This is a genomic window from Streptomyces sp. XY006, from assembly GCF_002237655.1.
Taxonomy (GTDB): domain Bacteria; phylum Actinomycetota; class Actinomycetes; order Streptomycetales; family Streptomycetaceae; genus Streptomyces; species Streptomyces levis.
In genome coordinates this window covers 168,831-225,055 of sequence record NZ_NOKT01000002.1, presented here as the reverse complement: position 1 = coordinate 225,055, position 56,225 = coordinate 168,831, and the positions used below count along the sequence as shown (strand labels likewise).

At 74.1% G+C, this 56,225-nt stretch carries 53 protein-coding genes and 2 pseudogenes (2 of these 55 cut by a window edge); 23 read left to right on the top strand and 32 right to left on the bottom strand.

Translation table 11 applies throughout. The features are described 5' to 3' along the window. The 9 genes from CHR28_RS03645 to CHR28_RS03605 all read left to right on the top strand — a co-directional run. Positions 1-225, top strand: the 3' portion of a protein-coding gene (locus tag CHR28_RS03645) for an ArsR/SmtB family transcription factor (RefSeq protein WP_094051959.1). The gene continues 33 nt to the left of window position 1, outside the view; 225 of the gene's 258 nt are visible here — the last part of the coding sequence; the start codon falls outside the window, past its left edge; its stop codon occupies positions 223-225. 208 nt (positions 226-433) lie between these two features. Next, positions 434-1,270: an undecaprenyl-diphosphate phosphatase gene (locus tag CHR28_RS03640; RefSeq protein WP_094051958.1), complete on the top strand. Its 837-nt coding sequence runs from the start codon at positions 434-436 to the stop codon at positions 1,268-1,270. Between the two features lie 194 nt (positions 1,271-1,464). Further along, a complete protein-coding gene (locus CHR28_RS03635; RefSeq protein ID WP_256984106.1) occupies positions 1,465-2,178 on the top strand; it encodes a FadR/GntR family transcriptional regulator in 714 nt (237 codons plus the stop codon). Then, positions 2,175-3,617, top strand: coding sequence for an amino acid permease (locus CHR28_RS03630; protein ID WP_094051956.1), 1,443 nt, complete (start codon positions 2,175-2,177; stop codon positions 3,615-3,617). The genes CHR28_RS03635 and CHR28_RS03630 overlap by 4 nt, the downstream gene beginning before the upstream one ends. A gap of 32 nt (positions 3,618-3,649) precedes the next feature. Next, positions 3,650-4,669, top strand: a complete 1,020-nt coding sequence (locus CHR28_RS03625) for an asparaginase (protein ID WP_094051955.1) — start codon at positions 3,650-3,652, stop codon at positions 4,667-4,669. A 142-nt stretch (positions 4,670-4,811) separates the two neighbouring features. Beyond that, positions 4,812-6,224, top strand: a complete 1,413-nt coding sequence (gene aspA, locus CHR28_RS03620; protein ID WP_094051954.1) for an aspartate ammonia-lyase — start codon at positions 4,812-4,814, stop codon at positions 6,222-6,224. A 164-nt stretch (positions 6,225-6,388) separates the two neighbouring features. Further along, positions 6,389-7,321 (top strand): glutaminase, encoded by a 933-nt coding sequence (locus CHR28_RS03615; RefSeq protein WP_094051953.1) that lies wholly within the window; start codon positions 6,389-6,391, stop codon positions 7,319-7,321. Between the two features lie 113 nt (positions 7,322-7,434). Further along, on the top strand, positions 7,435-8,829 hold the full coding sequence (gene mptB / locus CHR28_RS03610; protein ID WP_094051952.1) for a polyprenol phosphomannose-dependent alpha 1,6 mannosyltransferase MptB: 1,395 nt from the start codon (positions 7,435-7,437) through the stop codon (positions 8,827-8,829). Then, entirely contained in the window at positions 8,826-10,187 is a 1,362-nt protein-coding gene (locus CHR28_RS03605) for a glycosyltransferase 87 family protein (RefSeq protein ID WP_094051951.1), read from the top strand. The genes mptB and CHR28_RS03605 overlap by 4 nt, the downstream gene beginning before the upstream one ends. An 83-nt stretch (positions 10,188-10,270) precedes the next feature. Here the strand turns inward: CHR28_RS03605 and CHR28_RS38145 are convergent. From CHR28_RS38145 to CHR28_RS03580, 5 genes and pseudogenes are all read right to left on the bottom strand, one after another. Beyond that, positions 10,271-11,035: pseudogene (locus CHR28_RS38145) on the bottom strand (D-alanyl-D-alanine carboxypeptidase family protein); the annotation flags it as partial. A 159-nt stretch (positions 11,036-11,194) separates the two neighbouring features. After that, entirely contained in the window at positions 11,195-15,037 is a 3,843-nt protein-coding gene (locus tag CHR28_RS03595; protein ID WP_094051949.1) for a HEAT repeat domain-containing protein, read from the bottom strand. A gap of 90 nt (positions 15,038-15,127) precedes the next feature. Further along, positions 15,128-16,387 carry a transcription termination factor Rho gene (gene rho, locus CHR28_RS03590; protein WP_094051948.1) on the bottom strand — a complete coding sequence of 420 codons (1,260 nt, stop codon included), beginning with the start codon at positions 16,385-16,387 and terminating at the stop codon, positions 15,128-15,130. A gap of 142 nt (positions 16,388-16,529) precedes the next feature. Next, positions 16,530-17,357, bottom strand: a complete 828-nt coding sequence (locus CHR28_RS03585) for a class I SAM-dependent methyltransferase (protein WP_094051947.1) — start codon at positions 17,355-17,357, stop codon at positions 16,530-16,532. 200 nt (positions 17,358-17,557) lie between these two features. After that, positions 17,558-17,956 (bottom strand): nuclear transport factor 2 family protein, encoded by a 399-nt coding sequence (locus CHR28_RS03580; protein ID WP_094051946.1) that lies wholly within the window; start codon positions 17,954-17,956, stop codon positions 17,558-17,560. Between the two features lie 69 nt (positions 17,957-18,025). On the opposite strand from CHR28_RS03580, the gene CHR28_RS03575 reads away from it, so the two are divergent. Continuing rightward, positions 18,026-18,625 (top strand): PadR family transcriptional regulator, encoded by a 600-nt coding sequence (locus tag CHR28_RS03575; RefSeq protein ID WP_094051945.1) that lies wholly within the window; start codon positions 18,026-18,028, stop codon positions 18,623-18,625. Here CHR28_RS03575 and CHR28_RS03570 read toward each other — a convergent pair. Continuing rightward, entirely contained in the window at positions 18,607-19,227 is a 621-nt protein-coding gene (locus CHR28_RS03570; RefSeq protein ID WP_094051944.1) for a dihydrofolate reductase family protein, read from the bottom strand. The two genes, CHR28_RS03575 and CHR28_RS03570, sit on opposite strands and share 19 nt — an antisense overlap. Positions 19,228-19,307: 80 nt before the next feature. Between CHR28_RS03570 and CHR28_RS03565 the strand changes: the two genes are divergently transcribed. Then, a complete protein-coding gene (locus CHR28_RS03565) occupies positions 19,308-20,132 on the top strand; it encodes a class I SAM-dependent methyltransferase (RefSeq protein ID WP_094051943.1) in 825 nt (274 codons plus the stop codon). Here the strand turns inward: CHR28_RS03565 and CHR28_RS03560 are convergent. Together CHR28_RS03560 and CHR28_RS03555 are read right to left on the bottom strand one after the other, a co-directional pair. Then, positions 20,119-20,940, bottom strand: a complete 822-nt coding sequence (locus CHR28_RS03560) for an alpha/beta fold hydrolase (protein WP_094051942.1) — start codon at positions 20,938-20,940, stop codon at positions 20,119-20,121. The two genes, CHR28_RS03565 and CHR28_RS03560, sit on opposite strands and share 14 nt — an antisense overlap. Before the next feature lie 33 nt (positions 20,941-20,973). Beyond that, a complete protein-coding gene (locus CHR28_RS03555) occupies positions 20,974-21,276 on the bottom strand; it encodes a hypothetical protein (protein WP_256984122.1) in 303 nt (100 codons plus the stop codon). Here CHR28_RS03555 and CHR28_RS03550 point away from each other — a divergent pair. Further along, a pseudogene (locus tag CHR28_RS03550) lies at positions 21,235-21,424 on the top strand (AraC family transcriptional regulator); the annotation flags it as partial. The gene CHR28_RS03555 and the pseudogene CHR28_RS03550 overlap by 42 nt on opposite strands. On the opposite strand, the gene CHR28_RS03545 reads toward CHR28_RS03550, so the two are convergent. From CHR28_RS03545 to CHR28_RS03515, 7 genes are all read right to left on the bottom strand, one after another. Next, positions 21,360-22,145, bottom strand: coding sequence for a GntR family transcriptional regulator (locus tag CHR28_RS03545; protein WP_094051941.1), 786 nt, complete (start codon positions 22,143-22,145; stop codon positions 21,360-21,362). The pseudogene CHR28_RS03550 and the gene CHR28_RS03545 overlap by 65 nt on opposite strands. Before the next feature lie 352 nt (positions 22,146-22,497). Beyond that, the gene (locus CHR28_RS03540; protein WP_373453318.1) at positions 22,498-23,835 is read right to left on the bottom strand and encodes a serine hydrolase domain-containing protein; all 1,338 of its coding nucleotides are present in this window, start codon (positions 23,833-23,835) and stop codon (positions 22,498-22,500) included. 122 nt (positions 23,836-23,957) lie between these two features. Then, entirely contained in the window at positions 23,958-24,926 is a 969-nt protein-coding gene (locus tag CHR28_RS03535) for an acetylxylan esterase (RefSeq protein WP_094051940.1), read from the bottom strand. A 249-nt stretch (positions 24,927-25,175) separates the two neighbouring features. Next, positions 25,176-25,760, bottom strand: a complete 585-nt coding sequence (locus CHR28_RS03530) for an Rv1733c family protein (RefSeq protein ID WP_094051939.1) — start codon at positions 25,758-25,760, stop codon at positions 25,176-25,178. 255 nt (positions 25,761-26,015) lie between these two features. Beyond that, positions 26,016-26,771 carry a ferredoxin reductase gene (locus CHR28_RS03525; RefSeq protein WP_094051938.1) on the bottom strand — a complete coding sequence of 252 codons (756 nt, stop codon included), beginning with the start codon at positions 26,769-26,771 and terminating at the stop codon, positions 26,016-26,018. Next, a complete protein-coding gene (locus tag CHR28_RS03520) occupies positions 26,764-27,369 on the bottom strand; it encodes a sulfite oxidase-like oxidoreductase (RefSeq protein ID WP_094051937.1) in 606 nt (201 codons plus the stop codon). The genes CHR28_RS03525 and CHR28_RS03520 overlap by 8 nt, the downstream gene beginning before the upstream one ends. Before the next feature lie 113 nt (positions 27,370-27,482). After that, positions 27,483-27,920 (bottom strand): MarR family winged helix-turn-helix transcriptional regulator, encoded by a 438-nt coding sequence (locus CHR28_RS03515; protein ID WP_094051936.1) that lies wholly within the window; start codon positions 27,918-27,920, stop codon positions 27,483-27,485. Positions 27,921-28,209: 289 nt separating this feature from the next. Here CHR28_RS03515 and CHR28_RS03510 point away from each other — a divergent pair, with 289 nt between their 5' ends. Continuing rightward, a complete protein-coding gene (locus tag CHR28_RS03510; protein WP_094051935.1) occupies positions 28,210-29,040 on the top strand; it encodes a putative protein N(5)-glutamine methyltransferase in 831 nt (276 codons plus the stop codon). Between the two features lie 58 nt (positions 29,041-29,098). Here the strand turns inward: CHR28_RS03510 and CHR28_RS03505 are convergent, their stop codons facing one another. After that, positions 29,099-31,177 carry a SpoIIE family protein phosphatase gene (locus tag CHR28_RS03505; RefSeq protein ID WP_094051934.1) on the bottom strand — a complete coding sequence of 693 codons (2,079 nt, stop codon included), beginning with the start codon at positions 31,175-31,177 and terminating at the stop codon, positions 29,099-29,101. 237 nt (positions 31,178-31,414) lie between these two features. Here CHR28_RS03505 and CHR28_RS03500 point away from each other — a divergent pair, with 237 nt between their 5' ends. After that, the gene (locus CHR28_RS03500; protein WP_094052139.1) at positions 31,415-31,786 is read left to right on the top strand and encodes a hypothetical protein; all 372 of its coding nucleotides are present in this window, start codon (positions 31,415-31,417) and stop codon (positions 31,784-31,786) included. Between the two features lie 7 nt (positions 31,787-31,793). On the opposite strand, the gene CHR28_RS03495 is transcribed toward CHR28_RS03500, so the two are convergent. Further along, complete coding sequence (locus tag CHR28_RS03495; RefSeq protein WP_094051933.1) at positions 31,794-32,963, bottom strand: M20 family metallopeptidase; 1,170 nt, start codon at positions 32,961-32,963, stop codon at positions 31,794-31,796. 97 nt (positions 32,964-33,060) lie between these two features. On the opposite strand from CHR28_RS03495, the gene CHR28_RS03490 reads away from it, so the two are divergent. Together CHR28_RS03490 and CHR28_RS03485 are read left to right on the top strand one after the other, a co-directional pair. Then, positions 33,061-35,076, top strand: coding sequence for an NADPH-dependent 2,4-dienoyl-CoA reductase (locus CHR28_RS03490; protein ID WP_094051932.1), 2,016 nt, complete (start codon positions 33,061-33,063; stop codon positions 35,074-35,076). Positions 35,077-35,104: 28 nt separating this feature from the next. Further along, entirely contained in the window at positions 35,105-35,665 is a 561-nt protein-coding gene (locus CHR28_RS03485) for a PadR family transcriptional regulator (protein WP_094051931.1), read from the top strand. 220 nt (positions 35,666-35,885) lie between these two features. On the opposite strand, the gene CHR28_RS03480 is transcribed toward CHR28_RS03485, so the two are convergent. Together CHR28_RS03480 and CHR28_RS03475 are read right to left on the bottom strand one after the other, a co-directional pair. Then, positions 35,886-36,425, bottom strand: a complete 540-nt coding sequence (locus CHR28_RS03480; RefSeq protein ID WP_094051930.1) for a hypothetical protein — start codon at positions 36,423-36,425, stop codon at positions 35,886-35,888. 212 nt (positions 36,426-36,637) lie between these two features. Then, positions 36,638-37,615 (bottom strand): fibronectin type III domain-containing protein, encoded by a 978-nt coding sequence (locus CHR28_RS03475; protein ID WP_094051929.1) that lies wholly within the window; start codon positions 37,613-37,615, stop codon positions 36,638-36,640. Between the two features lie 400 nt (positions 37,616-38,015). Here CHR28_RS03475 and CHR28_RS03470 point away from each other — a divergent pair, with 400 nt between their 5' ends. Then, positions 38,016-38,711: a glycoside hydrolase family 75 protein gene (locus CHR28_RS03470; RefSeq protein ID WP_094051928.1), complete on the top strand. Its 696-nt coding sequence runs from the start codon at positions 38,016-38,018 to the stop codon at positions 38,709-38,711. Between the two features lie 468 nt (positions 38,712-39,179). Here the strand turns inward: CHR28_RS03470 and CHR28_RS03465 are convergent, their stop codons facing one another. From CHR28_RS03465 to CHR28_RS03450, 4 genes are all read right to left on the bottom strand, one after another. Continuing rightward, positions 39,180-39,590 carry a PTS-dependent dihydroxyacetone kinase phosphotransferase subunit DhaM gene (locus CHR28_RS03465; protein WP_094051927.1) on the bottom strand — a complete coding sequence of 137 codons (411 nt, stop codon included), beginning with the start codon at positions 39,588-39,590 and terminating at the stop codon, positions 39,180-39,182. Continuing rightward, entirely contained in the window at positions 39,583-40,182 is a 600-nt protein-coding gene (dhaL, locus tag CHR28_RS03460) for a dihydroxyacetone kinase subunit DhaL (RefSeq protein ID WP_094051926.1), read from the bottom strand. The genes CHR28_RS03465 and dhaL overlap by 8 nt, the downstream gene beginning before the upstream one ends. Before the next feature lie 49 nt (positions 40,183-40,231). Then, positions 40,232-41,224, bottom strand: a complete 993-nt coding sequence (gene dhaK / locus CHR28_RS03455) for a dihydroxyacetone kinase subunit DhaK (RefSeq protein WP_094051925.1) — start codon at positions 41,222-41,224, stop codon at positions 40,232-40,234. 267 nt (positions 41,225-41,491) lie between these two features. Further along, entirely contained in the window at positions 41,492-42,517 is a 1,026-nt protein-coding gene (locus tag CHR28_RS03450; protein ID WP_094051924.1) for a hypothetical protein, read from the bottom strand. A 175-nt stretch (positions 42,518-42,692) separates the two neighbouring features. Here CHR28_RS03450 and CHR28_RS03445 point away from each other — a divergent pair, with 175 nt between their 5' ends. After that, positions 42,693-43,598, top strand: a complete 906-nt coding sequence (locus CHR28_RS03445; protein WP_094051923.1) for a bifunctional helix-turn-helix transcriptional regulator/GNAT family N-acetyltransferase — start codon at positions 42,693-42,695, stop codon at positions 43,596-43,598. 30 nt (positions 43,599-43,628) lie between these two features. Here the strand turns inward: CHR28_RS03445 and CHR28_RS03440 are convergent, their stop codons facing one another. Next, entirely contained in the window at positions 43,629-45,065 is a 1,437-nt protein-coding gene (locus CHR28_RS03440; RefSeq protein ID WP_094052138.1) for a hypothetical protein, read from the bottom strand. A gap of 116 nt (positions 45,066-45,181) precedes the next feature. Between CHR28_RS03440 and CHR28_RS03435 the strand changes: the two genes are divergently transcribed. After that, positions 45,182-46,420, top strand: coding sequence for a molybdopterin-dependent oxidoreductase (locus tag CHR28_RS03435; RefSeq protein WP_094051922.1), 1,239 nt, complete (start codon positions 45,182-45,184; stop codon positions 46,418-46,420). 316 nt (positions 46,421-46,736) lie between these two features. Here the strand turns inward: CHR28_RS03435 and CHR28_RS03425 are convergent, their stop codons facing one another. The 3 genes from CHR28_RS03425 to CHR28_RS03415 are packed head-to-tail and all read right to left on the bottom strand — an operon-like array spanning position 46,737 to position 48,864. Further along, positions 46,737-47,537, bottom strand: a complete 801-nt coding sequence (locus CHR28_RS03425) for a class I SAM-dependent methyltransferase (RefSeq protein WP_373453317.1) — start codon at positions 47,535-47,537, stop codon at positions 46,737-46,739. Continuing rightward, positions 47,534-48,172, bottom strand: coding sequence for a TIGR04282 family arsenosugar biosynthesis glycosyltransferase (locus CHR28_RS03420; RefSeq protein ID WP_094051921.1), 639 nt, complete (start codon positions 48,170-48,172; stop codon positions 47,534-47,536). The genes CHR28_RS03425 and CHR28_RS03420 overlap by 4 nt, the downstream gene beginning before the upstream one ends. Then, positions 48,169-48,864: a glycosyltransferase family 2 protein gene (locus CHR28_RS03415; RefSeq protein ID WP_094051920.1), complete on the bottom strand. Its 696-nt coding sequence runs from the start codon at positions 48,862-48,864 to the stop codon at positions 48,169-48,171. The genes CHR28_RS03420 and CHR28_RS03415 overlap by 4 nt, the downstream gene beginning before the upstream one ends. A gap of 122 nt (positions 48,865-48,986) precedes the next feature. Here CHR28_RS03415 and CHR28_RS03410 point away from each other — a divergent pair, with 122 nt between their 5' ends. Together CHR28_RS03410 and CHR28_RS03405 are read left to right on the top strand one after the other, a co-directional pair. After that, complete coding sequence (locus tag CHR28_RS03410) at positions 48,987-49,718, top strand: response regulator transcription factor (RefSeq protein WP_094051919.1); 732 nt, start codon at positions 48,987-48,989, stop codon at positions 49,716-49,718. Continuing rightward, positions 49,715-50,827: a sensor histidine kinase gene (locus CHR28_RS03405; protein WP_094051918.1), complete on the top strand. Its 1,113-nt coding sequence runs from the start codon at positions 49,715-49,717 to the stop codon at positions 50,825-50,827. The genes CHR28_RS03410 and CHR28_RS03405 overlap by 4 nt, the downstream gene beginning before the upstream one ends. 21 nt (positions 50,828-50,848) lie before the next feature. On the opposite strand, the gene CHR28_RS03400 is transcribed toward CHR28_RS03405, so the two are convergent. Beyond that, a complete protein-coding gene (locus CHR28_RS03400; RefSeq protein ID WP_094051917.1) occupies positions 50,849-51,850 on the bottom strand; it encodes an NAD-dependent epimerase/dehydratase family protein in 1,002 nt (333 codons plus the stop codon). A 203-nt stretch (positions 51,851-52,053) separates the two neighbouring features. On the opposite strand from CHR28_RS03400, the gene CHR28_RS03395 reads away from it, so the two are divergent. Then, on the top strand, positions 52,054-52,617 hold the full coding sequence (locus tag CHR28_RS03395; RefSeq protein WP_094051916.1) for a DM13 domain-containing protein: 564 nt from the start codon (positions 52,054-52,056) through the stop codon (positions 52,615-52,617). Positions 52,618-52,649: 32 nt separating this feature from the next. Here CHR28_RS03395 and CHR28_RS03390 read toward each other — a convergent pair whose 3' ends face one another. From CHR28_RS03390 to CHR28_RS03375, 3 genes are all read right to left on the bottom strand, one after another. Beyond that, positions 52,650-53,024: a fluoride efflux transporter FluC gene (locus CHR28_RS03390; protein WP_094051915.1), complete on the bottom strand. Its 375-nt coding sequence runs from the start codon at positions 53,022-53,024 to the stop codon at positions 52,650-52,652. Beyond that, the gene (gene crcB, locus CHR28_RS03385; RefSeq protein WP_094051914.1) at positions 53,021-53,551 is read right to left on the bottom strand and encodes a fluoride efflux transporter CrcB; all 531 of its coding nucleotides are present in this window, start codon (positions 53,549-53,551) and stop codon (positions 53,021-53,023) included. Before crcB ends, CHR28_RS03390 begins: the two co-directional genes overlap by 4 nt. Positions 53,552-53,918: 367 nt before the next feature. Continuing rightward, complete coding sequence (locus tag CHR28_RS03375; protein WP_094052135.1) at positions 53,919-54,938, bottom strand: 2-hydroxyacid dehydrogenase; 1,020 nt, start codon at positions 54,936-54,938, stop codon at positions 53,919-53,921. A gap of 322 nt (positions 54,939-55,260) precedes the next feature. Between CHR28_RS03375 and CHR28_RS03370 the strand changes: the two genes are divergently transcribed. Further along, on the top strand, positions 55,261-56,139 hold the full coding sequence (locus tag CHR28_RS03370; RefSeq protein ID WP_094052134.1) for a universal stress protein: 879 nt from the start codon (positions 55,261-55,263) through the stop codon (positions 56,137-56,139). A gap of 32 nt (positions 56,140-56,171) precedes the next feature. Here the strand turns inward: CHR28_RS03370 and CHR28_RS03365 are convergent, their stop codons facing one another. After that, positions 56,172-56,225 carry the 3' portion of an STAS domain-containing protein gene (locus CHR28_RS03365; protein WP_094051912.1) on the bottom strand. 330 nt of this gene lie beyond the right edge of the window, so only the last 54 of its 384 coding nucleotides appear in the window; its start codon lies off the right edge, out of view; it ends in the stop codon at positions 56,172-56,174.

The following is a 56,225-nucleotide window of genomic DNA, read 5'->3' as shown; positions in this document are numbered from 1 at the left end:
CACATCCTGGCCTGGCTGAGGGAACCCGGTACCGCCGCGGGCGGGGTCACCGCGGACGCCGTCGCCGAGCGCTTCGCGCTGCCGGGCCCGGTCGCCGCCACCCACCTGCGGTTGCTGGAGGCCACCGGCATGCTGCGCAGCAGCCGGTCCGGCGACCGCGTGTGCTACCACCGCGACGACATCCGGATCGCCGAGGTCGCCCGCATGTTCGAGAAGGGCTGGTAGGGGACCCGACCGGTGGCCCGACGGGTAAGGAGTGGGTGTGAACCGCTCGGGTGGTGACTCCCTGTCCGGCCTCGCGCCGCGGCAGGAAGAGGCGGGGCAGAAAGCGTTCTCGGGGTGCGCGCGCACGCCCGGGTGAGATCCGCTCTCGCCCGCGTGCAGTACGACTGGCCTCTCCGCTTCCCGCCCCTCCCGAGCAGAACGGGATCCCATGAGCGTCATCTCCGTCGGTCAGGCCGTCGTCCTCGGTGCCGTCGAGGGGGTGACCGAGTTCCTGCCCGTCTCCTCCACCGGCCATCTGAAGATCGCCGAAGGGCTCATGGGCATCCCTGTGGACGACCGTGCCGTGGTCGGGTTCTCGGCCGTCGTCCAGGTCGGCGCGATCGCCGCGGTGCTCGTGTACTTCTTCCAGGACGTCGTGCGGATCGTCTCGGCCTGGGGGCGCGGGCTGCGCCACCGCGAGGAGCGTCACCACCACGACTACCGGTTCGCCTGGTGGGTCGTCTGCGCCACTGTCCCGATCGTCGTCGTGGGACTGGCCGCCGCGCCGCTCATCGAGGGCCCGCTCGCCTCGCTGTGGGTGGTGGCCGGCTCCCTGGTCGTCGGCAGCGGCGTGATGTGGGCGGCGGACCGGACGGGCCGGCACAAGCGCGGCGAGGACGACACCTCGTTCCAGGACGCGATGCTGGTCGGCGGCTCCCAGATCCTCGCCCTGCTCTTCCCCGGTTTCTCCCGCTCCGGCGCCACCATGTCCACCGCGCTCGCCCTCGACCTGGACCGCGTCGCCGCCACCCGGCTCTCCTTCTTCCTCGGCATCCCCGCGCTCACCGGTGCCGGCTTGTACGAGCTCAAGGACGCCCTGGGCACCGGGGTGGGCGCGGCGCCACTCGCCGTAGGCACGGTCGTCTCCTTCGTCGTGGCGTACGCCTCCATCGCGTGGCTGCTGAAGTTCGTCGCCAAGCACTCGTTCAACGCGTTCGTCGTCTACCGGGTCGCGGTCGGTGTGCTGCTGTTCGGGCTGCTCGGGGCGGGTGTGCTGCACAGCTGAGTGGCCTGGGGGCCAGGCCGTCGTCTGTTCGCGGCGCGCCGTCGTCTGTCCGCGGCGCCGTCGTGGCTCCTCGCGCAGTTCCCCGCGCCCCTCCGGGGCGCCCCTTGACAGCTTGAGCCGTCGGCCGGAGTATCTCTCCCGTGAACCTGTCAGACAGCCGGACAGCCGGACAGCCTGTGCGTCGCGTCAGTGCCATGGAAGCGGTGCTGGCGCACCTGCGCGGCGCCATCGAACGGGGCGAGTACGCCATCGGCGACAAGCTCCCCTCCGAGGCGGAGCTCTGCCGCACCCTGGAGGTCTCCCGGCCCGTGCTGCGCGAGGCGCTGCGCGCCCTGCAGACCATGGGCCTGACGGTGTCCCGGACCGGCAAGGGCACCTTCGTCGTCGCCAGCACCGTCGAGGACCCCACCTTCGGCGACTACGCGGCCAGCGACCTGCTGGAGGTCCGCCGGCACGTCGAGATCCCGGTCGCCGGGTACGCGGCCCGGCGCCGCACCCCGGAGAACCTCGACCACCTGGCCCATCTGCTGGACCGCATGGAGCGGGAGACCGACACCACGGCCTGGGTCGCCATGGACACGCTGTTCCACCTCGCGGTGGCCGAAGCCGCCCAGAACCCGGTCTTCCGCCGGGTGATCGAGGAGATCCGGGACGCGCTGGCCCGCCAGTCGGCCTTCCTCAACGAGCTCGGCGGACGCCGCGAGCAGTCCAACCGCGAGCACCGGGCGATCGTCGAGGCGCTGATCGACGGCTCCGAGAACGACGCGGTGGAGGCCATGGCCCACCACCTCGACCGCGTCGAGACGACCCTCACCGACATCGTGCGCTCCCCGCGTACGGACACCCCCACGGACACCCCCACGGCCACCGGCACGGAAAACCCCACGGAAGGCGGACCCGAGGCGTGAGCGAGCAGTCCCTGCACGACGGAGTGCAGAAACGTTCCGGCCATGTCGACGCCGGAGACGCGGGCTACAGCAAGTCCCTGAAGTCACGGCACGTCAACATGATCGCCATCGGCGGCGCCATCGGCACCGGCCTCTTCCTGGGCGCCGGCGGCCGCCTCGCCGAAGCCGGCCCTTCCCTCTTCATCGCCTACGCGGTCTGCGGCCTGTTCGCCTTCCTCGTCGTCCGCGCCCTCGGCGAACTCGTGCTCTACCGGCCCTCCTCCGGCGCCTTCGTGTCGTACGCACGCGAGTTCATGGGGGAGAAGGGCGCCTACAGCGCCGGCTGGATGTACTTCCTGAACTGGGCCACCACCGGCATCGCCGACATCACCGCCGTCGCCACCTACACCCACTACTGGGGCATGTTCTCCGACATCCCGCAGTGGGTGCTCGCCCTGATCGCGCTGGCGGTGGTCCTCACCGTGAACCTGATCTCGGTGAAGATCTTCGGCGAGCTGGAGTTCTGGTTCGCGATCATCAAGGTCGGCGCACTGGTCGTCTTCATGTGCATCGGCATCTTCCTGCTGGTCACCCAGCACCCCGTCGACGGCCACACCCCCGGCCCGTCCCTGATCGGCGACAGCGGCGGCGTCTTCCCACACGGCCTGCTGCCCATGCTGCTGATCATCCAGGGCGTCGTCTTCGCCTACGCCTCCGTCGAGCTGGTCGGCGTCGCCGCCGGTGAGACCGAGAGCCCCGAGAAGATCATGCCCAAGGCGATCAACTCGATCATGTGGCGCGTCGGCGTGTTCTACGTCGGCTCGGTCGTCCTGCTGTCGATGCTGCTGCCCTGGAACAAGTACACCGCCGGGGAGAGCCCCTTCGTGACGGTGCTGTCCAACATCGGCGTCCCCGCGGCGGGCGGCGTGATGAACCTCGTCGTCCTCACCGCCGCGATGTCCTCCCTCAACTCCGGCCTCTACTCCACCGGCCGCATCCTGCGCTCCATGGCCATGGCCGGATCCGCGCCCCGCTTCACCTCCGTGATGAGCCGCAGCCAGGTCCCCTACGGCGGCATCCTGCTCACCAGCGGCATCTGTGTGCTGGGCGTCGGCCTCAACTACGTCGTGCCCGCCGAGGCGTTCGAGATCGTGCTGAACTTCGCCGCGCTCGGCATCCTCGCCACCTGGGGCATGATCATGGTCTGTCACCTCCTCTTCTGGCAGAAGACCCAGAGGGGCGAGCTGACCCGCCCGGGCTACCGACTCCCGGGCTCCCCCTGGACCGAGATCGTGACGCTGGCGTTCCTCGCCTCCGTCCTGGTCCTCATGTACGCCGACGGCGGCGCGGGACGCACCACCGTGCTGTGCCTGCCGCTGATCGTCGCAGCCCTGGTCGCCGGATGGTTCGGCATCCGCGGCCGTATCGCGCGCAAGTCCACCACCGGAGCCGACGCGTGAACCGCGCCCCGCTCCCAGAGAAGCAGGCAGTGATGCACAGCAGTTCCCTCGCGGCCGCACCCCTGGTCCGTGAACCCGTCCACGCCCCCGTCGCCCATCTCATACGCGGCGGAATCGTCGAAGGCATGCACTACGGCTCCGTCGTCGTCCTCGGCGCCGACGGAGAGGTCCAGCTCCAGATCGGAGACATCGAGGCCGCCTTCTACCCCCGCTCCGCGATCAAGCCCGTCCAGGCCGTTGCCATGGCCCGGGCCGGACTGCCGCTCCACGGCGAGCTGCTGTCGCTGGCCGCGGCCAGCCACTCCGGCGAGGAGCGCCACCTCGCCGGCACCCGGCGCATCCTCGAACTCGCCGGGCTCACCGAGGAGCACCTGCGCAACGTGCCCGACATGCCGTTCGACCCGGCCGTCCGGGACGCCTGGATCCGCGAGGGCCGGGCGCCCTCCCGGCTCGCGCAGAACTGCTCCGGCAAGCACGCGGCCATGCTCTACACCTGCGCCCTCAACGGCTGGCCGCTGGAGGACTACCTTGACCCGGCCCACCCGCTGCAGCAGGCGATCGCCGAGATCGTCGAGGACCTCACCGGGCAGCGGATCGCCCGGGTCACCGTCGACGGCTGCGGCGCGCCCCTGTTCGGCATCTCCCTGCACGGCCTGGCCCGGGCGACCGCCCGGATCGTCTCGGCCGCGCCGGGCACGCCCGAGGCCCGCGTGGCCGACGCGATGCGCGAGCACGCGGAGATGGCCTCCGGCTCCGGGCGGGACGTCGCCGCGCTGATGCGGGCCGTGCCGGGGCTGCTGTCCAAGGACGGCTTCGAGGGTGTGCAGGTCGCCGCGCTGCCCGACGGGCGGGCCGTCGCGGTGAAGATCGCGGACGGGGCGAACCGGGCGCGGGTGCCGGTGACCGCCGCGGCGTTGGCCCGGGCGGGCGTGGATCCGGAGCTGCTCACCGGGTTCGCGGGTGAGCCGCTGCTGGGCGGTGGGCGGGAGGTCGGGCGGGTGCGGCCCGTGCGATCGCTGGAGCCGCTTGCCGGGGCCGCCGTCCGCGCCTGAGCGCGTGCCGGATCTCGCCGTCCGGCGGCTGCGGCGCTTCCGTGGCTGATCGCGCAGTTCCCCGCGCCCCTGACGGGCGCATCCCCGTGCTCCTGGCGGGGCGCTCTCTCCTCTCCGTTCTAGAAAAGGGACCCTCACCCTCATGACCGCCGCCACTCGGTCCGAGCACGACCTGCTCGGGGACCGTGACGTTCCAGCCGACGCCTACTGGGGTGTGCACACCCTGCGGGCCACGGAGAACTTCCCCATCACGGGCACGCCGATCTCCGCCTACCCGCACCTCATCGACGCCCTGGCCGCCGTCAAGGAGGCCGCGGCCCTCGCCAACGAGGAACTCGGGCTGCTGGAGCCGGAGAAGGCCGCCGCGATCGTCGCCGCCTGCCGGGAGATCCGCGAGGGCAAGCTGCACGACCAGTTCGTGGTCGACGTCGTCCAGGGCGGCGCCGGCACCTCCACCAACATGAACGCCAACGAGGTCGTGGCCAACCGGGCCCTTGAACTGCTGGGCCACGCCAAGGGCGAGTACCGGTACCTGCATCCCAACGAGGACGTCAACCTCGGCCAGTCCACCAACGACGTCTATCCCACCGCGGTCAAGATCGCCACGGTGTTCGCGGTACGCGGGCTGCTCGACGCGATGTCCGTGCTGCAGGACGCGTTCGCCCACAAGGCCGTCGAGTTCCGCGACGTGCTCAAGATGGGCCGCACCCAGTTGCAGGACGCGGTGCCCATGACGCTCGGTCAGGAGTTCTCCGCGTACGCCGTCATGCTGGACGAGGACCGGGCCCGGCTCGCCGAGGCCGTCGAGTTGATCCATGAGATCAACCTCGGCGCCACGGCCATCGGCACCGGCCTCAACGCCCCCGCCGGATACGCCGAGTCGGCCCGCCGTCACCTCGCGGCCCTCACCGGTCTGCCCCTGGTGACCGCGGCCAATCTGGTCGAGGCGACCCAGGACTGCGGCGCGTTCGTGCAGATGTCCGGCGTGCTCAAGCGCATCGCCGTCAAGCTCTCCAAGAGCTGCAACGACCTGCGGCTGCTGTCGTCGGGGCCGCGAGCGGGCCTCGGCGAGATCAACCTGCCGCCGGTGCAGGCCGGTTCGTCGATCATGCCCGGCAAGGTCAACCCGGTGATCCCCGAGGTCGTCAACCAGGTCGCCTTCGAGGTGATCGGCAACGACGTCACCATCACCATGGCCGCCGAGGCCGGGCAGCTCCAGCTCAACGCGTTCGAGCCGATCATCCTGCACTCCCTGTCGGAGTCGATCACGCACCTGCGCGCCGCCTGCCTGACGCTGGCCGAGCGCTGCGTGTGGGGCATCACCGCCAACACCGAGGCACTGCGCGCCACGGTCGAGAACTCCATCGGCCTGGTCACCGCCCTCAACCCGCACATCGGCTACACGGCCGCGACCGACATCGCCAAGGAGGCCCTGGCGACCGGCCGGGGCGTGGCCGAACTCGTCCTGGAGAAGGGCCTGCTCCCCGCCGAGGCCCTGGCGGCCCTGCTGCGCCCGGAGGTCCTGGCGGGCAGTGGTGGACAGGCCGTGGTCTGATCCGACCGCCGCGGCCCGGCCGCCCGCTCACCCCTGCCATGGGACGCACACCGACGGGGCGGGGCGAGGAGAGCTCGGCAGCCCCCGGCGCTCCGCCGTTCCGGCGCTCCGGCACGACAACGCGACAAGGACGCCCCGCGCGGGTGCGCCGGCGCGGAGGGACAATGGTGATCATGACGTCGTCGACCACCTTCCAGCCCGTTCTGGAACGCATCGCCGAGGAGATCGAGCGGACCCCGGGCCGCGGCCGGGCCGCCGACTACATCCCGGCGCTCGCGGCCTGCGACCCGCGGAGTTTCGGCATGGCCGTCGCCGAACCCGACGGCACCGTGTACGGGGTGGGGGACTGGCGGCAGCCGTTCTCCGCCCAGTCCATCACCAAGGTCTTCACCCTCGCCCTGGACCTCGCCCGCGAGGGCGACGCCCTGTGGGAACACGTGGGCCGCGAGCCCTCCGGCAACCCGTTCAACTCCCTGGTCCAGCTGGAGTACGAGAACGGCATCCCGCGCAACCCGTTCATCAACGCCGGCGCCCTCGTCGTCACCGACCGGCTGCACACCCGTACCGGCGACGCCTCGGGGGAGCTGCTGGACTTCCTGCGCGCCGAGAGCGGCAACCCGGAGGTGACCTTCGACAAGGAGGTCGCCGCCTCCGAATCCGCCCACGGCGACCGCAACGCCGCGCTCGGCCACTTCATGGCCTCGTACGGCAACATCGACAACCCGGTGCCGGTCCTGCTCGAACAGTACTTCCGGCAGTGCTCCGTCACGGCGTCCTGTGCCGACCTCGCCCTCGCCACGACCTTCCTGGCCCGGCACGGCATACGCGCCGACGGCACCCGGCTGCTCACCCGCAGCCAGGCCAAGCAGATCAACGCGATCATGCTGACCTGCGGCACGTACGACGCGGCCGGAGACTTCGCGTACCGGGTGGGCCTGCCCGGCAAGAGCGGCGTGGGCGGCGGCATCATCGCGGTCGTCCCGGGCCGCTGCGCCCTGTGCGTGTGGAGCCCGGGCCTGGACGAGCGGGGCAACTCGGTGGCGGGAGTGGCGGCCCTGGACAGATTCACCACACTGACGGGCCTGTCGGTGTTCTGAACCCCCGCGAGGCCAACCCCTGATCACCGGCCGGTCACACATCCGCTGCCCGCCGGAGGGCGCCGCGTCGCCCGCGCGCCACCCCGCGTTGACACGCTTCCCGAGTGTTGGCCATGGCTTTCCCCGTCGATCTCCGCCGCTGCCAGATACTCGGTCTGGCCGGCACCGCCTGCCTCGCCCTGGGCGGTGAGACGGCCGGGGCCCTGCCCGTGCGGGACCTCCTCCACCCGGCCTCCGCGCGCGCCGCCCTGGGGCTGGTGGGCGCCTACTTCGGCGTCGTGCTGCTGATCGCGGCCTGGGTGCTGCTGGGCCGCCTGGTCCGGGGCCCCAGACCACCCGCCCCGCGCGCCCTGCTGCTCGTCCTCGCCGCCTGGGCGGCACCCCTGCTGCTGGCGCCGCCGCTGTTCAGCCGGGACGTCTACAGCTACCTCGCCCAGGGAGCCATGGTCGAGGCGCACATGGACGTCTACGCGCACGGGCCGTCCCGGCTCGGCGGCCCGCTCGCCGACGAGGTGGCGCCGCTCTGGCGGCACACCGGCGCCCCGTACGGCCCGGTCTTCCTCGCCGTGGCCGCCGCCCTGTCCGGTCTGACCCGTGGCGAACTGCCCGCCGGGCTCTTCGGGATGCGGCTGGTCGCGCTGGCCGGGGTGGCCCTGATGGCGGCCGCGCTGCCCCGTCTCGCCCGGCACAGCGGCGCCGACCCGTCGGCCGCGCTGTGGCAGGGCGCCCTCAACCCGCTCGTCCTGCTGCACCTGGTCGCCGGCGCCCACAACGACGCCGTCATGCTGGGCCTGCTGGGCATCGGGCTGGTCGCCGCGCTCGGCCGGTGGCCGGTCCTCGGCGCCGTCCTGGTGACGCTGGCCGCGCTGGTCAAGGCGCCCGCCGTGCTCGGCCTGGCCGCCGTCGTCGTCCTGCAGATCCGCGCCGGCCGCAGGCCCGTGCGGGCCCTCGCGGCCACCGCCGTCGCCGCGGCCGGGACGACCGTCGCCGCCACGGCCTTCGCCGGTACCGGGTACGGCTGGATCGGTGCCCTCAACACGCCCGTCTCAGCCCAGAACTGGGCCCTGACCACCCTGCTCGGCCGGGCCACCCGCGCTTTCCTGGAGCACCTCGGCAGTGATCTCGCGCCCCTGGCGATCCCGGTCTGGCACGCCCTGGGCATCGTGGCCGCGGTCGTCGCGATCGCGGTGATCTGGCTGCGGCTGCGGCCCCGGCCGGTGTACGCGCTCGGCCTGAGTCTCGCGACGGTGGCCGCGCTCGGCCCGGCGATCCGGCCCTGGTACGCCCTGTGGGGCCTGTTCCTGATCGCCGCCGCCGCGCCCAGCGGCTCGGTGCGCCACCGCATGGCCGCCGTGACCGGCGTGCTCGCCTTGGGCGTCCTGCCCAGCGGCGGACCGGCGGACACCGGGCAGCTGCTGCTGGCCGTCTCCGGCGGGGCGCTCGCGGTCGTCGTGCTGTGGCAGGCCCACCAGGCCCGGCTCGCCCCGGCGCTGGGACGCGCCGCGTGACCCCGCCGCTGCCGCGCACCGATCGCGGCCGACTGCTGCTGGTCTGCTCCCTGGCCCTGGCGGTCACCGTCTTCACCGCGACCGTGCCCCTGCTGCGCGACTTCTTCGATCTGCGCGTCTACCACGGCAGCATCGACACCTGGGTCCACCACGGCGGCCGGATCTACGACTACCGGGTGCCGGGCACGACGTACGGCTTCACCTATCCGCCGTTCGCCGCGGTCGCCATGCTGCCGATGTCCCTGCTGGACCTGCGCACCGCGATCGCCGCCGCCCTGCTGCTCAACCTGGCCGCCCTCGCCCTGGTCCTGCGCCTGCTGGCGGGCCCGGCGTGGCGGCGGCTCGGCTGGTTCGGCTGGGCCCTGCTCGCGTGCCTGCTCGCGCTGTTCGAACCGCTGCGCGACACCTTCAGCTTCGGGCAGGTGAACGTCCTGCTGCTGGCCCTCGTCCTGACCGACGCGGCCCTGCTGGCGAGCGGACGGGGCCGGTTCGCGGGCGTCGGCATCGGGCTCGCCGCGGCGGTCAAGCTCACCCCGGCGCTGTTCATCGGACTGCTGCTGGTGGCCCGGCGGTGGCGTGCCGCCGCGCTTGCCACGGCCGTCGCCCTTGCCGCCACGGCCCTCGCCGCCCTTATCGACCCGGACGCCTCGCGCTTCTACTGGACCACGGCGCTGTGGGACACCGACCGGGTGGGCCGGCTCGCCTACGTCTCGAACCAGTCCGTGCAGGGAATCCTGGCCCGGCTCGGCGAACCGGACCGTGCGGTGTGGGCGGCGGCGGTCCTGCCGGTCCTCGGCGTGTGGGCCGTGCGGGCGCGCAGGGCCGTGGCGGCGGGCGACTGGACGGCCGCGTTCGCCCTGACCGGCCTCGCCGCCTGCCTCGTCAGCCCCATCACGTGGGTGCACCACCTGGTCTGGCTGCTGCCGTCCTTCGCCGTACTGGTCCGGACCGGACACGTCCGCGTCGCGGGCGCCCTGTACGCGGTGCTGTGCACCAGCGTCGTCTGGCTGTGGTTCGACGACGCGTCCGGAATCGACGGGTTCCTCGGCGGCAGCCTGTACGCGTGGATCACCCTCGGCCTGCTGCTGCGGCTGCCGGCCGGTCAGCTCCGCCCGGGCCTGCGCACCGGGAGCCGCAGCACCAGCACCACGACCGAGGCGCCCACACCGGCCGCTCCGGCGATCAGCCCCGCCTCCGTCCAGACGGACCCAGGCTCCCTCGGCACGGTCGCCGCGGCCGCGGGCACGGCCGTCACCTCCGTGCGCGCGGGCGGACGCGGCACCGCCAGCGAGCCCACCGGTTCGACCCTCGCGGCCGACCCGAACCCCCAGTCGAGCAGCGACCGCGCCTCCTCGTAGACGGCGGAGCCGTCGCCCTCCTGAGGGTTCATCACCGTCACGACGAGGGTGCGGCCGTCCCGCCGCGCCGCGGCGACGAGCGTGCTGCCGGCCTTGCTGGTGTAGCCGTTCTTGATGCCGATCAGCCCCCGGTACGGCTTCACCCCGCGGGCGCCGCTCAGCAGCCGGTTGGTGTTGCGGATCGGGTAGGACCAGCGGCCGCCGCCCGGGAACCTCGCCTCGACCGTGGCGCAGTAGCGCGCGAAGTCCGGGTTGCGCAGCCCCGCCGCCCCGAACACGGCCAGGTCGAACGCCGACGACACCTGGCCCGGGGCGTCGTAGCCGTCCGGCGACACCACGCGCGTGTCGAAGGCGCCGAGGGAACGGGCCTTGACCTGCATCCGCTCGGCGGTGGTTCGCCAGCCGCCGTTGAGCTCCGCCAGGACGCGCACGGCGTCGTTGCCGGAGTTGAGGAAGACACCGCGCCACAGGTCGGCGACCCGGTACGTCCGCCCCTCGGCGACCCCGACCAGGCTGCTGCCGGCCCCGATGCCGCGCAGCTCCTCCGCGCGGACCGTGTGCCGGATGCCCGCCGGCAGGGACGGCAGCACCGTGAGGGCGAACAGGGTCTTCAGGGTGCTGGCCGGCGGGAGCCTGCGGTGGGCGTTGCGGGCGGCGAGCACCTCGCCGGTGCGGGCGTCGGCCACCACCCAGGACAGGGCGGAGACCTTGGGCAGGCGGGGTGCGCCGGCGCGCGGGCGCACGTGCAGGCCGGGCCGGTGCAGCAGCGAGGGGTGCGGGGCCGCCGCCCGCGGCGCGGCCGGCGCGGTGGGCTCCGCGCCGCCGGGTTCGGCCGCGGCGGCGGGCATCACGACGAGGAGCCCCGCCACACAGAGCGCCCCGGCCGACACGGCCACCCGGGAAGAGAATCCGATGATCATACGATCAACGTAGAAACGCTCGCCCTGCGCACGGCGACGACGGGGCCGAACACACCCGGCGAGCACCCGGATGCCGCACGGGTCACGTCAGCCGGCCAGGTCCGCGAGCAGCCGCACCGCCGCCTCCCGGGTCTCCTCGTCACCGTCGCGCTCCGCGCGGTCCCCGAGGGCGGCGATCGTCTCCGTGCGCTCCGGCCAGGCCAGGGCGAGCATGTGCAGCACCTTCCGGCGGACGACGGCATCGGGATCCACCCCCGCCCGCCCGGCGGCAACCCCACACGCCTCCTCACCACCGACGAGTGCCCAGCGGCGCAGGGCGTGGAAACGGACGTCGGGATCCGGGTCCTCCGAGGCGAGAGTGTGGAACAGGCTCCGGACGCCGGGGTGGTGGGGCCAGTGCAGGCCAAGCGTCCGGACCGCGTTGAACCGGGTGTCGACGCGCTCATGGTGCAGGGCCGCGTCCCGCAGCAGGTCACGCACGTCGTCCCGGCGCGGCCAGTGCTTGCGCAAGGTGTTGAGAACGACCATGGACGAGTACGGTGCCGTCGTGTCGCGGGCGGCGCGGACCACGACCTCCCGGACGTCGTCCCGGTCGAACCACCGTTTGGCCAAGGTTTTGAGGACGTAGGCGCGCGAGCCGTGCTCGTCGTCCGGCCGGCAGGCCAGGCGCACGAGGGACGCACGCATCTCGTCCCAGTCCGGCCACACGTCCTCGAGCAGGTCCAGTGCCAGGCCCCGCCCGATGCCCTCCGGGATGTCGGGCGCCCGCACGAGCAGGTCCCGGACGTCGGAGTGCCCGTGCCAGAGGCGGGTCAGCTCCGACAGCACCAGGCTGAAGGTCAGCGGTGACAGCGCGGCCATGTCGATGCGGAGCAGCAGATCCCGAACGTCCGGGTGGTCCGGCCACTGCTCTGCCAACTGGGCGACGGCGTCGTTCCCATGCGGTGTCGTGAGGTCACGCGCCGCCGCCAGCAGCAGCTCGCGCCCACCGTCGTGCTCGAACCGGTCACGGCGGACCAGCCGGATCGCGGCTCCCCGGACGCCGGGGTCGGGGTCGTCCCCGGCGAGCCGCAGCACGATCTCCTGAAGGTCCTCCGGCCAGGATCGCTGCTCGGCGAGCGTGTCCAGGGCGGCGCGCCGGACGTCCGTCTCCGCGTCCTCGGCGGCTCGCAGGATCTCGCGATGCACCCGTTCGTCTCCGGGCCACCCTCTGCCGAGCACCCGAAGGGCATACAGACGGTCGCGTGGACGGCGGGTGTCGGCGCACCGCAGCAGGGCGAGATCGCGCACCCGGTCGTCGCCGGGGAGGTGTTCGCTGAGTGTCCACAGGGCCGTCTCACGCTCCTCGGCCTGCCCGGCCTGGACCGCGCGGGTGCTGAGGAACGTGCGGACCTCCTCGTGCTGGCGGCCGTACTCGCCCAGCATCCGCAACGCCAACCGACGCACGTGCCCGTCAGGGTCCTCGACCGCCCGGGACATCACGAGACGACGGATGGCCTCGTGTTCGTCCGACCACCTCCCCAACTCGCGCAGGAGCAGAGAGCGGCACGTCACGTCCGGTTCCTCGGCCGCCGCCCGTTCCACCGAGCGGAGCGCAGCAACATCGTCGGGGCGCAGCCGGATCAGGACGGTGAGTGCCTCACAGCGTGTACGGGCGTCCGGCTCGTCCGCGGCGCGCGCCGCCACGAGCGAGCGGACCTCCTCGCTGTCCGGCCACACGTCCGCCAGCACATCCAGCGCCGTGGAGCGCAGGTGCTGTTGCGGCTCGTGTTCCGCCATGTGTTGCAGGAGGTCGCGGACCTCGGTGTCGTCGGGGAACCGCTGCGCCCAGGTGTAGAGGAAGCGCAGCCGGTCGATGCCGTAGTAGCTGCGGCGTGCCAGGGCGGCGAGGTCGTCGCGGCCGAGGCGGAGCGCGCAGACGGTGTCGGTGGGCTCCTCGCTGGGCGAGAACTGCCCGCTGATCCGGAACCAGTCGACCAGCCTCCGGTGCCCGGTCCAGTGCGGACTGAACGAACCGAGGGCCGGTACCGCCTCGTCGAGAAGCCACGGACCCTTGCGCCCGCGCGCGTCGAGCGCCCGGGTCGCGGCGTCGACGACCGCCGCGCTCTGCGCGGACAGCTCGCGCAGCTTGCCCGTCTCGGCCAGCATCCGCAGGGCGAGGGCCACATGGGAGGCATCCTGGTCCGGTCTCGCCTCGTGCAGCGCGAGCAGCCGGTCGACGGCCGCGCCGACCGTGGCCGTGCCGATCTGCCCGGCGAGCAACAACAGCACCTCGTGCCACGCGGGGTCCTGCGCCCGCCCGGCGATCACCTGCTCGACGAGCTCCTCGGGCGTCCACGCCCGGTCCTCCTTGTACCGGTGGGCGATGTCGGCCGCCGCCAGGTGCTCCAGGAAGGCGCGGTGCACGAATCCGTACACGTCGCCGCCGTAGCGGGACAGGATGAAGTTGCGCTCGTGCAGTTGGGCGACCATCGCGCGGGCCGCCGCTGTGGCGTGCACCGGCGGCAGTTCGTACTGCTGGAGGTAGTCGCGGAAGACGCGTTCCAGGTCGGGTCCGTGGATGTGGTTCCCCGCGATGCCGCTGTGTCCCTCCTGCATCGCCCGGGCCAGCAGCCGGAGCAGTTCCACGCGTTCGTCGGGACCGAGCACGTCGAGGGCCTCGGCGACCGGCGCGGGCAACGGTGCCTTGAGGAGTTTCGCCGCCTGGTCCCAGTGCGAGACCAGCACGGTGACGGCGTGCTCGTACACGCTCCGCCGGTTGTGCGGCAGCGTCTGCCGGCGCCCGATGATGGCCAGGACGGTCAGCAGGAGCGGATTGCCCGCCATCTCCCGCAGGGGGCGTGAGTCCTGCACGGCCGAGGTGAGCCGTTCGACGAGCCGTCCGGCCTGGAGCGGGTCGCCCGGGCAGGAGACGCGGTACCAGCTGCGGACGAACGCCCCGATCCGCTCCTCGTCCAGGTCCTGGAGCATGAAGTGGGTGAAGCCCGCGCCCTCCAGCAGGGCACGCTGATAGCCGATCACGCGGGAGGTCACCACGATCCGCGCGGAGGGCCGCCGCACGGCGAACGCGGCGATGCGCTCCGCGGTCCGGGCGCGCACCTTGGGGTCGAAGAGTTCGTCGAGCCCGTCGAAGACGACCAGGGCCCGGCCGCTCGCGAGCAGTTCCTCCAGGACCGGCCGGGGCACGGACTGGGCGTAGTCGTCGTGCAGGTGGGTCAGGAAGTCCTCGAAGCCGCTGTGCCGCCACTGCTCCTCCGCGTACCGGCGCAGCTCGATCACCAGCGGCACCCGGCCCGCCAGTGCGGGCGGCTGATCCGGGGCCCCGCCGAGGGCCAGGGTCAGGCTCAGGTGACGCACCAGGGTGGACTTGCCCGCTCCGGGGTCGCCGAGGACGACCAGCAGCCGGTTGGCCGGTGCGGCCAGTACATCGAGGACGTCCTGTTCGGGGCGTCGCAGATAGGACTCCCGCAGGGCCGCGAAGGACGTGTCGTCCACGCCCGGCGGCAGCGCCCCCCGGTCCGGCAGTTCCCCGGCCTCGGCCAGCCGCCTGAGCAGTTCCCTGGGCAGTTCCACGGGCGGCAGCTCGGCCCGCACGGTCGGTGTGACGAAGACGTCGCGCAGTTCCACGGCCGGGTGATCGTCCGGCAGCGGAGTGAGGACCTCCAGGTCCAGTCGTCCGTAGAGGTGCGCGAGCTGCCCGGCGTACACGGCCACCGCCGTGGCGATCTCCTCCTCGGAGGGTGCGGCGGCCGGGGACGGCGTGGGCTGGACGAACTGCTTCTCGACGATGGTGACGCCGTCGCCGGAGACGACGGTGCGCGCGTTCCCGCCGATGGCGATCGCCCGTTCCGCACTCGCCCGCACCGACGTGGCCGGCGGCGTCGTGCCGTCCTCGCGGTCCGCGCCTCGTGCCGTGTCGCTGCCGGCCATGTGCCCCCCAAGCGCCGAGCGTCGTAGGGCCACAACCTAGCGGTCACGCGCCGCGCCCGTGCCGGACTCGTGCCCTTCGGTGAGGGACCGTCAACTCGCGGGCAGCGTCGGCTGGATGCGGCGCAGGAACGTCGCGTTGTCCGGTGTCTCGCGCAGGCGTTCCAGAAGGGTTTCCAGGGCGCCCTGGCCGTCGCGGTGGTGCAGGACCCGGCGCAGGCCGTGCAGGGCCGTCAACTCGGCCGGGGGGAGGAGGAGTTCCTCGCGGCGGGTGCCGGAGGGGGTGATGTCGACGGCCGGGAAGAGCCGGCGGGAGGCCGGCTCGCGGCTCAGGCGGAGTTCCATGTTGCCGGTGCTCTTGAGCTCTTCGAAGTAGTAGTCGTCGGCTCGGGAGCCGGTCTCCACGAGGGCGGTCGCGAGGATCGTGAGGGAGCCGCCCTCCTCGGCCGTGCGGGCGGCGCCGAAGAAGCGCTTGGGCCCGGCCAGCGCCGAGGCGTCGACACCCCCGGTGAGGATGCGGCCGCCGGATCCCGCGGCGTTGTTGTGCGCCCGGCAGAGCCGGGTCAGCGAGTCGAGGAGGAGGACGACGTCCTCACCCGCCTCGACGCGCCGCTTGGCCCGCTCGACGACGAGTTCGGCGAGCGCGATGTGCTGCCGGGCGGTGCGGTCGAAGGTGGAGGCGTAGACCTCGCCGCGCACGCCGCGCCGCATGTCCGTGACCTCCTCGGGGCGCTCGTCGAGCAGCAGCACCATCAGCCGGCACTCGGGATGGTTGCCGGCCACGGCCGCCGCGAGCTGCTGGAGGAGGACGGTCTTGCCGGTCTTGGGCGGGGCCACGAGGAGCCCGCGCTGGCCCTTGCCGACGGGTGCGATCAGGTCGACGACGCGTCCGGCCGCTCCGGCGGCGGGGTGTTCGAGGCGCAGCCGCTCGTGCGGGTGCAGCGGTGTCAGATCGCGGAAGTGGCGCCGGCCGCGCAGCGCGTCGGGGCCGGCGCCGTCGACCCGTTCGACCTCGGTGAGGCCGCCCCGGTCGCCGCGTACGCCTTCGACGAGGTCGCCCTTGCGCAGGCCGTGCCGGCGGATCAGCGCGGGGGAGACGGCGATGTCGGCGGGGGTGGGCAGGAGGTCGCCGCCGCGCAGGTGTCCCTTCCCGTTCGTGTCGATGTCCAGGACGCCGATGACGGGTCGGGGCGTGGTCCGCCGCTGTCCGGGCGGGGTTTCGAGGGTGGTGGTCATGGTGGTGTGTCCTTCCGGGGACGGGATGGCATGAGACATGCGAAGGGGAGGGAGAGAGCCGCGAGGGGAGGGCCTTGGGGCACGCCTCCGTGCGGCGGGGAACAGCACCGGGAACACGACGGGATCCGTCGTGGTGCTGGGAGAGATGAAGAAGAGGTGTTGCTGGAGGAACTGGCACCGGCGCCCGCAAGAGGGGGCAAGCACACGTGCTGTTCGGCACGTTACCACGCCGGGCGGCGCCAGGGGAACGGGAAGCGGGTCAGCGTGTCGCCAGCAGCCCGTACAGCAGCGGGATCCGCGGCTCCGGGAGCCGCCACCAGCCGGACTCCGTGCGGACCATGTGCGGCCAGCGCGGCCAGGGAAGTTCGTCGCCCTCACGCAGACGCCGCACGCTGAGCCCCGCATCCGTCAACGCGTTGACGACCTCGCCCATTCCGTGCATCCACTCGTAACTGTCCGTGGCGCCCTCGACGGGCGGGCCGTCCGTGTACGTGTGGGTGGCGTCGCGGCGCACGGGACCGCCGCCGCCCAGGTAGTCGTGGCGCAGCAGCAGCTCGGGGCCTTCGCCCGGGGCCGGTTTCGGGCCGAGGGAGTTGAGCAGCGGGTGGAACTCGACGACGTACAGGCTGCCGCCCGGCCGTAGGAGCCGGCCGACGGTCCGGGCCCAGCGGTCCAGGTCGGGCAGGTAGCACAGGGCGCCCTTGCCGGTGTACACGACGTCGAACCGCCGTCCGTCCAGGGCCTCGACGGCGTCGTACACATTGGCCCGGACGTAGGTCACGTCGGCCCCGGCCCTCGCCGCGATGCCGTTCGCGGCGGCCACGGACGCCGCGGAGAAGTCGAGCCCCACGGCCCGGGCCCCGCGCCGGGCGAAGGCGATCGTCTCCGTGCCGAGATGGCACTGCAGGTGGAGCACGTCACGGCCGGCCAGCTCGCCGAGGTCCTCCCACTCGAACGGGGCGAACCAGCGCTCGGGATCGAGGTCCTGGTCGAGGCCGTAGAACCGGCTGGCGAGGTGGACGGGCGTGCGGGCGTCCCAGTTGGCCTGGTTGGCCCGCATCAGCCGGTCGTGCTCGGCGGACGTCATGGGGACATCCAACCGCGAACCGACCCCGGGCGGCGGGGGAACACGGGAAACGGACCGGCGTGGTGCCCGGCACGCGCCGCCGAACGCCGGAGGCGGACCCCGCGTGGTCCTGGCGTGCGCCGCCGAGCGCGGGAAACGGACCTCGCGTGGTGCCCGGCGCGCGCCGCCGAACGCCGGAGACGGACCTCGCGAGCCGTCCGTCACACCGCGCGGGCCCTGGCCTCCTCCGCGATCCGTTCGAACTGCTCTCCCATGGCCGCCGCCAGCGCCTGCGCGCCCGACAGGGGGCGCACCATGACGGTGAACTCGTCGATGAGCCCGTCGTCGTCGACGTGGATGAAGTCGCAGCCGTTGATCTCCCGGTCACCCACCCGCGCGGTGAAGACCAGGGCGTGGTCACGGCCGCCCGCGTCGTTGATCTCGCGCACGTAGCGGAAGTCCTGGAAGACACCGGAGACGGCGCGCAGGATCGCCCCCGTGATCGCCTTGCCGGTGTACGGCTTGAACACCACCGGGCTGGTGAAGACGACGTCCGGCGCCAGCAGCGCCTCGGCGGCGTCCAGGTCGAGCGCCTCGACCGCCTCACGGAATGCACGCATCGCAACCGCCTTATTCAACTAGTTGAGTAGGTGCGGAGTAGATTAGTCAACCGTTGATACGGTGTCCACATGTCTCTCAAGTACGCCGTCCTGGCCGCCCTCCTGGAGGGCGAGGCGTCGGGCTACGAGCTGTCGAAGGTGTTCGACGTGTCGCTCGCCAACTTCTGGGCGGCGACCCCGCAACAGCTCTACCGGGAGCTGGAGCGCCTCGCCGGGGAGGGCCTGATCCAGGCCCGCGTCGTACGGCAGGAGCGGCGGCCCGACAAACGCATGTTCACGCTGACCGCGGCCGGCCGCCACGACCTGGACACGTTCGCCGCCACACCGCCCCGGCGGCCCACCGCCATCCGCGACGAACTGCTCATCAAGATCCAGGCGATGGACGGCGCCGACCCCGAGGACACCCGGGCGCTGGTCGAGGAGCGCGAGGCGTGGGCGCGCGGCAAGCTGGCCCGCTACCTGCGCGTCCGCGAGCGCCTGCTGGCCGGCCGCGGTGAGGAGGAGTACCTGCGGGAGGCCGACCGCGTCGGCCCCTACCTGACCCTGCTGGCGGGCATCGCCCTGGAGGAGGAGAACCTCCGCTGGTGCGCGCGCGTGCGGGAGGTCCTGGACCGGCGCGCCGCCCGGGGCGAGCGGCCGCGCCCTCCGGCTCAGGACGGCACGCGATAAGTCAGGTGCGTGACCTGGCTCGCGGACCGGGAGCGCACCTGCTCCAGGTCCAGCGGCGGGACGCCGTCGAACAGCCGTGTGCCCGCGCCGAGCGTGCAGGGCACGAGGTGCAGCCGCAGCTCGTCGACCAGGCCGGCGGCCAGGTACTGATTGACGGTGGTCGCCCCGCCGAGCACGCAGACCTCGCCGTCTCCGGCGGCCTCGCGGGCCCGGGCCAGGGCCGCTGCGACGCCGTCCGTGACGAAGTGGAACGTGGTGCCACCGTCCATCGTCTGCGGCGCGCGGGCGTGGTGCGTGAGCACGAAGACCGGCGCGTGGAACGGCGGGTTCTCGCCCCACCAGCCGTTCCAGGGCCGGTCCCAGGCGCCGCGCACCGGGCCGAACATGTTGCGGCCCATGACGTAGGCCGCGGCGCTGTTCAGCCGGGCGAGCTCGGCCCGGTTCTCCTGGGGGGTGTCGAACATCCAGGCGTGCAGTCTGCCGCCCGTGCCGTCCCCGCCGTCGTCGCCGAAGGGGCGTTCCTCGCTCTGGTGCAGCCCTGCCGCGAACCCGTCCGCCGAGATCGTGAGGTCGCAGCTCACCCGGCCCGTGCGTGCGGTCATCGCCCACTCCTTCCCGTCACGGCCCGGGGCTGTCCGCGCAGTGCTCCGGGACGGCGCGGGGCAGCCCGTAGGCTGAGCCGATGTTCAGCCCTGAAGGTCCCAGTGTGCGCGAGCTCGCCGTCCAGGCCCTGTCGTCCGTCCCACGCGGCTACGACCTCCTCGCGCCGAAGTTCGACCACACGCCCTTCCGGACCCCCGACTCGGTGCTGGACGCCGTCGAATCGGCCCTGCGCCCGATGGGACCCTTCGCCACCGGGCTCGACCTGTGCTGCGGCACCGGGGCGGGGACCGGTGTGCTGACGCGGCTGTGCGGGGAGCACGTCACCGGGGCCGACTTCAGCGCCGGCATGCTCGACGTCGCGCGGGAACGGATCCGGCCCGACGGGCCGCCGGTCTCCTGGGTCCGGGCCGACGCCCGTGCCCTGCCGTTCGCGCCCGCCTTCGACCTGGTGGTGAGCTTCGGGGCCTTCGGGCACTTCCTGCCGCGTGAACTGCCCGGGCTGTTCGCGCAGGTCCGCTCGGTGCTGCGGCCGGGTGGCCGGTTCGCGTTCCCGCTGGTCGCCCCGCCCCGCCCGGGCAGCCGCGGCTACTGGGCGCTGCTCGGCTTCGACACGGTGATGCGGGTGCGCAACGCGCTGTGGCGGCCGCCGTTCGTCATGTACTACCGCACGTTCCGGCTCGGGGACGTACGGCGTGAGCTCGCCCGGGCCGGTTTCCGGGTGGAGCTGTACGCCTTGCCGGAGTTCGGGCGGCGACGCGACGGCAGCCCTCGGGTGCGTCTCGTCGTGGCCCGAACCCCGGACGGACCGGCGGCTCCGGGCGGGCCGACGGAGCCGGACGGAGCGGCGGAGCCGGACGGAGCGGCGGAGCCGGATGGGCCGGGCGGGCCGGTCAGCCGCGGATGAAGGCGAGCAGATCGTCGTTGAACGCCTTCTCGAAGTCGCCCACCAGGCCGTGCGGGGCGCCCTCGTAGACCTTCAGCGTCGCGTCCTTCACGAGCTGCGCGGTCCGCTTCGCCGAGGCGGCGATCGGCACGATCTGGTCGTCGTCACCGTGCGCGACCAGCGTCGGTACGTCGATCCGCGACAGATCCCCGGTGAAGTCGGTCTCCGAGAACTGCGCGACGCAGTCGTAGGCGCCCTTCAGGCCGGCCTGCATGCTCCACATCCAGAACGCCCGCCGCACGCCCTCCGAGACGGAGGCGCCGGGCCGGTTGAAGCCGTAGAAGCTTTCGCTCAGCTCCCAGTAGAACTGCGAGCGGTCCGCCTCCACGGCCGCCCGGATCCCGTCGAAGGCCTCCTTCGGCGTGCCCTCGGGGTTGTCGTCGGTGCGCAGCATCAGCGGCGGCACCGCGCCCAGCAGTACGGCCTTGGCGACCCGGCCGGTGCCGTGCCGCCCGATGTAGCGGGCCACCTCGCCGCCGCCGGTCGAATGGCCCACCAGCACCGCGTCGTCGAGGTTCAGCGACTCGATCAGCTCGGCCAGGTCGTCGGCGTACCGGTCCATGTTGTTGCCCTGCCACGGCTGGCCGGAGCGGCCGTGGCCGCGGCGGTCGTGGGCGATGGCGCGGAACCCGTTCTCGGCGACCAGGCGCGCCTGCCGGTCCCACGCGTCCGCGTTGAGCGGCCAGCCGTGGCTGAACACCACGGGCCGGCCCTCACCCCAGTCCTTGTAGTAGATCTCGGTTCCGTCGGACGTGGTGAACCTGCTCATGGGGATTCCTCTCTCCGGGATCGTGGCGCGAGATCAGACGAAACGCCGGACGAACGTCAGGGCGGTGTCCGCGACCTCCTGCCAGCCGTGGTCGATGGTCAGGGCGTGGCCCCTGTCCTCGATCTCGATGATCTCCGTGATCCCGGGATTGCGCCGCCGGCGCTTGGCAGCGGCAGCACGCCCAGGAAGGGTGCCGGGTCGATGGCCGCCGACGCCGCGGACAGGCCCCGCCCGGCGAGAATCTGCGTGAGCAGTCCGCCGAACGAGTGACCGATGATCGCCGGCTTGCGGACCCATCTGGCGGAACCTGACCTCACGCCCGCCCGGATCGCTCACGCCCACGACATCTCCGTGCGGGCGCTGTACCGCCTGTGCGCGCGCCTGGGGCTTCACCGGCCCCAGCCACTTCACCCGCCGCTTCAGGGCTGCCTACGGCGTGACGCCCCGGCGGCTGCGGGCCGCTCCGCCCGGCCCGGCAGAGTGAACTCGTAGACGAGCGCGTCCTGTTGGGCGTCCACGACGAGGTCGGTGATCTCCAGGGGGCGCGCGTACTGGTCGTGCACCCGCCGGGTGACCCGCACCGACGGCGTGCTCGCGAGCGGCGTGATGGCGTCGCGGTGGTGGAGGGTGAGACCGGCCCGGCGCATCCAGTCGTAGGCGCGGCGCAGCTGGGCGGCGGCGGTGCCGTCGGCGCGGTCGCGGTAGCGGGCCAGTTCCTCCACCTCCGCGAGGGCCACGGCGGAGAACGAGGTGACGGCGGTCCGCAGGCCCTGCCCGTCGGTGCTCGCGTACCGGTAGTGGTGGACGAGGGTCGGGCGGCCGGGGGCCAGTCCCAGGGCCTCGGCGTGCTCCGGCGGGGGAGGCTCCCAGGTGACGGTGGCACGGGCGACGGTGCCCGGCGTGGTGGTCCGGGCGCCGACCGGGAACGTGAGCGCCGCCGGGGACCGGGTCGGTGCGCCGGGCAGGGTGGCGTGGCTGCCGCGCCGGTCGGTGGCGACGAGACCTTCGCGGCGCAACAGCTCCAGCGCCTGCCGTACGGTCTCCCGGCTGACGCCGAAGTGCCCGGCCAGCCGCCGTTCGCCGGGCAGTCGTTCACCGGGCGGGATCGTGCCGTCGCGCAGCTCGCCGAGCAGCTCCGTCGCGATCCGCCGGTACAGGGGCTCTCCTTCGGTCGCCGGGTGGTCGGGCGGGGTGGTGCGGGCCATGCCGCGCCTCCTGTTGGTGACGTGCGGTAGCCGTGCGGGCCCGGTGCGCCACCAGATCTAGCATTGGTCTAAACCAGTTGGGAAGGGCGGCCGGGCGGTTCGGCCGAAACCGAGTGCCGCCGCGTTAGAGGCGTCGGCGGGTCGGAGGCGTCGGCGGGGCGGAGGCGTCGGCCAGGCGGCAGTGGCGGCGGGACGGCGCGGCGGCGGGGTCACCGCACCGCCGCCGGAACGCCCTGGGCGCCCGGGCGGCGGGTGCGGGCATCGGGCCGGGGCCTGGCCTGGCCGGGCCGCTCGAGGGGAACGGGTGCATCCGTCCGGTCCGCCGCCCCGCGCCGAGAGGACGCGATACGCCCTACAGCGCGCTGTACACGGCCCCCACCAGCGCCATCTTGCGCGGGTCGTCGGCGATGTGAGGGCCCATCCGGTTCATCACGTACCCCAGGGACACCTCCGCCTCCGGGTCGGCGAGTCCGCAGGAGCCGCCGAAGCCGTCGTGTCCGAAAGCGCGCGGGTTCGGCCCGTAGGAGCCGTTGGTGCCGCTCAGCCAGAGACCGAGCCCCACCTCCGTCTCGCCCGGGAACCCGGCGCCGAGGACCAGGTCCCGGCAGCCGCCCTGCCCCTCGCGCACCCGCTCGGCCGCCTCCGGGGACAGCAGCCGCCGGCCGCCGTACGAACCGCGCCCGGCGAAGACGCCGTACAGCTCGGCCACCGCCCGCGCGGTGCCGTGCCCGTTGGCCGCCGGGATCTCGGCGGCCCGCCAGCCGGGCGTGTTGGCCGCGGCCGCGCCCACCGGCGGATTGCTCAGCGCGGCGATCGCCGCCGGCGCGAGCTGCGCGAAGACCGCGGCCTGCGCGCCGGACTCCACGACCGGCGGCTGCACCAGTTCCGCGACCCGGCCGGCCTCCTCCTCCGGCAGACCGATACGGAAGTCGATGCCGAGCGGCCGGGTCACCTCCCGCTCCAGGAAGGCTCCCGGGCGCAGGCCCGACACCCGCCGCACCACCTCACCGACCAGATGGCCGTAGGTCAGCGCGTGATAGCCGGACCGGGTGCCCGGCTCCCACCAGGGCTCCGTCGCCGCGAGCCGCTGGGTGGTCAGCTCCCAGTCGCAGAGCTGCTCCAGGGAGTGCGGCTCCCTGAGTCCGGCCAGACCGGCCCGGTGGGACAGCAGGTGCCGTACGAGGACCTTCTCCTTGCCCGCGGCGGCGAACTCGGGCCAGTACACGGCCACCGGCGCGTCCAGGTCCAGCAGCCCCCGGTCGGCGAGGAGGTGCGCGCAGAGCGCCACCGGGCCCTTGGTCGTGGACCACACGTTGACCAGCGTGTCCCGCTCCCAGGGGCGGCTGCGCGCCCCGTCGGCCCAGCCGCCCCACAGATCGACCACGACCCGGCCGCCGACGGTGACGGCCACCGCGGCGCCCAGTTCGTCGCGCTCGCGGAAGTTCTCCTCGAAGGCCTCGCGCACGGCCGTGAAACGGGGGTCGCAGTGACCGTGCACCCGGTGACCGTGCACCCGGTGACCGTGCACCCGCGGCCGGTCGGCGCGTCCCCGGTCGGCGTGTGCCCGGCCGGTGTGTGCCCGGTCTGTGTGTGCCCGGTCAGCGCGGGAGCTGTCGCCGGGTGCCGTGTCCTCGCCTGGCGCCGCTCCGCGTGCCGCCTGCGCCTGTTCGGACGCCTCGTTCTCGGACATGGGCCCCACCCCTTCGCCGCGGTCGTGTCCAGGCCCGGGCCGCGGTGTCGCGCCGCCCGGGCGGGAAGAACGTACCGACTGGTCGGACCAAAGGGGAAGGCCGCCGGAGGGGAGCGGCCGGATCAGACGCGCCCGCGCATCCAGCGCAGCTTGACCGCCTCCTGGTAGGGGCCGCCGCCCTCGTGGTCGTTGAAGTCGTACACCTCGATCGCCTTGTCCTCGTGGCCCCAGGCGTTGAACGCCGCGAAGACGGTCGACGGCGGGCAGGTCTGGTCCTCCAGGGCGGCCGAGAAGAGGGCGGGGGACCGGCCGCGGGCGGCGAAGTGGACGCCGTCGAAGTAGGACAGCGTGCGCAGGGCCTCCTCGGTCCGGCCGCGGTGCGTCTTGAGGTAGAGGCCGATCTCCCGGTACGGGTGCCGGTCGGTGAGGGTCGCCGCGCGCGGATAGTCGCACAGGAACGGCACGTCCGGGGCGACGCCCGCGAGGTCGGGCACCAGACCGCCGACGGCGATCGTGATGCCGCCGCCCTGGCTGGCGCCCACCGCGACGGTGCGCGCGGCGTCCGTGAGCGGATGCGAACGGGCCGCCTCGACGGCGCGCACGGCGTCCGTGTAGACGCGGCGGTAGTAGTAGTGCTCCGGCGCGTCGATGCCGCGGGTCATGAAACCGGGGTAGGCGGGCGCGCCGCCCACCGGGTCCGCCGTGCCGCCGCCCCCGCCCCAGGCGCTGCCCTGGCCGCGGGTGTCCATCACGAAGTGCGCCCGCCCCGTGGACGCCCACAGCAGATGCTCGTGCGGCAGTCCGCGCCCGCCGCCGTAGCCGATGAACTCCACGACCAGCGGCAGCGGTTCGTCCGCTCCGGCCGGCACGGTCAGCCAGCCCTTGACCGGATGCCCGCCGAAGCCGGCGAACGTCACGTCGAAGACCCGCACGGTGGACAGGCCCGTGTCGACCGGCTCGAAGCGGGCGTCCAGATCGTGCTCGCGCGCCTCCTGGAGCGTCTTGGACCAGAACGCGTCGAAGTCCTCCGGCTCCGTGGACGCGCTGCGGTACGCGCGGAGTTCGTCGAGAGGAAGGTCGAACAGGGCCATGCAGGACCGCCTTTGATGAGGACCGGTGCGAGAACAGCGCGGATCACCTTACGGCGGTGGTCGGAGGACTGACCAGGCGTTCACCGGACGTGCCCGGCGCGGAGGGAAGCGGCACAGCGGGGCACCGGCTGGTCAGGGGAGTGGGGCCGGGGGCGGGTGCGGTGGGGACGGGGGCGTGTGCGGTCGGGACGGGGGCGATGCCGCGGGCAGGTGGTCGGGTCACCGAACGGTTGGCGTCTCGGTGTCGCGTCACGCGCTGCGGTGCGTCCACTGCGGTTCCGTCAGGGCCCAGGCACGCTCCCACTCGGCGAGCCGGCGGCGCAGGGCGACCCGGCGCACCGCGCCGTGCCCGAGCATCACGAGCAGCACCACACCTCCGGCGGCACACGTGCCCATGGTCAGACTGTGCTGCCAGACGGCGCTTCCGTCGACGGGGGGTGTGACGTTCCGCCCGCGGGTGTCGAACCAGACGTCCACGACGTCGCCCTGCCGGGCGCCCGCGGGAACCCGGGCCGTCGCCGTGCGGGTCCCCTCGCCCGGCTCCGACCAGCGCACGGTCGTCCGGTAGGCGCGCTGCCCGCCGCCCTGCATCGACGGCAGGGAGCGGCCCCGTTCGCCGATCACCTCGGCGCGCACCGCGTGCCGCTCCTGGCGCTGCTGCAGAGAGACGGTCCGTGCCTCGCCGTGCGCCCACCAGGCGGCCGCCGCTCCCACCAGGGGCGCGCCCACGAGGATCAGGACGGCGACCACCAGCACCGTCCACGCCTCGACGACATCGCACCGGCGCCGCAGCGGACTGTGCCGCCAGCGCCAGCCGCGCACCCGGGTTCGCATGCCGACCTCCTCGCCCTTCGCCGGAGAGCCGGACCGGTCGTGCGACGACGGCGGCCCCTGCCGCTCGCCCCACCGCGTGGGACCGCCCCCACGCGCGCCCCCACGGATCCTGTACCCGGTTCCCGGCCCCCGGGCTGGGTGCCCGGCCCTCCGGGGGCAAAACACCGGCCCTGCGCGGCGAGACGAGGTGAGGTGATGCCGATGCCGATGCCGACGCGGACGCGGAGGCCGATCCCGACGCGGACGCCGTCGGCGTCAGCCGAAGCGTTCGATCCGGATGCGGTCCACGGGCTGACCCGCCGTCACCAGCAGGCGCGAGGCGTGCTCGGCGAAGGAGTTGGAGCCGCACACATAGGCTTCCCACCCACCAGGCGGGGACGCGGCCAGGAGCGGTGCCACATGTGCGGCCGCCATACGTCCCACCGGCACTCCCTCCGGCGCGCTCCGCGTGAACACGGGCGTCGTCTCGGCGCCCAACTCCCGTGCGTAGACGAGCTCCTCGGGGCTGCGCGCGGACACCAGCATGCGCAGCGGCACGGTCAGCTTCCGCGCCCGGTGGTGCCGGACCATCGACATCAGCGGCACGACGCCCGAGCCGGCGCCGAGCAGCAGCGCGGGCCGGTCTCCCGGCCACGCGAAGAAGCCGCTCACCGGGCCCCGCACCTCGACGCGGTCACCGACCCGGGCGACGGTGTGGAACCAGCCCGAGACCTCGCCGCCCGCGACGTGGTCCAGGGTCAGCTCCACATGCCCGGAGTCGTCCGGCGCCGACGCGATCGAGTAGTGCCGCTGGGCCGCATAGCCGTCCGCGGCGGTCAGCCGCACCATGAGGTGCTGCCCGGGCAGATGCCCCGGCCAGCCGGGCACGGCGAACCGGAACGTCGCCGTGCGCGGGGTCTCGCGGCGGATCTCGGTGAGCGTGGCGGTCTGCCACATGGAGGCGGCCTGCTCGTGCACGGCGATGCGCCCGGGCACGGCGAACCGAGTGGGCGGCACGAAGGTCTCAGTCACCGGCGTACCTCTGCTCCTCCCACGGGTTGCCCCGCTGGTGGTAGCCGTTCTGCTCCCAGAAGCCCGGCTCGTCGTGGTCGAGGATCCGCAGGCCCGCGATCCACTTGGCGCTCTTCCAGAAGTACAGGTGCGGCACCAGCAGCCGCGCGGGGCCGCCGTGCTCCGGCGCGAGCGGCCGTCCGTCGTACTCCCAGGCGATCCAGGCGCGACCGCCGGTCAGATCGGCGAGCGGGAGGCTCGTGGTGTAGCCGGTGTGCGCGTACGCCACGGCATGTGTCGCCGAGCCATAGGGGCGGACCACATCCAGGAAGGCGTCCAGGGACACACCCGAGAACCGCATGCCGAACTTCGACCAGCTCGTCACACAGTGGATGGCGCCTTCGTACGCCGACGGCGGCAGCCGGTGCGCCTGCTCCCAGTCCCAGGTGCGGGGCTCGTGGACCAGCCCGTCGACGCGGAAGGTCCAGTCGGCGGGCGCGAGGTCCGGGGTGACCTCGGCGGACAGGACGGGCCAGTCGTCGCGGGCGTCGTACTGCCCGGGCGGCAGCCCCGGGTCGGCGCCGCGCGGGCGCCCGGTGAAGCCTCGGGTGATGTGCATCGGGTGGTGCCTCCGGGCCGGCCGGCGGTGCCCCGTCCGGTCCGGCGTGATCAGTGATTGCCTATTCAACCGTACGTGGTGTGCGCATGTGGATCCCGCACATGCGGTGGGTCTCAGTCCTGCGGCCGGGGGGCGGATCCCGCGTTGTAGCGCACGAGGTAGTCGGCGAACCGCGACAGATCGTTCTCGGGCCAGTGCGCCAGCCGTTCCCGGACGACCGCCCGGCGGCTTTCGGTGACCCGGGCCAGGATGCGCCGGCCGGCCCGGGTCGGCTCCAGCATCTGGACGCGGTGGTCCCGCGGGTCGGGCCGGCGCGCCACGAGCCCGGCACGCTCCACCGCGGACACCTGGCGGCTGACGGTGGACTTGTCCAGGGCGTAGTGGGCGGCCAGATCGGTGGCCCGGCACCCACCGCTGTCCTCCAGATGCCCCAGCAGCGTGTACGACACCAGCGACAGCTCGGGGTGCGTCCGCCCGGCCGCGGCACGCGCCCGGCGGGCGAAGACCGTCATCTCCCGCTGGATGGTCTCCACGGCGTCGGCTGTCTGCACGGGACCTCCCTCGGGGCGCTGCCGTCTGCTCCTCCCATGGTCGCACGACGGTTGCATGACCCAACCACTTGGCCCGGCAGGGTGCCCGGCCGTGACCCCGTACCGGGCGGCCGGCCCGTCGGGTAGGGTTGCCGTCCGGCTGCGGACGGACCCAGCCGTCGAGGAACCGGGGAGGTGAGACCCATTACCGCTGTGTCAGCTCGGGTGCTCTCCCCTCGACGTGGCGCGGATCGCCGGCCCTAGGCGACCGCCGGAGCGCCCTTCGGTTCTCGAAAGGCTCTGGGCTTCCATGCCGTCTGTGTCCGCTGTACCACCGAACCCGCCGAACCCGCCGAACCCGCCGTCCCCGCCGTCGTCCCGTGACGCCCTCGTCGCCGTCCTGCGCGCGGCGGGCTGTGTCTTCGCCGAGGACGAGGCCGATCTGATCCTCGCCACCTCCCGCACCCCGGCCGAGGCCGCCGCCATGGCCGAACGCCGCGCCGCCGGTCTGCCGCTCGAACTCGTCGTCGGCTGGGCCGAGTTCCGCGGGCTGCGCATCCACGTCGCGCCGGGCGTGTTCGTGCCGCGCCGCCGCACCGAGTTCCTGGTGGAACAGGCCCTGGGCCGGGCGCCCGGCGCGCGCGTCGTCGTGGACCTGTGCTGCGGCTCGGGCGCTGTCGGCGCGGCGCTGGCCGCCGGGCTCGGCCGCGTCGAACTGCACGCCGCCGACATCGACCCGGCCGCCGTGCGCTGCGCCCGCACCAACGTCGCCGCCGCCGGCGGGCACGTCCACCAGGGGGACCTGTTCGAGGCGCTGCCCCGCGGGCTGCGGGGCCGCGTCGACATCCTCGCGGCCAACGTGCCGTACGTGCCGAGCGACGAGATAGGGCTGTTGCCGCAGGAGGCCCGGGACCACGAGCCGCTGGTCGCCCTCGACGGCGGCACGGACGGGCTCGACGTGCTGCGCAGGGTCGCGGCCGGGGCGCCCGGCTGGCTCGCCCCGGGCGGCTGCGTGCTGGTGGAGACGAGCCGGCACCAGGCCCCGGACGCGGTCGCCGCGTTCGAGCGAAGCGGCCTCACCGCCCGGCTGGCCGTCTCGGAGGAGCTGCACGCCCACGTGGTGATCGGCGTCCGGACCTGAGACCCCTCGGGCCGGGGGGGCGTCACGGCCCCCGGGTCAGAGGCGCCGTCCCGACCCTTCACTCCGGGGCCGTCGCCCGCGCGATCAGCAGTGCCACGTCGTCGAAGTTGTCCGGCTCGTGCAGCGTCCGCAGCAGCAGCTCGCAGACCTCCTCCAGCGGCCGGTCCGGCCCGTCCAGCAGCGACAGGAGCGTGCCGAGCCGGTCGTCGAGGGGGTCACGCCGGGTCTCGACCAGTCCGTCGGTGTAGAACACCAGCCGGTCGCCTGGCTCAAGGTCGACGGTGGTGGTGGCGAAGGCGACCCCGCCGACGCCGAGCGGCACCCCGGTCGGCAGGTCGAGCAGCTCCGGAGGCCGGCCGGCCCGGACGCGGACGGGCGGCAGATGCCCGGCGTTGGCGATCCGGCACTCCCGCCGGCGCGGGTCGTGCACGGCGTACAAGCAGGTGGCGATGGCCTGGTCCAGCCCCGCGGTGATCTTGTCGAGGTGCTCCAGGAGCACGTTCGGGTCGAGGTCAAGGGAGGCCAGGGTGTTGGTCGCCGTCCGCAGCCGCCCCATGGCCGCCGCCGCCGGGATGCCGCTGCCCATCACGTCGCCGACGACCAGCGCGGTCTTGTCGTCCTCCAGCGGGATCACGTCGAACCAGTCGCCGCCGACCTCGCTCGTGGCACCGGCCGGCTGGTAGCGGGAGGCCACCTCCAGTCCGCCCGTCACCGCGGGGTGGCTGGGGAGCAGGCTGCGCTGCAGCGTGAGCGCGGTGTCGCGCGCGCTCTGGTACCAGCGGGCGTTGTCGATCTGCACGGCGGCCCGGGCGGCCAGTTCGCGGGCCAGCAGCAGGTCGTCCTCGGTGAACGGCAGGGGATTGCGGGTGCGTTTGAGGTCCAGGGCGCCCAGCACCTGGCCGCGCGCGATCAGCGGCACCGCGAGGTACGAGTGCACCCCGGCCCGGCCCAGCAGTTCGGCCGCCTCCGGGGAGCGGGCGATGCGCGGCAGGTCCTCGTCCTTGACCTCCGGCAGCATCACGGGACTCGCCGTGCGCACGCACTGGGTGACGAGCCGGTCGGGGGCGTACCGGGCCACCTGTCCCGGCGGATCGGCCGCCTCCAGCGCCTCGGCGGAGTCGTACCCCTGGACCGCGAGCGCCCGGATCACTGCCGACTCGGTGGGGCCGAGACTGGACTGCCGGCCCTGCACCACCGCGTCCAGCAGGTCCACCGCCGCGACGTCGGCGAGCTCCGGCACGGCCACCTCGGTCAGTTCGTGGGCCGTGTGGTCGAGGTCCAGCGTGGTGCCGATCCGTCCCGAGGCGTCGGCGATCAGCGCCAGCCGCCGCCGGGCCGCCTCCGCCTCGATCCCGGCGCGGTACTGCTCGGTGACGTCGACGATCGAGACGGCCACGCCCAGCACGGTCCCGAAGGCGTTCTCCAGCCGGTACAGCGAGACCGACCAGGCGTGGTCCTGGTGCGGATCGGCCGGTGTGCGGCCGATCGTGGACTGGTCGACGACCGGCGTGCCCGTCTCCAGCACCCGGCGCGTCGCCGTCTCCAGGGCGTCGACGTCCATCCCGGGCACGACCTCGCGGGGCGTGCGGCCCAGGTGTTCCTCGGCCGGTACGCCGTTGATCTCCTCCAGCGCCTTGTTGACGGAGACGTAGCGCAGTTCGGTGTCCAGCACGGCCAGCCCGATCGGGGACTGCGCGATCATCCGCGTCGACAGCGCCACCTCCCGCTCCAGCCGGTGCACGGTCGACTGGTCGGCGCACAGCCCCAGCGCGTAGACGTCACCCCGGTCGTCCAGCAGCCGCATGTTGCGGAACTCCACCAGCCGGGTGGTGCCGTCCTTGCGCCGGACGGGGAACGCCCCCGCCCAGCTCTGACCGGTGCCCATGACGTCCGCGAACAGCTTGACCACGAGGTCGACGTGCTGCTCGTGGACCATGATCCGCGCGGCGTACTGCCCGAGTGCCTCCCGCGCCTCGTACCCGAACAGCTCCTCGGCCTGCGGGCTCCACAGCACGATGCGGCCCTCGGTGTCCAGGACCACCGAGGCCACGCGCAGGACGTCGAGCAGTCCGCTGGGCCGCGCCGAGCCGCCCACCGGCTCCTCGCCCCCGGCTCCGGGAGACCCGGCTGCACTCATCCCACGCCCCGCCTTCGCCGTTCTCGCGGCACGCCGTCACGGTGCCGACACCCCAGTTCTACCGCGCGGAGCCATCGGTGCGAGGCCCCTTCCGTCACCTTCCACCATCTCCCACCGGGGCGGGTGCCGCCCCGCAGAGGCATCCGCGCCGCCGGTAGTGCTCGGCGGGAGGTGGTGCTTTGCTGGGGGAGGGGCGGAAACGGCAGCGTGGCCAGTTAAGGAGCGATCACGATGGTGATGAACCACGAGCGACCGCACCCCCACTCCGTCTCGGTGGAGATCAGCGGGTGCAGCAAGCACGACGCCCGGATCGTGTTCGACACGCTGTGCGCCTGTTACGAGTCCGACCGGTGCGCCGACGACGTCCCGGAGGAACTGCACGAGACCCGCCCGACCGTCTGGCTCGGCACCTTCGACGTCGCCGACACGCACGAGGGGGCGCACCCGCAGGTCCGGCTGTCGTCCTCGGTCGAAGCCGACCTGCACGGCGGGTACTGGGCGATCGAGCGGCTGCGCACGACCCTGGACTCCCTGTTCGACGTGCACGACCTGAGCACGGTCTCCGGCGACCAGGAGAAGGAACTGCACGTGCGCCTGCAGAGCCGGTGAGCGCCGCTCACACCCCCAGCAGACCGAGGACGGCCCGCCGGTAGACGGCGTACACCACGGGCAGGTCCGCCAGCCGCACCTGCTCGTCCACGCCGTGCAGCCCCTCGTAGGGCAGCCCGAAGCCGGCCGTGGCCGGGATGCCCTCGGCCGCGAGTAGATTGCCGATGTTCGACGGGCCCGCGGTCTTGGCCCGCACCCGCAGCCCCTCCTCGGCGGCGGCGCCGAGGAGCGCGGCGGCGGGCTGCTCGTGGGCGTCAAGCCGGTACGGCGGCCAGGCGGCCACCGGGGCGACCTCGGTGGGCCGCGGGCCGGGCAGCAGTACGTCGAGCTCGCCCGCCGCCGACCGGACCAGGTGCTCGGCGGCGGGGGCGCCGAAGTGCGGTGCGGTGCGGATGTCCACGCCCACCTCGCAGCGGTCCGGGACGACGGAGAATCCCTCGCCGCCGTGGCAGTACGTCACCGTCAGCTTCGGCGGCAGCGGGAACGCCCCGCGCGCACCGGGCAGCGGAGCCTCCTCCAGCAGCCGGACCAGACGCGCCGCCCGCGACACCGCGCCGACCGCCGGCCGGCTCGACCCGGAGTGGCCGGCCGTCCCGTGCACGGTGAGCGCGGCCCGCCACAGTCCCCGTCCGCCGACCACGACCTCGTCGAGCCCCGGGTAGCCGATCATCACCCCGGCCGGACGGACGGCCCGGGGGTCGGCCAGGTAGGCCCGGGCGCCCCCGAAGCCGCCGGTGTGCTCGTCGGCGTCGAGCAGCACCGCGAGCCCGCCGCGCAGCTGGTCGGCCCGCCCGTGCAGCTCCGCCGCGAGGTGGCAGAACAGGGACGCGGCGAGCTTGGAGTCGGCCGCGCCCCTGCCGCGCAGCCGGCCGTCCACCACGTCCCCGGCGTCGGGAGGGAACGACCAGGCCGTCTCGTCGCCGTAGGGAGCGGTGTCCACGCAGGCGTCCAGCGTCCACCAGGGCCCGGGACGCCCGCCGGCGACCTCCACCAGCAGGGCGACCGCGCGGCCGGTGCCGTCGCGCAGCCGGCGGTGCGGCAGCCCGCGGCCGGCGAGCCACTCCTCCAGCACGCCCAGCACGGGCCCGTGGTCGTCGAGCCCGGCCCGGCTGGGGCGGCGGATCAGTTCACCGGCGAGGTCCACCACCGCCGACAGCGCTCCAAGATCCCTGGTCATGGCCCTACTGTGCCCTCCATCACCTTGTGCAACTAGTTGCATAAACCGTCGGTAGTCCTCTACAACTACAGGCACGACACCGCGCACGGAGGGCCCGATGAGCCGTTACCCGCACCTGCTGAGCCCCCTCGACCTGGGCTTCACCACCCTGCCCAACCGGGTCCTCATGGGCTCGATGCACGTGGGCCTGGAGGAGGCCGAGGGCGGCTTCGCGCGCATGGCCGCCTTCTACGCCGCCCGCGCCCGCGGCGGAGTGGGCCTGATCGTCACCGGCGGCATCGCCCCCAACGACGAGGGACGCCCCTACGAGGGCGGCGCCAAGCTCACCACCGAGGCGGAGGCCGAGCAGCACCGGGTCATCACCGACGCCGTGCACCGCGAGGGCGGGCGGATCGCGATGCAGATCCTGCACTTCGGCCGCTACGCCTACCACCGCGACCTGGTCGCGCCCAGCCCGCTGCAGGCGCCCATCAGCCCCTTCCCGCCCCGCGAGCTCACCGACGCCGACATCGAGCGGACGATCGAGGACTACGCGCGCGCCGCCCGCCTCGCCCGGCAGGCCGGCTACGACGGCGTCGAGATCATGGGCTCCGAGGGCTACCTCATCAACGAGTTCATCGCGCTGCAGACCAACCGGCGCACCGACCGCTGGGGCGGCTCGTACGAGAACCGCACCCGCTTCCCGCTGGAGATCGTGCGCCGGGTGCGCGAGGCGGTCGGCGAGGACTTCATCGTCATCTACCGGCTCTCCATGCTCGACCTCGTCCCGGGCGGCTCCACGCTCGACGAGGTGATCACCCTCGCCAAGGCGGTCGAGGACGCCGGGGCGACGATCATCAACACCGGCATCGGCTGGCACGAGGCCCGCATCCCCACCATCGCGACCTCCGTGCCGCGCGGCGCCTACACCTGGGTCACCCGGCGGCTGATGGGCGAGGTGTCCGTCCCGCTCGTCACCACCAACCGCATCAACACCCCCGAGCTCGCCGAGGAGCTGCTCGCCGAGGGCGCCGCCGACATGGTGTCGATGGCCCGCCCGATGCTCGCCGACCCCGACTTCGTCACCAAGGCGCAGGCCGGCCGCCCCGAGGCGATCAACACCTGCATCGGCTGCAACCAGGCCTGCCTCGACCACACCTTCAGCGGCCTCATCACGTCCTGCCTGGTCAACCCGCGCGCCTGCCACGAGACCGAGCTCGTGCTCTCCCCGACCCGGCTGCGCAAGCGCGTCGCGGTCGTCGGCGCCGGCCCGGCCGGACTGGCATGCGCGGTCTCGGCCGCGGAGCGCGGGCACGAGGTGACGCTGTTCGACGCGGCGAGCGAGATCGGCGGGCAGCTCAACGTCGCCCGCAAGGTGCCCGGGAAGCAGGAGTTCGACGAGACGCTGCGCTACTTCCGCACCCAGCTCGACTGGCACGGCGTCGACGTCCGGCTGAACACCCTCGTCACCTCCGCCGACGTCGACGGCTTCGACGAGGTGGTCGTCGCCACCGGCGTCACCCCGCGCACCCCCGACATCCCGGGCGTCGACCACCCGAGCGTCCTCGGCTACCTCGACGTCCTGCGCGACGGCGCCCCCGTCGGCGACCGGGTCGCGATCCTCGGCGCCGGCGGCATCGGCTTCGACGTCGCCGAGTACCTCACCGACACCGGCGACAAGGCCCACGAGAACCCCCGGACGTACTTCCGCCAGTGGGGCGTCGACCTGGACTACCGGGCCCCCGGCGGCCTCGCCGCGCCCGAGCGGCCCGTCCCGCCGCGCACCGTCCACCTGCTGCAGCGCAAGACGTCCAAGGTGGGCGCCGGCCTCGGCAAGACCACCGGCTGGATCCACCGCACCGAACTCAAGCACCGCGGCGTCACCATGGTCCCGGGCGTGCGCTACGACCGGATCGACGACGCCGGACTGCACATCACCGTCGGCGAGGAGAGCACGGTGCTCCCGGTCGACACGATCGTGCTGTGCACGGGCCAGGAGCCGCGCCGCGGCCTGTACGAGGAGCTGATCGCGGCCGGGCGCAGCGCGCATCTCATCGGCGGCGCCGACGTCGCCGCGGAGCTGGACGCCAAGCGCGCCATCAAGCAGGGCACCGAGCTGGCGGCCGCCCTGTAGTGCGGCGACGCGTCCCTAGGATGAGGCCATGTCACTCCCGCACGCGATCCTCACCGCCCTGCTCGAGAAGCCGTCGTCCGGGCTGGAGCTGACCCGCCGGTTCGACCGGTCGATCGGCTACTTCTGGTCGGCGACGCACCAGCAGATCTATCGCGAGCTCGGGAAACTGGAGGCCGACGGCCTCATCAGGGCCCTGCCGACACAGCAGCCGGCCCGCGGCCAGAAGAAGAGCTACGAGGTCCTGCCGGCGGGCCGCGCCGAACTGGCCCGCTGGACCGCCGCCTCGCAGGACCCCAAGCCGCACCGCGACACCCTGCTGCTGCGGCTCAGGGCGGCGGCCGTGGTCGGCACGGCGGGCCTGGAGGCCGATCTGCGCCGTCATCTGGAGCTCCACGAGCGGCAGTTGGCGGAGTACCGCGAGATCGAGAAGCGCGACTTCCCGCCCGGCCGGGACGGCACGGAGGACCGGCTGCGGCACCTGGTGCTCCGGGCCGGGATCGACCTGGAGACCTTCTGGACCCAGTGGCTCAGACGCGCCGTCGCGGACGTGGCCGAACTGCCCGGCCCGGAGCGGAGCCACCCGGCCTGAGGCCGCCGGCGACGAGGCGACCGGCGACGAGGCGATGGGCGACGAGGCGATGGGCGACGGGGGAGCGGCGACGGGGGGATCCGCGACGAGGTGACCGGCGACGGGCGATCCGCGACGACGGGAGCGGCGATCGGGGGGATTCGGGACGACGGGAGCGGGACGTGACGGCGGCCCGCACGGCCGGAGCGCTTCGACCGGGCGGGCCGCCATCCGCACCGGATCAGAGCCGGTGCGGCCTGTTGCGGCGGCGCAGGTACCAGGCCGTCGCGAGGACGCCCGAACCGACCAGCGCGCCGCCCGCGACCAGTGTGACGGTCCCGTAGTCCGTCGACGACCCGCCGACCCCGCCCATGACACCGCGGGACGGCGAGACCGACGGTGACGCCGTCCGCGTGGGGGTGGGGGCGGGGGAGACCACGACGGACTGCGTGCCCGCGGTGGTGCCGTCCGAGCAGATGACGATGACGGTGTAGGTGCCCGCGGTGACGCTCGACCAGGCGGCGGACTGACTGGTCGAGGTGCCCGACAGGGTCACCTGCCGCCCCTGGGCGAAGCTGCCCTGACTGCTGGTGAGAAGCGAGGCGGTGCCCCAGCTGCCGTTGATCTGGGTGCACGCGCTGGTCGTGACCGACACCGTGGAGCCCGTGGTGCTCACGGAGATGCCCGGGCCCGCGGCCGCGGGCACCGCCGCCAGGGCGAGGGGCAGCGCGGCGGCGGCCATGGTCAGGCCGGAGCGGAGAACTATCGATGAGTTGCGCATGTGGACTGCCCTCCGGCGGCACGGTTGGCGGTACATCCCTAGCGCCGCCGAGGGTCGGGAACGCCCGTGCTGCCTCAGGGTCAGCCAAGGCGCCCCCGGTCCGCGCCGCACGCCGGACGCCGCCGTGCAGGTGACGCCGCGCCACCCGACGGCCGGTGCCACGGCCGTGGGGTCAGCGCCCCGCGCCCGTGGTCACCGCCTCGCGTCCGTGGTCACCGTCCCGCGCCCGTCGTCACCGCTCGCTCCGCCGAGAAGCCTCCCCAGGTGCCGTCCGGCAGCATCGCCCGGATGCGGACGCGGTGGGTGACCCCGCTGTCCCGCCCCACGTAGAAGCTGTACGTCGCCCGTCCGCGCGGCGGGTTCCCGCCGAACACGAGGGACGTGGCCGCCCGGCCGTCCAGCTGGATCTGGTACTCGGTGATCACGCCGTCCACGCGGGGCGGGATCCAGCTGAGGTCGAGGTGGTACGCCCCGTCCTCGCGGTGGCTCGTCGCCCGGAAGCCGGTCGGCGCCGTGGCACGGCCGTCGTCCCTGCCCGGAGTGGTGAGGCGGACGGCGGCACTGGCCGGGGAGACGTTGCCGGCCGCGTCACGGGCCCGAACCGTGAAGGCGTAGGCCGAGCCGGGCCGCAGGCCCGTGACCACGGTGGCCGTCTGGCCCCCGCCGACACTGTGGATCTTCGTGTCCCCCTGGTGGATGTCGTACGACACCACACCCTGGTCGTCCGTCGAGGCGGACCAGGACAGCTGGACGGCCCGGCTCCCGGCGGGGCGTCCGCGGGCCGCCGTGGGGCGGGTGGGCGCCGAGCGGTCGTCCGCGGCGGCCGCGGGTGTCCTCGCCCGGACCTCCCGGCTGTGCGGTCCGAGCCGCCCGTCGGCGTCCCGCGCCCGCACGGTGAACTCATACAGCGTGGACGGCCGCAGCCTGGTGACGTCCACCATGTGCTCCGAACCCGGCACCTCCTTGACCTTCGTGGTGCCGCGATACACCTCGTAGCGGTCGGCCCGTTCGGTCGCGTTCCACATGACGTGCACGCTCGTGGCACTGCCCGCGGCCGCCGTGACGCCGGTGGGCGCACCGGGCGGGGAGCCTGTGTCGCCCTCGCCCGTCGCGGCCCAGCCGCAGGAGGTGACGAGGACGGCCGTCGCGCAGAGCACGGCGCACCGGCGGAGCAGGGCAACACGTCGCACGGGACTGCCTCCCGGTGTGGGGCTCGGGAATGGTCCGGACCAATATGACCTGACTGACGCGATCACATCAAGGGGGCGATGGTCGATGGCCCGGCGTCGCCCCACCGTGCAGAACCATGCGGGCGGGTTACGTATGCTGGAGTTCCTCACGGCCGAACACCTGGCGGACACCAGGGAGTTCGGGCCTGTCGCGCGGACCGCTGTCGTCGCAGAAGCCGCGTTGGCGCGGGTGGCCGGGCGGCCCGGGTCTCACAGGGACTCAGGCCCCCGGCCACTGCGGACGGTTGGGCGTGTGCACCGTCTCGTGCACCGTCCGGCCCCCCAGCGGTGGCCGGCCGATCGCACCGGGGCCAGATTGGGCTGAGTGCCCGTCAGGTCCCCGAGGAGAGGCCCCCGTATCGTGCGTGTCCAGTCGCTCTCCCTGGCCGCGGCCAGTGCCGCCCTGCTCGCCCCGACGACCGCCCCCACCACCACGCCCCCGTACGACGACCGGCCGGTGACCCGGCGCGCGGACGCGGTGGCCGCCGCCGACCTGCTGGCCAAGGTGCGCGACTGCGTCCCCGTCTCGCGCGGCAACTACCGCAGCGACTACGGCGCGCCCGCCACGATCCCGGTCTGCGGCACGCGTGACGCCGTGTACTGGAAGGCGGACATGGACATCGACTGCGACGGCCGTCCCGGCCCCCGCTGCAACCGCCGCACCGACCCCTACTTCGCCCCCAGCACGGCCTTCGCGCAGAGCGACGGCCGTCCGCTGAGCGCCGAGCGCCTGCCGTTCATCGTCGTACCCGCCCCGGGCCGCATCTGGGACTACCGGGAGCACGGCGTGCGCGGGGGATCGGTCGTGGCCGTCATCCACCGGGACCGGGTGCAGTACGCGGTCGTCGGCGACACGGGTCCGCAGCACATCATCGGGGAGGCGTCCTACGCGACCGCCAAGGCCCTCGGCATCCGCCCGGACCCGCACGGCGGCGGCGTCCCCTCGGGCGTCACCTACATCGTCTTCAAGAACACCCGGGTGTCCCCCATCGAGGACCACGCGGCAGCCGTGGCGGCGGGGGAGCGCGCGGCGAAGCGGTTCGTCGGCACCCGCTGAGGGGGCGGCGCAGCCGCCTCCCACCGCGTCGGGCCGTTGCCGCGCTGCCGCTGCCGCTGCCGCTGCTTCTGCCGTTGCCGGCGACGCCGACGCTCATGCTGACGCCGACGCGGCCTGTCGGTGAGCGGGCCGGCCCGACCGTCGGCCCGCCGCGAGAACGCCCGGCCCAACGCCGACACCGCCCCGCGTCGGGCCGACGGCAGCAGCCGGAAGCCGTGGGCGGCGGTGGGCGGGGCCGAAACCGACACGGCCCGGGCAGCGCGGCATCCCAGACAGCGCAGCGTCCCGGACGGCGCGGCGTCCGGACCCGCCGGACCCGCCGGAAGCCGGACCCGCCGGCTCCCGCCGGCTCCCGCCGGACCCGCCGGCTCCCGCCGGACCCGCCGGCTCCCGCCGGACCCGCCGGCTCCGGCCGGACTCGCCGGCTCCGGCCGGACCCGCCGGGCCGGGCGGGCCCGGCCCCGGGCCTCACACCTTCCGGTACGTGTACGCCTCCGCGGCGGCCGCCTCCACCGCCGCCAGATCGGCCCCGGTGGACGCCGTGACCACCGCGGCCACGGCTCCCTCGACGAACGGGGCGTCCACCAGCCGTGTCCCCTCGGGGAGTTCGTCGCCCTCCGCGAGCAGCGCCTTCACGGTCAGCACCGCGCTGCCCAGATCGGTCAGGACGGCGACGCCGGCCCCGCGGTCCACGGACGCGGCCGCCGCGGCGATCAGCTCGGCGCTCGTGCCGAGCCCGCCGCCCTCGGTACCGCCCGCCGGGGCGACCGGCACCGCCGTGCCGCCGCCCGCGAGCCCTTTCGCCAGCGCGGCGACCGAGGAGGCCACCTCCGCGCTGTGCGACACCAGCACGATGCCCACCAGTCGCTCGTCACTCACCGGCGGCCTCCGCGAGTGCCGCGATCAGCAGCGCCGAGGACGTGGCGCCGGGGTCCTGGTGCCCGATGCTGCGCTCGCCGACATAGCTCGCCCGGCCCTTGCGCGCCTGCAAGGGCGTCGTCGCGACGGCGCCCTCCTCCGCGGCGGCGCGGGCGGCCGCGAACGACTCGCCGAGCGCGTCCACCGCGGGCACCAGCGCGTCGATCATGGTCTTGTCGCCCGGCGCGGCTCCGCCGAGCGTCATGACCGCGTGCACCCCGGTCCGCAGCGCCTCGGCCAGCTGCTCCGCGCTGACCTCGGCCGCGTCCCCGAGCGCCTTGCCCGCCCGGCGCAGCAGCGTGCCGTACAGGGGCCCGGAGGCGCCGCCGACCGTAGCGATGAGCCGTCGTCCGGCCAGCGTCAGGACCCCGCCGGGCGTTCCCGGGGGCTCCTTGTCCAGGGCGTCCCTGACCGCGTGGAAGCCGCGCTGGAGATTGCTGCCGTGGTCGGCGTCCCCGATGGGGGAGTCGAGGGCGGTGAGCCGTTCCGCCTCACGGTCGACGGACGCGGCGGTCGCCGTCATCCAACGGCGGAAGAAATCGGCGTCGAGCACTGGATCTCCTTGCCTGGTAGGTACGTGGTGATCCTCTACCCCCTGTCTCTCACACGCCCCAGCGCAGGCCGGGCGTCTTCACCGGCGCGTCCCACAGCCGCAGCAGCTCCTCGTCGGCCTGGCACAGGGTGAGCGAGGCGCCCGCCATGTCGAGGGAGGTGACGTAGTTGCCGACCAGGACCCGGGCCACGGCGACACCGCGCTCCGCGAGCACGCGGTGCACCTCGGCGTTGAATCCGTACAGCTCCAGCAGGGGCGTCGCCCCCATGCCGTTGACGAGGACCAGCACCGGGTTGCGCGGTCGCAGGTCCTCCACCACGGCCTCGACGGCGGCCTCGGCGATCTCGCCCGAGGTCATCATCGCGCGCCGCTCCCGGCCGGGTTCGCCGTGGATGCCGATGCCCAACTCCAGCTCACCCGGGGGCAGATCGAAGGTGGGGCTGCCCTTGGCCGGGGTGCTGCAGGCGCTCAGCGCGACACCGAAGCTGCGGGAGTTCTCGTTGACCTGGCGGGCGATGGCCTCCACCCGCTCCAGCGGCATGCCCTCGTCGGCGGCGGCGCCCGCGATCTTCTCCACGAAGAGCGTCGCGCCGGTGCCGCGCCGGCCCGCCGTGTAGAGGCTGTCGGTCACCGCCACGTCATCGTTGACCAGGACTTTCGCGACCCGGATGCCCTCGTCCTCGGCCAGCTCGGCGGCCATGTCGAAGTTGAGCACGTCACCGGTGTAGTTCTTCACGATGAACAGCACGCCGGCCCCGCTGTCCACGGCCGCCGCCGCGCGCAGCATCTGGTCGGGCACGGGGGAGGTGAACACCTCGCCGGGACAGGCGGCCGACAGCATGCCGGGACCGACGAATCCGCCGTGCAGCGGCTCGTGCCCCGAGCCTCCGCCCGAGACCAGCCCGACCTTCCCGGCGACGGGGGCGTCCCGCCGTACGACGACCCGGTTCTCCACGTCCACGGTCAGGTCCGGGTGGGCTGCCGCCATACCACGCAGCGCGTCCGCGACCACGGTCTCGGGGACGTTGATCAGCATCTTCACTGGTATCTCCTAAAGTGATCAGCAGGTCCGTCACCGGCCTGCGTCGTCGCTGGTCAGAGGTGGTTCTTCAGTTTTCGATCTCGGTGGTCCGGGGCAGTCGACCGCAGTAATGACGGTGTGTCAGGTGGCATGCACCTCATGTCAGCAGTATCGACCTTGCGGATCCCCAGGTCACGTCGGGAGAGGAATCAAGGGCCCCGTCGTGCGGCCGTGCGCACAGGACGGTCGCCCTCCGGTACCCGGAGGGTGACATGTGCATGCTGTCTCTCAGCGGGGGCCCGCCGCCTGTGCGGCGACCAGCGTCTCCACCCGGCTGCGGTACGCCTCCGCCAGCTCCCCGCCGTCGGAGCCGCGCAGCCCCTCCCCGCCGGTCCCGATCGAGTGCAGGACCGCGTCCGCCCGGGTCTGCAGGTCCGCCAACTCGTCCGCCGTGTGCGGGTACAGCAGTCGCAGCCCGCGCTGGTCGCCGGCCGACAGGTTCTGTCCGTCCCCGGTCGGCGCGCAGCTGCTGGGGGCGGACTTGTAGAAGAACGACGGGAAGCGGTACAGCATCACCGACTGCGGGTCGAACGGCCCGGCCACGACATCCGGGTCGTCCTCGGTGCGCAGGTTGTGGTCCACCTTCGCGCGCGGCCAGCGGTTGGGCTCGCCCGCGAGGTAGGTGTAGATGCCGGGGCGCCGGCCCGCGGCGTCCGCCACGAACACCCCGTCCCCGTCGCGCGTGGGCATGTATCCGGCGTCGTCGTCCCAGCGGAACTCCTCCTCGCAGGTGCCCCGCATGTTCTGGTGGGAGTGGTGGAAGCCGATCGCGTGCAGGAACTCGTGGCGCACGGTGCCCTCCCAGCGGGCGGGCCGGTTCACGGCGTACCCCCCGAGGTTCAGGCTGCGCTGCCCGGGGTTGCCCCCGACCGGGCCGCCTCCCGCGCCGACGGTACGGTCCGTGCTGTCGGTGCCGACCAGGGAGAAGTAACCCTCCAGGTCGAAGCTGACGCGGATCTCCGCGGCATAGGCGGTGTCGGACGGGGTCCACCGGCGGAAGGTCCCGCTCGCGGGGTCGTGGCCGAAATCCAGGTTCAGGTTGCAGGCGTCGGTGATCTGCGCCGTCGCTCCCGCGATGTCGGCGTGCAGTTGTTCGTCCCCGTCGAGGAACGCGACCCGCACGGTCGAACCGGGGGTCCACCGCGCGATGTCGGTGACGAGGAACTCCAGTCCGCCGCCGGCCGATGCGCGCCTCCAGCGATCCCGGACCTCGATCGACGCGACGACGTCGTCCGGGAGAGATTCGAGTTGCATGGCGGATCCTTTCCATCGCCTTCGAAGCGGTCCCCCCGGCCGTTCCGACGATGGAAGATCTATGCTCCAGTATCGTCCCGGACGCGGTGATCTGCGACTCGGCGGCGGCTCCCGAGTGGTCCGACTCTCACCGGAGTTGACGGCGTGTGAGGCGTTCTCTGACTAAGGTCAGAGAATGACGGCGGAACAAGTCGAACAGGTACGGCGCTTCAACCGCACGGTCGCCGAGCGCGTCGGAGTGCTGCACGACCACTACCTGGGCGCCGCGCGCCCCTACGGCCAGGCCCGGCTGCTCTGGCAGATCGGCGACGGCGGCACCCATGACGTCCGCAGCGTGCGGGACCGGCTCGGTCTCGACTCCGGCTACGTGAGCCGGCTGCTGCGGGCCCTCGAACGCGACGGGCTCGTCGTCGAGCCCCACCCCCGTGACCGGCGGGTGCGCACCGTGCGGCTGACCTCGGCCGGGCGGACGGAACGCGCCCGCCTCGACGAACGCAGCGACGCGCTCGCCGCCTCGCTCCTCGACCCGCTCGACGCCCGGCAGCGGGACCGGCTGACCGCGGCCATGGCGACGGTCGAGCGGCTGCTGACCGCAGCGGTCGTCTCCCTGGAGGTCCTCGACCCCGATCACCCGGACGCCGTGCACTGTCTGCGCGCCTACGCCACCGAACTCGCCCGGCTCTTCGACGGCGGCTTCGACCCCGCCCGGAGCCTGCTGCCCGACCCGGGCGAACTGCGGGCGCCACGCGGTCTGTTCCTCGTCGCCCGGCTGCACGGCGAGCCGGTCGGCTGCGCCGGGCTGAAGCTGCCGGCCGGAGCCCCCGCCGAGATCAAGCGGGTGTGGGTACGCCCCGACACCCGGGGCCTCGGCCTCGCCCGGCGCCTGCTGGCCGAACTGGAGGAACGCGCCGCCCGGCACGGCAGCGAGCTGGTACGGCTCGACACCAACAAGGCCCTGGAAGCGGCCACGCGCCTGTACCGCGACAGCGGGTACACCGAGGTCCCCGCCTTCAACGACGAGCCGTACGCCCACCACTGGTTCGAGAAACGGCTCACCCGGCGCCCCCGGCAGGACCGGTAGCGCACCGCGCGCACCCGCACCGGGGCGCCCTCACCATCCGGTGCGCAGCAGGTGGTTGAGGAGCAGCGCGAGCAGCGCCTGCGCCACGAGCCAGGCGCGGGGGCGGGGCAGCAGCGCACAGGCCGGGAGCAGCCACACCGCGAAGGGCAGCCAGATGCGTTCCGTCTCCGCCTTGCTCATCCCGGACAGGTCCGCCGCCAGCAGGGCGAGCAGAGCGGCGGACACCAGGAAGGCGAGACGTGTCGTCGCGCCGCGGGCTTGGCCGGGCCCCGGGCGTGACGCGCCGCGGGTCCGGCCGGGCCCCCGGCCTGATGAGCCGCGGGCCCGGACGGACCACGCGTCCCGGTGCGCGAGCAGCACGGCGGCCGTGCGCCGCAGGCCCGCCGCCGTCGCCAGGCCCGTGACGAGCACCGCGCACGCCGGATTGGCCCACACCCAGTAGCCGTACGGGCGGATGCCGCCCGCGCCCTGGTGGTAGCGCGTGACCAGCAGCCGGTAGCCCTCCCACCAGTCGAACCCGGCGACGGTGAACGCGGCGGGCACCACGGCGAGCCCGGCGGCCAGCGCCGGCAGCAGGACGGGACGCTCCCGGATCCCGGCCCGGCCGAGCACGAGGACCGCCGCCGCGATCGACGCGACGAGCGTGAGGCCGTACGACAGGTAGCAGGTCAGTCCGAACAGCAGCCCCGACGCCCCCGCCCACCCCGGCGACCGGCCGGTGACCGCCAGCGCCAGCAGCGCCACCGCCCACGCCGCGACGGCCGCGAACCAGGCGTCGGCCGAGGTGCCCATCCACACGGCCGCCGGGGCCAGCACGAGGAAGGGCGCCGCCCGGCGGGCGAGGGCCTCGCCCGCCAGGGCGCGGACGGTCACCAGCACGGCCGCACAGGCCGTCGCCCCGGCGACGACACACCACATCCCGGCCCAGCCCCCGCCCCGCAGCCCGATCCGGTCGAGCAGCACGAAGGTGAGCGTCGCGGCCGGTGGATGACCGACCACGTGGGCGGGCCAGGGGTCGGGGGAGTCGAGCAGGATGTGCCCCGTGAAGTCCCGCAGGGCGGCGGGGATGTCGTGGAAGCGGTCGACGACCTGGAGGTACTCGTAGCGCGTGGTCAGCCGGACGGCGACGCCCCGGTGCCAGCCGTCGACCAGGGCGAGGGAGAGGATCCACGCCGTGGCGGCGCCCCACGCCAGCGGCAGCAGGGCCCGCCAGGGCAGCCGGGCCGCGAGGGACGGGCCGTAGGCGACCACGGCGACGGCGACCAGGACGGCCGCCGGAGTGCCGGGGCCCGCGTGCGGCCCCCAGGACGCCAGCAGCGGGGGCCAGTCGACGAACAGGGTGTGGCTGGTCTCCTCGATGCGGCGGCCGACGAGCACGGCCGCCGCCACGAGCAGGACGGCGGCTCCGGCGGCGTACAGGTCCCGGCGCGGGCCTCGCGACGGGGCCGGGGAGGACGGGGAGTGGATCACACCGGAACGCTAGGCCGCGCGGCCCGTCATCCACCGCCGTCCGGGCCCGACGTCAGCGTTTCGTCATGGGTTCCGCACCCGGCCGGAGGCCCGCGCGGGCCTACCGTCGGCTCATGCGAGACGATCCACGCGCTCCCCTGCTCCCCACGTCCCCCGGCTTCTGGCGCAGCCCCCTGCGCGGCCCCCGGTTCACCGCCGTGCTGGGCCTCGTGCTGCTCGTCGGCGTCACCGTGCTGTTCGGGACGGGCCTGCTGTCGTACGCGGCCTGCAACCCCGGCCTGTCGCCGGTGAACGACAAGACCCCGGACAAGGGGGTCCTCGGCTTCTACCTCTTCGCCTGGCCGACGGACCCGCACTGGCTGTACCGGCTCACCCAGGGCGTCCACGTCACCCTCGGCATCACGCTGATCCCCGTGCTGCTCGCCAAGCTGTGGTCGGTGGTGCCGCGGCTGTTCACGCTCCCGCCCGCCCGGTCGCTCGCCCACGCCCTGGAGCGGCTCTCGCTGCTGCTGCTGGTCGGCGGCGGACTCTTCCAGTTCGTGACCGGGGTCCTCAACGTCCAGCTCGACTACGTCTTCCCGGGCTCCTTCTACCCGCTGCACTTCTACGGCGCCTGGGTGTTCTTCGCCGCGTTCGTGGCGCACGCGGCGCTGAAGACGCCCACGGCCCTGCGCAATCTGCGCCGGCTGCGCGAGGAGCCCGGCGACCTGGTGTCCCCGCGGCCCGCCGAGCCGACCGTCTCCCGCCGCGGCGCCCTGTGGTTCGTCGGAGGCGCCTCGCTGCTGCTGTTCGCGACCACGGTGGGACAGAGCCTCGGCGGCGCACTGCGGCGCACCGCCCTGCTGGCCCCGCACGGCGGCGCCGACCCCGGCAGCGGGCCGAACGGCTTCCAGATCAACAAGACCGCCACCCACGCCGGGATCGACCGGGCCGAGACGGGCGCCGACGCCTGGCGGCTCGTCGTCACCGGGCGCACCGGAACCGTCCGCCTCAGCCGCGCCCAGCTCGCCGGACTGCCGCAGTACAGTGCCGCGTTGCCCATCGCCTGCGTGGAGGGCTGGTCGACCCCGGACCAGTGGTGGCGCGGGGTGCGGCTGCGCGACCTCGCGGCGCTCGTCGGCCACGACGACCCGCCCGACCTGTTCGTCGAGTCGCTCCAGCGGCACGGCGCCTTCCGCAAGGCCGCCCTGCGCGCCAACCAGGTGGCCGACCCGCGTTCCCTGCTCGCCCTGTACGTCAACGGCGAGGAGCTGTCCCCCGACCACGGCCACCCGGCGCGGATCATCGTGCCCGCGGCGCCCGGTGTCCTGAACACCAAGTGGGTGGCCCGCCTGACCTTCGGAGACCTCTGATGCGCCCGCCCCGGATCCCCCTCGGAAGCCCTTTCCGGCTCCTGCTGCTCGCCTGCTCGTTCGCCCTCGCCGCCTACGCGGGCGTGCGCCTCCTGGCCGGCGACTGGTTCGGCGTCGCGCTGTGGATCGTGGGCGCGGCCCTGCTGCACGACCTCGTGCTGCTGCCGCTGTACGCGGCCGCCGACCGGGCCGTCGTCCGCGGCCTCGACGCCGTGGGTCGCCGGGATCTGACCCTGTACGTACGGGTCCCGGCGGCCCTGTCCGGCCTGCTGCTCCTCGTGTGGTTCCCGCTGATCGCCGGACTGGTCGAACAGCGCTACCGGTCCGCCACCGGACTGCCCGCCGACGTGTTCCTCGGCCGCTGGCTGCTGATCACCGCGGTCCTCTTCGGCGGGTCGGCACTGCTCGCTGCGCTGCGGCTGCCGCGGCTGCGCAGGGCGGCGAACCGCCGTCCGCCGGCCGTCCACTGACCGGCCCGTTCCCAGCCCCGGGCGTACCGCAGCAGCGCGCGGGTGCCCAACCGCGCCCACGGGAAGGGGGAGCCGGCGGCGGCCCGGGCATCGGTGATGCGCACGCGCACCCGTTCGTCCACGTCGACCGGGGCGGTCTCCGCGATGAGCAGACCGCCGGGCCGCAGCAGCCGGGCGATCCGCCGCAGCAGGGCGTGCGGGTCGCCGCCGATGCCGACGTTGCCGTCCATGAGCAGCACGGTGTCCCAGCGGCCCTCCCCGGGCAGCGGCTCGAAGACCGACCGCCGCAGGGCGTGGCCGCCGAGCCGCACCGTGTGCTCGACGGCGGCCTCGCTGACGTCGATGCCCAGCACCGGCCTGCCCCGCGCGGCGAGTTCCGCCACCAGCCGCCCCGGCCCGCACCCCACGTCCAGCACCGTCCCCTCGCACCGGTCGAGCACGTCCCGGTCGACCACGTCGGCCCGGGCGCACCAGCGCTCCACCTCCAGCGGCAGCAGCCAGCCGTCGGCGCGCCGCAGGAACAGCGGGCCGTGACCGGCGCGCAGGGCCGCGTCGTACGGGTCGGCTCCCGCCCAGGGGGAGAGGGGAGCCGCGGGGGAGGGGCCCGGGAGCCGGCCCGGCACGGAGGTGCCGGACGCGGCGCTCACCGGGCGGCGCCCGGGCCGGAGGCGGGCGGCGCGGCCGTGCAGCCGGCCAGCCGTGCCGCGAAGCGGCCCCCGGGGGCGAGGGCCGCGACCGCGTGGGCGTCCGCCGCCGTGTCGACGTCGCGCAGACACGGCAGGTCGCGTACCCGCAGGCCCGCGTCGACCAGCCGCCGCCGCTGCACCGCCCCCGTCTCGGCCGTGGACATGGGCACGCCCCGCAGCAGACCGGGGTCGGGCTCGGCCAGACCCAGTGCCCAGAAGCCGCCGTCCTCCGCCGGGCCGAACCAGGCGTCGGCGCCGGAGAAATCCACGGTGAGCAGCTCCGGGGTCACCTGCGGTGTGTCCATGCCGACGAGCAGGGCCGGGCCGGTGCAGCGCGCGAAGGCCGCCGCCAGCCGTTCGTCGAGTCCGCCCGCGCACTGCGCCACCACGTCGAAGCCCGGCGGCAGCCAGGCACCCGGCCTGCCGTCGAGGACGAGTACGCGCCGGACGGCGGGAGCGGCGGCCACGGCGCGCAGGGTGTCGGCCAGGGCCGCCTCGGCCAGCCCGGCGGCCTGCTGCGGGGTGAACGGCGGGGTGAGCCGGGTCTTGACCCGCCCCGGGCGCGGTTCCTTGGCGATGACGAGCAGCGTGGTCAACGGACGGTTCCCCCTTCCCGCGCGGGCGTCTCGGCCAGTACGCGGCTCATGTCCCGGACGGCCTGCCACGTCCCGCGCCAGGTGCCCGTCACCTTGGAGGCACCGGTGCGCGGCAGGTACGGCACGTCGTGCTCGGCGATCCGCCAGCCGGCGTCGGCCGCGCGGACGACCATCTGGAGCGGATAGCCGCTGCGCCGGTCGGTGAGACCGAGGGCGAGCAGCGGCTCGCGCCGGGCGGCGCGCAGCGGACCGAGGTCGTGCAGCCGCAGCCCGGTGCGGCGGCGCAGCATCCGCGCGAGGGCGAGATTCCCGGCCCGGGCGTGCGCGGGCCAGGCCCCGCGGCCCCGCGGCCGTCGCCGCCCGAGCACCAGGTCCGCCTCGCCGTCGCGCACTTCGCGCACGAAGGGGACGAGGAGCGCCGGGTCGAGCGAGGCGTCGCAGTCGCAGAAGCACACCACCTCGGCGGTGGCGGCGGTCAGTCCCGCGTGGCAGGCGGCGCCGAAGCCGCGGCGGGGCTCGCGCACGACGGTCGCGCCGAGCGCGCGGGCGACCTGGGCCGAGCCGTCGGTGGAACCGTTGTCGACGACGAGTGCGCGCCAGCCCGGCGGGATCCGGCCGAGCACCCAGGGCAGGGCATCGGCCTCGTTCAGGCAGGGCAGCACCACGTCGACGTCCGAAGGTGTCGTCGTCACGGTTTCACCCTACGAACGCGAACCGGACATAACGGACCACCGCTCCTTACGAAACCCGGACGTCACGGGCCGGAGGGCGGCCCGGCACCCCGTCCGTGGCCGCGCGGTGCCAGGCTGGGGGCATGCAGCAGCCGTACGAGCCCTCCGGGGCGGGCGAGGGCTCCTTGCGGATCCTCGTCGTGGACGACGATCCGACCGTCGCCGAGGTCGTCGCCGGATACCTGGACCGCGCCGGCTACGCCGTCGACCGCGCCGACGACGGTCCGACCGCCCTCGCCCGCGCCGCCGCGCGCCGGCCGGACCTGATCGTGCTCGACCTGATGCTGCCGGGCATGGACGGCCTGGAGGTGTGCCGGCGCATCCGCGGGCAAGGGCCCGTCCCGGTCATCATGCTCACCGCCCGCGGCGACGAGGACGACCGCATCCTGGGCCTGGAGGTCGGCGCCGACGACTACGTCACCAAGCCCTTCAGCCCCCGCGAACTCGTCCTGCGCGTGGAGTCGGTGCTGCGCCGCAGCAGACCCGCCGCCCCCGCGCAGCGGCTCGCGGCGGGCGGTCTGACCGTCGAGCCCGCGGCCCGCCGCGCCACCAAGAACGGCGACGAACTCGCGCTCACTCTCAGGGAGTTCGACCTGCTGTCGTTCTTCCTGCGGCACCCCGGGCGGGCGTTCGGACGCGAGGACCTGATGCGCGAGGTGTGGGGCTGGGACTTCGGCGACCTGTCGACCGTCACGGTCCATGTCCGGCGGCTGCGCGGCAAGGTCGAGGACGACCCCGCCCGGCCCCGGCTGATCCAGACCGTGTGGGGCGTGGGCTACCGCTTCGACCCCGCGGGCGGGGAGGACCCGTCGTGAACGACACGATGCTGATCGCCCTGTACGCCTTCACCGGCGCCGCCGCCAGCGGACTGGCCGGTGCCGGGGCGCTCTACCTGATCCGGCGCCGCTCGCTGACCGCCTCGCTCGCCGTGGTCGCGGCGGTCGGGGTGGTCGCGATGCTCGCCGGCACGCTCGCCGTCGCCCGGGCGATGTTCCTCTCCGCGCACGACCTGACCGTCGTCACCACGGTGGTCGCCATGGCCGCCGTCGTCTCCCTGGCCACCGCGCTGCTGCTGGGCCGCTGGGTCGTCGCCCGCAGCCGCGCCCTGGCGGTGGCCGCGCGGTCGTTCGGCGACGGCGGGGACTTCACCGCGCCCGACGGCCCGGCGACCGCGGAACTGGAGTCGCTCAGCCGCGAACTGGCAGCCACCAGCGCCCGGCTGGCCGAGTCCCGGCAGCGGGAGCGCGCGCTGGAGACCTCCCGGCGCGAACTCGTCGCCTGGATCTCGCACGACCTGCGCACCCCGCTGGCCGGGCTGCGCGCCATGTCGGAGGCCCTGGAGGACGGCGTGGCCGCCGACTCCGACCGCTATCTGCGGCAGATGCGCACCGAGGTCGAACACCTCAATGACATGGTCGGCGACCTCTTCGAGCTGTCCCGCATCCACGCCGGCACCCTGCCCCTCGCTCCCACCCGGATGTCGCTGTACGACCTGGTCGGCGACGCGCTGGCGGGAGCCGACCCGCTGGCCCGGGAGCACGGGGTGCGGCTGGTGGGAGGCCGCATCGAGCCGGTCCCGGTGGAGGTGGACGGCAAGGAGATGAGCCGCGTCCTGGGCAACCTGCTGGTCAACGCCATCCGCCGCACCCCGGCCGACGGCACGGTCGCGATCGCCGCCGAGCGCTCCGCCGACGGCGTCGTGCTGTCGGTGACGGACGGCTGCGGCGGCATCCCCGAGGAGGACCTGCCGCGCGTCTTCGACACCGGCTGGCGCGGCAGCCACGCCCGCACGCCCCCGGCGGGCGCGGGCCTCGGCCTCGCCATCGTCCGGGGGATCGTGGAGGCCCACCAGGGCCGGGCCACCGTACGCAACATTCCCGGCGGCTGCCGCTTCGAGGTGGTGCTGCCCACCGCCGCTTCCTGATGCGGGCAGCACCACCGGTCCCTAGACCCCCCGCATCCCCGCCCGCGCGAACTCCGCCATGCCTTCCTCGAACCCGACCTCGGGACGCCACCCGAGCTCGCGCCGCAGCCGCGCCGAGTCCGCGGTGATGTGCCGTACGTCGCCGAGCCGGAACTCGCCCGTGACGCACGGCTCGGGACCCCCGTACGCGGCGGCCAGGGCCCGGGCCATCCCGCCGACGGTGTGCGCCTCGCCGCTGCCGGTGTTGTACGCCGTGAGAGCCCCCGGCGCGGACCGGGCCTCCAGCGCCACCGCGTTGGCCGCCGCCACGTCCCGGACGTGCACGAAGTCCCGGCGCTGCCGGCCGTCCTCGAAGACGCGCGGCGCCTCGCCCCGGGCGAGCGCCGAGCGGAAGAAGGAGGCGACACCGGCGTACGGGGTGTCGCGGGGCATCCCCGGTCCGTACACGTTGTGGTACCGCAGCGACACGGCCGAACCCCCGGTGCAGCGGGCCCAGGCGGCGGCCAGGTGCTCCTGGGCGAGTTTGGTCGTGGCGTACACGTTCCGGGGATCGGCCGGGGCGTCCTCGCCGACCAGCCCGGGCAGGAGGTCCTCCCCGCACACCGGGCAGACGGGCTCGAACCGCCCCGCCTCCAGATCGGCGACGGCCCGCGGCCCGGGCCGTACGGCCCCGTGGCGCGGGCAGGTGTACCGCCCCTCGCCGTAGACGACCATCGACCCGGCCAGCACCAGATGCCCGACGCCGCTGTCCGCCATGGCGGACAACAGCACGGCCGTGCCCAGGTCGTTGCGCGAGACGTACTCGGCCGCGTCGGCGACCCCGTCGCCCAGCCCGACCATCGCGGCCTGATGACACACGGCGTCCACCCCGGCGAGGGCGCCGCGGACGGCCCGCGGATCCCGCACATCGGCGCCGGGGTCCTCCCGCACGTCGAACACGACCGCCTCGTGCCCCCGTTCCCGCAGGACGGCGACCACATGGGACCCGATGAACCCGGCACCGCCGGTGACCAGTACACGCATACGGCCACGCTAGGGCCGCGCCGCCCCCGCGCCCCGGGACGACGCCCGTACGTCACGACTCCGTAAGGCGACGGGCGCGCCGGTCCGGCGAACGCGAGGGCCCCGGCGGCCGTAAGGGTTTCGTCATCCCCCGGACGGCCCCGCGCGCCCGCCCCTTGCGTTGAATGGGGGCAGGACGACGGACTCTCGGAAAAGGGGGCGGCATGGGACGGCTGTGGAGCGCGCTGGTCAGGCCGTGGGTGATCGGTGTGCTGGCTGTGGCGGTTGCGGGGGCCGGTTTCGGGCTGTACTGGTTCCAGCCGTGGAAGCTCTGGCAGGACGAGACCGTGCGGGAGGCGCTGCCCGGCGACGCCGCCCGTCCGCCGGCGGCGGCACCGCCGTCCGGGGCGTCCGCCTCGCCCGCCCCGGCCGGACCCGAGTCGCTCGCGAGCGGCGAGCTGATCAGCCACGAGCACACCACCTCCGGCACCGTGAAGCTTCTGCGGCTGGCGGACGGCAGCCATGTGGTCCGCCTGGAACGGCTCGACACGAGCAACGGCCCCGACCTGCGCGTGTTGCTCACCGACGCGCCGGTGAAGGAAGGCCGGGCCGGCTGGCACGTGTTCGACGACGGCGCTCATGTCAGCCTCGGCAAGCTGAAGGGCAACAAGGGCAGCCAGAACTACGCCGTTCCCGGGAACGTCGACGTGAGCCGGTTCAGCAGCGTCAGCATCTGGTGCGACCGCTTCGACGTGTCCTTCGGGGCGGCGCGGCTCGCCCCGGTCTGACGCGGGCCCGGGGGCGGTTCGGGCGGGAGCGGCTACCGCAGCAGGGCCTGCCCGGCCATGCCCCCGAGGAAGGCGGCGGCGAGACCGGCGACGACGCTGACGACGACGTTGGCCGCGGCGGACGGTTTCGCGCCCGTCTCGGCCAGCCGGAGGGTCTCGAAGGAGAACGTGGAGTAGGTGCTCAGCGTCGCGCACAGTCCGGGTCCGACCAGGTGCTGCAGCGCGGGCGGCACGGTCGTGGCCGCGGCGGCGCCGGTGAGGAAGCCGAGCACCGTGCAGGCGGCGACGTTCACCACGACGGTCCCCCAGGGGAAGACGCCGCCGTGCCGGGCCTGGACGGCACGGTCGACGAGATAGCGCAGGGGCGCGCCGACCGCCGCCCCCACGACCACCATCAGCCAGTTCACGCCTCGCCCTCCGTCCTCGTGGCCCGCGGCAGGGCGAGCAGCCGGGTGAGCCCGGCCCCGGCCCACACGGCGAACAGCGCGGCCACGAGCGTGGCGGCGAGATAGAGCAGGGCGGTTCCGGCGCGGTGGTCGCCGAACAGGGCGCGCGCGTCCACGGCGTAGGTGGAGAACGTGGTGTAGCCGCCCAGGACGCCCGTGCCGAGGAAGGGCCGCACCAGGGGGTGGGCGGTGGTGCGCTCGGTGATCAGCACCATGAGCACACCCATGGCGGCGCAGCCGGTGACGTTGATCCAGAACGTGGTCCACGGGAAGGCACCCGGGACGGTGGGCCACAGCAGGGTGGCGCCGTAGCGGGCGCAGGCGCCGAGGACGCCGCCGGCCGTGACGGCGGCGAGGATCTCGGCCTGCCGCCGCCCGGGACTCGGGGCGCGGCGCGGGGGCCAGGGATCGACGGCCGTGTCGGGGTCGACGGGCTGCGCCTGCCATCCGGGGGCCGGGGAGGTGTCGTCGGGGCGGTCGGGTCGCACGGCGTCCAGGCTCCTACCTGATCGGCTCGGACCGCGCGCGGGCACGCGGAGGGGTCAGGCAGGGACCGTTGGCGGCCGGCCCGGCCACGGTTGGCTCCGGCGGGCCCCACCGCCGCACTGCCCCCCGGGCAAGGGACGACAGCAGCCTCAGCCTACCGGCCCCTCCACGGACACCCGGTGGGCCCCCGGCCCGGCCGCCCGGCGGCACCCGGTCGACGCCCGCCCTGACCGCCCGGCGGCACCCGGTCGACGCCCGCCCTGACCGCCCGGCGGCACCCGGTCGAGGCCTGCCCGGGCAGTGCGGCCACTTGCCTGAGCGGGAGCGACCGGCGGCAAACGCCCTCGGGCGGCGAGGTCGGCCGGATGCCTAGCGTCCTCGGGTGCCGGGGCCGATCAGGGTGTTGTCGCTCGTGCGGCCCGTGGTGTGGTCCTCGACGTTGCGTGCGGTGGTCTCGGCGATCTGGCCCACGGCGTCCCGGGTGAAGTACGCCTGGTGCGAGGTGACCAGCACGTTGGGGAAGGTCATCAGCCGGGCGAGGCGTTCGTCGGTCATCACCTCCAGGGACTTGTCCAGGAAGAACACCCCGGCCTCCTCCTCGTACACGTCGAGGCCCACACCGGCGAGCCGCCCGGCGCGCAGGGTGGCCAGCAGGGCGTCCGTGTCGACCAGCCCGCCGCGGCTGGAGTTGACCAGGACGGCGTCCGCCTTCATCAGGTCCAGCATCGAGGCGTCCACCAGATGGTGCGTGTCCGGCAGCAGCGGCACGTGCAGGCTGACCAGGTCGGACTCGGCGAACAGCCGCTCGCGCGGGACGTACTTCATGCCGAGCGCCAGGCACTCGGGGTTCTCGGCGACGTCCCAGCCCAGCAGGCGCATCCCGAAGCCGTGCGCGATGCGTGTGAACGCCGTGCCGATCTTGCCCGTGCCCACCACGCCCACGGTCCGGCCGTGGAGGTCCCGGCCGAGCAGGCCGTCGAGGCGGAAGTCGAACTCGCGCGTGCGGTGCGCGGCCCGCACGACGCGGCGGCCGACGGCCAGGGCCAGCGCCCAGGCGAACTCCGCGACCGAGTAGGGCGAGTAGTACGAGACCCGCGCGACGGTCAGGCCGAGTTCCCGGGCCACGTCCAGATCGATGTTGTTGTAGCCGGTGGCCCGCTGGGCGATCATCTCGACGCCGGCCCCGGCCAGGCTCCGCAGCACCTCGGCGTCCAGGACGTCGTTGACGCTGCTGAGGACGATCCGGTGACCCGCGGCGGTGGGCGCGGTGTCCCGGTCGAGGAACGGCTCCAGGCAGCGCAGTTCGTACCGGTCGCCGAACCTCCGGTCGAAGGCATCCCGCAGCAAAGGCCGCTCGTCGGTGAGGACTCCGTACGCGATGATCTTCACGTCCATTCCGCTCCCGCCTCGGTGACTCGTCCCGGCAACGACCCTAGGCGGCTCCCGGCGTTCCCGCCCGGGCCGTCCGGCCCCGCCCGCAGGGCCGGACGGCCCGGCTCCGCCTCCGTCCCTCCCTCCCGATCGGCCGCGCGCGGGGCCGACGCGTCGACCCGGGCCGGTCGGTCCCGACCGGGGACCTGCGGCCCCTCCACGCGGCCCACCCCTCGGCGCGATGCTGCGACTGGCGAGACGATGCTGCTGTGGCACGAGAAGCGTTCGTGCGGGAAGGCGGGAAGGCGGGGCGGGCGGCACGGGCAGAAGGGTGAAGACGATGGACCTGCCGATCGTCGTCGGCGTGGACGGCTCCGAGTCCAGCCTGCGGGCCGTGGACTGGGCGGCCGACGAGGCCGCGCTGCGCGAGGTCCCGCTGCACGTGCTGTACGCGTCCCTGTGGGAGCGCTATGAACAGGCCGTCTTCCCCACCGGTCCGCAACGGTCGGAGCGGATGCTCACCGACGTCCTCGTGGTGGCGGCGGCCAGACGCGCCCGCCGGCGCGTGCCCGGCATGAAGGTCACCACCGAGGTCGTGGCGGCGGGACCGGTCCCCGTGCTGCGCCGTGCGGCGAGCAAGGCCTCGGCCCTGGTCGTGGGCAACCGCGGGCGCGGCGGCGCCGGCGAGCTGCTGCTGGGCTCGGTCGGCCTGGCCGTGGCCGGGCGTGCCGACGGGCCGGTGGTCGTGGTGCGCGGCGACGCCGACGGGCAGGGCGGTGCGCCCGGGCCGGGCCGGCGCGTCGTCGTGGGCGTCCCGGGCGAACCGGACGCCACGCGGGCGGTGCGCTTCGCGTTCCGGGAAGCGGCCCGGCGCCGGGTGCCGCTGGAGGCCGTCCGCGCCTGGCACCGGCCGGCACCGGAGTCCACCGACTTCCCCCTGTTCACCGGCGAACCCGCCGACGCCTACCGGCAGCGCGCCGCCGAGACGCTGGAGGCCGTGCTGCGCGGCCCGGCCGAGGAGCACCCGGACGTCGAGGTGCACCGGCGGACCGTCGAGGGCCACGCCCGCACCGCGCTGCTGGACGCCTCGGCCGACGCCGCTCTCCTCGTCATCGGTGCCCGTCGCCCCCACGGACGCTTCGGCCTGCACATCGGCCGGGTCACCCACGGCGTCCTGCACCACGCCGAGTGTCCCGTGGCGGTCGTCCCCGAGCCGTGATGCCCCACGGCGGCGGACCCCCGGCGTCGTCGTCAGCCCCCGGTCTCGCCCGCGGCACGCGCGCTCACCGTGTCGGCGGCGCTCGC

Bases quoted from the DNA above. Each gene is read 5' to 3' on its own strand.
- CHR28_RS03505 (WP_094051934.1), bottom strand. From the start codon at position 31,177: ATGAGTGCAGCCGGGTCTCCCGGAGCCGGGGGCGAGGAGCCGGTGGGC.
- CHR28_RS03560 (WP_094051942.1), bottom strand. From the start codon at position 20,940: ATGAGCAGGTTCACCACGTCCGACGGAACCGAGATCTACTACAAGGAC.
- CHR28_RS03490 (WP_094051932.1), top strand. From the start codon at position 33,061: ATGAGCCGTTACCCGCACCTGCTGAGCCCCCTCGACCTGGGCTTCACC.
- CHR28_RS03410 (WP_094051919.1), top strand. From the start codon at position 48,987: ATGCAGCAGCCGTACGAGCCCTCCGGGGCGGGCGAGGGCTCCTTGCGG.
- CHR28_RS03565 (WP_094051943.1), top strand. From the start codon at position 19,308: ATGTTCAGCCCTGAAGGTCCCAGTGTGCGCGAGCTCGCCGTCCAGGCC.
- CHR28_RS03575 (WP_094051945.1), top strand. From the start codon at position 18,026: ATGTCTCTCAAGTACGCCGTCCTGGCCGCCCTCCTGGAGGGCGAGGCG.
- CHR28_RS03480 (WP_094051930.1), bottom strand. From the start codon at position 36,425: ATGCGCAACTCATCGATAGTTCTCCGCTCCGGCCTGACCATGGCCGCC.
- CHR28_RS03435 (WP_094051922.1), top strand. From the start codon at position 45,182: ATGCGAGACGATCCACGCGCTCCCCTGCTCCCCACGTCCCCCGGCTTC.
- CHR28_RS03635 (WP_256984106.1), top strand. From the start codon at position 1,465: ATGGAAGCGGTGCTGGCGCACCTGCGCGGCGCCATCGAACGGGGCGAG.
- mptB (WP_094051952.1), top strand. From the start codon at position 7,435: ATGGCTTTCCCCGTCGATCTCCGCCGCTGCCAGATACTCGGTCTGGCC.
- CHR28_RS03400 (WP_094051917.1), bottom strand. From the start codon at position 51,850: ATGCGTGTACTGGTCACCGGCGGTGCCGGGTTCATCGGGTCCCATGTG.
- CHR28_RS03615 (WP_094051953.1), top strand. From the start codon at position 6,389: ATGGTGATCATGACGTCGTCGACCACCTTCCAGCCCGTTCTGGAACGC.
- CHR28_RS03500 (WP_094052139.1), top strand. From the start codon at position 31,415: ATGAACCACGAGCGACCGCACCCCCACTCCGTCTCGGTGGAGATCAGC.
- CHR28_RS03585 (WP_094051947.1), bottom strand. From the start codon at position 17,357: ATGACGTCCGCCGAGCACGACCGGCTGATGCGGGCCAACCAGGCCAAC.
- CHR28_RS03640 (WP_094051958.1), top strand. From the start codon at position 434: ATGAGCGTCATCTCCGTCGGTCAGGCCGTCGTCCTCGGTGCCGTCGAG.
- CHR28_RS03535 (WP_094051940.1), bottom strand. From the start codon at position 24,926: ATGGCCCTGTTCGACCTTCCTCTCGACGAACTCCGCGCGTACCGCAGC.
- CHR28_RS03580 (WP_094051946.1), bottom strand. From the start codon at position 17,956: ATGCGTGCATTCCGTGAGGCGGTCGAGGCGCTCGACCTGGACGCCGCC.
- CHR28_RS03595 (WP_094051949.1), bottom strand. From the start codon at position 15,037: ATGGCCGGCAGCGACACGGCACGAGGCGCGGACCGCGAGGACGGCACG.
- CHR28_RS03495 (WP_094051933.1), bottom strand. From the start codon at position 32,963: ATGACCAGGGATCTTGGAGCGCTGTCGGCGGTGGTGGACCTCGCCGGT.
- CHR28_RS03445 (WP_094051923.1), top strand. From the start codon at position 42,693: ATGACGGCGGAACAAGTCGAACAGGTACGGCGCTTCAACCGCACGGTC.
- CHR28_RS03395 (WP_094051916.1), top strand. From the start codon at position 52,054: ATGGGACGGCTGTGGAGCGCGCTGGTCAGGCCGTGGGTGATCGGTGTG.
- aspA (WP_094051954.1), top strand. From the start codon at position 4,812: ATGACCGCCGCCACTCGGTCCGAGCACGACCTGCTCGGGGACCGTGAC.
- CHR28_RS03530 (WP_094051939.1), bottom strand. From the start codon at position 25,760: ATGCGAACCCGGGTGCGCGGCTGGCGCTGGCGGCACAGTCCGCTGCGG.
- CHR28_RS03540 (WP_373453318.1), bottom strand. From the start codon at position 23,835: ATGTCCGAGAACGAGGCGTCCGAACAGGCGCAGGCGGCACGCGGAGCG.
- CHR28_RS03520 (WP_094051937.1), bottom strand. From the start codon at position 27,369: ATGCACATCACCCGAGGCTTCACCGGGCGCCCGCGCGGCGCCGACCCG.
- CHR28_RS03545 (WP_094051941.1), bottom strand. From the start codon at position 22,145: ATGGCCCGCACCACCCCGCCCGACCACCCGGCGACCGAAGGAGAGCCC.
- CHR28_RS03450 (WP_094051924.1), bottom strand. From the start codon at position 42,517: ATGCAACTCGAATCTCTCCCGGACGACGTCGTCGCGTCGATCGAGGTC.
- CHR28_RS03370 (WP_094052134.1), top strand. From the start codon at position 55,261: ATGGACCTGCCGATCGTCGTCGGCGTGGACGGCTCCGAGTCCAGCCTG.
- CHR28_RS03625 (WP_094051955.1), top strand. From the start codon at position 3,650: ATGCACAGCAGTTCCCTCGCGGCCGCACCCCTGGTCCGTGAACCCGTC.
- CHR28_RS03510 (WP_094051935.1), top strand. From the start codon at position 28,210: ATGCCGTCTGTGTCCGCTGTACCACCGAACCCGCCGAACCCGCCGAAC.
- CHR28_RS03570 (WP_094051944.1), bottom strand. From the start codon at position 19,227: ATGACCGCACGCACGGGCCGGGTGAGCTGCGACCTCACGATCTCGGCG.
- CHR28_RS03485 (WP_094051931.1), top strand. From the start codon at position 35,105: ATGTCACTCCCGCACGCGATCCTCACCGCCCTGCTCGAGAAGCCGTCG.